Source organism: Anaerobacillus sp., assembly GCF_046314235.1.
Classification (GTDB): domain Bacteria; phylum Bacillota; class Bacilli; order Bacillales; family Anaerobacillaceae; genus Anaerobacillus.
This window is the reverse complement of sequence record NZ_JBKBWN010000009.1, coordinates 115,344-173,014: the sequence shown is the minus strand read 5'-3', so window position 1 is coordinate 173,014 and position 57,671 is coordinate 115,344. Positions and strand designations below refer to the sequence as shown.

At 36.9% G+C, this 57,671-nt stretch carries 45 protein-coding genes and 1 riboswitch (1 of these 46 only partly in view); of the genes, 35 read left to right on the top strand and 10 right to left on the bottom strand.

Annotation, left to right across the window (positions count from 1 at the left end):
- Window positions 1-66: 66 nt before the first annotated feature.
- Complete coding sequence (locus ACK4M9_RS14305; RefSeq protein ID WP_409851847.1) at window positions 67-2,916, top strand: Ig-like domain-containing protein; 2,850 nt, start codon at window positions 67-69, stop codon at window positions 2,914-2,916.
- Window positions 2,917-3,098: 182 nt separating this feature from the next.
- On the opposite strand, the gene ACK4M9_RS14300 is transcribed toward ACK4M9_RS14305, so the two are convergent.
- Both ACK4M9_RS14300 and asnB read right to left on the bottom strand, forming a co-directional pair.
- Entirely contained in the window at window positions 3,099-4,562 is a 1,464-nt protein-coding gene (locus tag ACK4M9_RS14300) for an NADP-dependent isocitrate dehydrogenase (protein ID WP_409851845.1), read from the bottom strand.
- Window positions 4,563-5,856: 1,294 nt separating this feature from the next.
- Window positions 5,857-7,770, bottom strand: coding sequence for an asparagine synthase (glutamine-hydrolyzing) (asnB, locus tag ACK4M9_RS14295; RefSeq protein ID WP_409851842.1), 1,914 nt, complete (start codon window positions 7,768-7,770; stop codon window positions 5,857-5,859).
- Window positions 7,771-8,147: 377 nt separating this feature from the next.
- On the opposite strand from asnB, the gene ACK4M9_RS14290 reads away from it, so the two are divergent.
- From ACK4M9_RS14290 to ACK4M9_RS14280, 3 genes are all read left to right on the top strand, one after another.
- Window positions 8,148-8,663 carry a DoxX family protein gene (locus ACK4M9_RS14290; protein ID WP_409851839.1) on the top strand — a complete coding sequence of 172 codons (516 nt, stop codon included), beginning with the start codon at window positions 8,148-8,150 and terminating at the stop codon, window positions 8,661-8,663.
- Window positions 8,664-9,339: 676 nt separating this feature from the next.
- Window positions 9,340-10,479, top strand: a complete 1,140-nt coding sequence (locus tag ACK4M9_RS14285; protein WP_409851836.1) for an FxLYD domain-containing protein — start codon at window positions 9,340-9,342, stop codon at window positions 10,477-10,479.
- A 12-nt stretch (window positions 10,480-10,491) separates the two neighbouring features.
- Window positions 10,492-11,613, top strand: coding sequence for a S1C family serine protease (locus ACK4M9_RS14280; RefSeq protein WP_409851833.1), 1,122 nt, complete (start codon window positions 10,492-10,494; stop codon window positions 11,611-11,613).
- A gap of 338 nt (window positions 11,614-11,951) precedes the next feature.
- Here ACK4M9_RS14280 and ACK4M9_RS14275 read toward each other — a convergent pair whose 3' ends face one another.
- Both ACK4M9_RS14275 and ACK4M9_RS14270 read right to left on the bottom strand, forming a co-directional pair.
- Complete coding sequence (locus ACK4M9_RS14275) at window positions 11,952-13,829, bottom strand: triple tyrosine motif-containing protein (RefSeq protein ID WP_409851830.1); 1,878 nt, start codon at window positions 13,827-13,829, stop codon at window positions 11,952-11,954.
- Between the two features lie 664 nt (window positions 13,830-14,493).
- A complete protein-coding gene (locus ACK4M9_RS14270) occupies window positions 14,494-15,246 on the bottom strand; it encodes a ZIP family metal transporter (RefSeq protein ID WP_409851828.1) in 753 nt (250 codons plus the stop codon).
- 1,221 nt (window positions 15,247-16,467) lie between these two features.
- Between ACK4M9_RS14270 and ACK4M9_RS14265 the strand changes: the two genes are divergently transcribed.
- The 22 genes from ACK4M9_RS14265 to ACK4M9_RS14160 all read left to right on the top strand — a co-directional run bounded on the left by ACK4M9_RS14265 (window position 16,468) and on the right by ACK4M9_RS14160 (window position 42,029).
- The gene (locus tag ACK4M9_RS14265) at window positions 16,468-17,580 is read left to right on the top strand and encodes an AAA family ATPase (protein ID WP_409851825.1); all 1,113 of its coding nucleotides are present in this window, start codon (window positions 16,468-16,470) and stop codon (window positions 17,578-17,580) included.
- Complete coding sequence (locus ACK4M9_RS14260; protein WP_409851823.1) at window positions 17,573-18,796, top strand: TadA family conjugal transfer-associated ATPase; 1,224 nt, start codon at window positions 17,573-17,575, stop codon at window positions 18,794-18,796. The genes ACK4M9_RS14265 and ACK4M9_RS14260 overlap by 8 nt, the downstream gene beginning before the upstream one ends.
- Window positions 18,797-18,815: 19 nt before the next feature.
- Window positions 18,816-19,706, top strand: coding sequence for a type II secretion system F family protein (locus ACK4M9_RS14255; RefSeq protein ID WP_409851821.1), 891 nt, complete (start codon window positions 18,816-18,818; stop codon window positions 19,704-19,706).
- Window positions 19,707-19,711: 5 nt separating this feature from the next.
- A complete protein-coding gene (locus ACK4M9_RS14250; protein WP_409851818.1) occupies window positions 19,712-20,578 on the top strand; it encodes a type II secretion system F family protein in 867 nt (288 codons plus the stop codon).
- Window positions 20,579-20,608: 30 nt separating this feature from the next.
- A complete protein-coding gene (locus ACK4M9_RS14245) occupies window positions 20,609-20,797 on the top strand; it encodes a Flp1 family type IVb pilin (RefSeq protein ID WP_409851816.1) in 189 nt (62 codons plus the stop codon).
- A 24-nt stretch (window positions 20,798-20,821) separates the two neighbouring features.
- Window positions 20,822-21,421 (top strand): TadE/TadG family type IV pilus assembly protein, encoded by a 600-nt coding sequence (locus tag ACK4M9_RS14240; protein WP_409851814.1) that lies wholly within the window; start codon window positions 20,822-20,824, stop codon window positions 21,419-21,421.
- 50 nt (window positions 21,422-21,471) lie between these two features.
- Entirely contained in the window at window positions 21,472-23,787 is a 2,316-nt protein-coding gene (locus ACK4M9_RS14235; protein ID WP_409851812.1) for a hypothetical protein, read from the top strand.
- A gap of 24 nt (window positions 23,788-23,811) precedes the next feature.
- Window positions 23,812-24,369, top strand: coding sequence for a DUF4352 domain-containing protein (locus tag ACK4M9_RS14230; RefSeq protein ID WP_409851810.1), 558 nt, complete (start codon window positions 23,812-23,814; stop codon window positions 24,367-24,369).
- Window positions 24,370-24,456: 87 nt separating this feature from the next.
- Window positions 24,457-25,005 (top strand): DUF4352 domain-containing protein, encoded by a 549-nt coding sequence (locus ACK4M9_RS14225; RefSeq protein ID WP_409851807.1) that lies wholly within the window; start codon window positions 24,457-24,459, stop codon window positions 25,003-25,005.
- Window positions 25,006-25,091: 86 nt separating this feature from the next.
- Window positions 25,092-25,637, top strand: a complete 546-nt coding sequence (locus ACK4M9_RS14220; protein ID WP_409851804.1) for a DUF4352 domain-containing protein — start codon at window positions 25,092-25,094, stop codon at window positions 25,635-25,637.
- 237 nt (window positions 25,638-25,874) lie between these two features.
- Window positions 25,875-26,447, top strand: coding sequence for a TadE/TadG family type IV pilus assembly protein (locus ACK4M9_RS14215; protein ID WP_409851801.1), 573 nt, complete (start codon window positions 25,875-25,877; stop codon window positions 26,445-26,447).
- 20 nt (window positions 26,448-26,467) lie between these two features.
- Window positions 26,468-26,980 (top strand): A24 family peptidase, encoded by a 513-nt coding sequence (locus ACK4M9_RS14210; RefSeq protein ID WP_409851799.1) that lies wholly within the window; start codon window positions 26,468-26,470, stop codon window positions 26,978-26,980.
- A 112-nt stretch (window positions 26,981-27,092) separates the two neighbouring features.
- On the top strand, window positions 27,093-28,715 hold the full coding sequence (locus tag ACK4M9_RS14205) for a DUF6382 domain-containing protein (RefSeq protein ID WP_409851796.1): 1,623 nt from the start codon (window positions 27,093-27,095) through the stop codon (window positions 28,713-28,715).
- Window positions 28,716-28,720: 5 nt separating this feature from the next.
- A complete protein-coding gene (locus ACK4M9_RS14200; protein WP_409851793.1) occupies window positions 28,721-29,695 on the top strand; it encodes a PP2C family protein-serine/threonine phosphatase in 975 nt (324 codons plus the stop codon).
- A 21-nt stretch (window positions 29,696-29,716) separates the two neighbouring features.
- A complete protein-coding gene (locus ACK4M9_RS14195; protein WP_409851791.1) occupies window positions 29,717-30,484 on the top strand; it encodes a PP2C family protein-serine/threonine phosphatase in 768 nt (255 codons plus the stop codon).
- 21 nt (window positions 30,485-30,505) lie between these two features.
- A complete protein-coding gene (locus tag ACK4M9_RS14190) occupies window positions 30,506-32,449 on the top strand; it encodes a protein kinase domain-containing protein (RefSeq protein ID WP_409851790.1) in 1,944 nt (647 codons plus the stop codon).
- 16 nt (window positions 32,450-32,465) lie between these two features.
- Window positions 32,466-32,906 (top strand): hypothetical protein, encoded by a 441-nt coding sequence (locus ACK4M9_RS14185; RefSeq protein WP_409851787.1) that lies wholly within the window; start codon window positions 32,466-32,468, stop codon window positions 32,904-32,906.
- 13 nt (window positions 32,907-32,919) lie between these two features.
- The gene (locus tag ACK4M9_RS14180; RefSeq protein WP_409851784.1) at window positions 32,920-39,027 is read left to right on the top strand and encodes an Ig-like domain-containing protein; all 6,108 of its coding nucleotides are present in this window, start codon (window positions 32,920-32,922) and stop codon (window positions 39,025-39,027) included.
- A 399-nt stretch (window positions 39,028-39,426) separates the two neighbouring features.
- Entirely contained in the window at window positions 39,427-39,924 is a 498-nt protein-coding gene (locus tag ACK4M9_RS14175; protein ID WP_409851781.1) for a DoxX family protein, read from the top strand.
- A 121-nt stretch (window positions 39,925-40,045) separates the two neighbouring features.
- Window positions 40,046-40,645 carry a TetR/AcrR family transcriptional regulator gene (locus ACK4M9_RS14170; protein ID WP_409851778.1) on the top strand — a complete coding sequence of 200 codons (600 nt, stop codon included), beginning with the start codon at window positions 40,046-40,048 and terminating at the stop codon, window positions 40,643-40,645.
- 387 nt (window positions 40,646-41,032) lie between these two features.
- On the top strand, window positions 41,033-41,530 hold the full coding sequence (locus tag ACK4M9_RS14165) for a DoxX family protein (protein ID WP_409851776.1): 498 nt from the start codon (window positions 41,033-41,035) through the stop codon (window positions 41,528-41,530).
- Window positions 41,531-41,867: 337 nt separating this feature from the next.
- Window positions 41,868-42,029: an LPXTG cell wall anchor domain-containing protein gene (locus ACK4M9_RS14160; protein ID WP_409851774.1), complete on the top strand. Its 162-nt coding sequence runs from the start codon at window positions 41,868-41,870 to the stop codon at window positions 42,027-42,029.
- Between the two features lie 206 nt (window positions 42,030-42,235).
- On the opposite strand, the gene ACK4M9_RS14155 is transcribed toward ACK4M9_RS14160, so the two are convergent.
- The 5 genes from ACK4M9_RS14155 to ACK4M9_RS14135 form a co-directional block, all read right to left on the bottom strand.
- A complete protein-coding gene (locus ACK4M9_RS14155) occupies window positions 42,236-42,871 on the bottom strand; it encodes a class D sortase (protein ID WP_409851772.1) in 636 nt (211 codons plus the stop codon).
- Entirely contained in the window at window positions 42,872-43,861 is a 990-nt protein-coding gene (locus tag ACK4M9_RS14150; protein WP_409851770.1) for a processed acidic surface protein, read from the bottom strand. It abuts the gene before it with no gap.
- A gap of 144 nt (window positions 43,862-44,005) precedes the next feature.
- Window positions 44,006-44,266, bottom strand: a complete 261-nt coding sequence (locus tag ACK4M9_RS14145; protein WP_409851767.1) for a hypothetical protein — start codon at window positions 44,264-44,266, stop codon at window positions 44,006-44,008.
- Window positions 44,267-44,551: 285 nt separating this feature from the next.
- Window positions 44,552-45,031 carry a VanZ family protein gene (locus ACK4M9_RS14140; protein ID WP_409851765.1) on the bottom strand — a complete coding sequence of 160 codons (480 nt, stop codon included), beginning with the start codon at window positions 45,029-45,031 and terminating at the stop codon, window positions 44,552-44,554.
- Window positions 45,032-45,056: 25 nt separating this feature from the next.
- The gene (locus ACK4M9_RS14135) at window positions 45,057-45,650 is read right to left on the bottom strand and encodes a hypothetical protein (protein WP_409851762.1); all 594 of its coding nucleotides are present in this window, start codon (window positions 45,648-45,650) and stop codon (window positions 45,057-45,059) included.
- A 321-nt stretch (window positions 45,651-45,971) separates the two neighbouring features.
- A riboswitch (cyclic di-GMP riboswitch) is annotated at window positions 45,972-46,055 on the top strand.
- Window positions 46,056-46,093: 38 nt separating this feature from the next.
- Here ACK4M9_RS14135 and ACK4M9_RS14130 point away from each other — a divergent pair.
- Window positions 46,094-46,231: a hypothetical protein gene (locus ACK4M9_RS14130; RefSeq protein WP_409851760.1), complete on the top strand. Its 138-nt coding sequence runs from the start codon at window positions 46,094-46,096 to the stop codon at window positions 46,229-46,231.
- Between the two features lie 657 nt (window positions 46,232-46,888).
- Here the strand turns inward: ACK4M9_RS14130 and ACK4M9_RS14125 are convergent.
- On the bottom strand, window positions 46,889-47,041 hold the full coding sequence (locus tag ACK4M9_RS14125; protein ID WP_409851756.1) for a YwzD family small protein: 153 nt from the start codon (window positions 47,039-47,041) through the stop codon (window positions 46,889-46,891).
- 345 nt (window positions 47,042-47,386) lie between these two features.
- Here ACK4M9_RS14125 and ACK4M9_RS14120 point away from each other — a divergent pair, with 345 nt between their 5' ends.
- The 8 genes from ACK4M9_RS14120 to ACK4M9_RS14085 all read left to right on the top strand — a co-directional run.
- Complete coding sequence (locus ACK4M9_RS14120; protein ID WP_409851754.1) at window positions 47,387-48,643, top strand: cytochrome c3 family protein; 1,257 nt, start codon at window positions 47,387-47,389, stop codon at window positions 48,641-48,643.
- 32 nt (window positions 48,644-48,675) lie between these two features.
- A complete protein-coding gene (locus ACK4M9_RS14115; protein ID WP_409851751.1) occupies window positions 48,676-49,884 on the top strand; it encodes a NapC/NirT family cytochrome c in 1,209 nt (402 codons plus the stop codon).
- 14 nt (window positions 49,885-49,898) lie between these two features.
- Window positions 49,899-50,672, top strand: a complete 774-nt coding sequence (locus ACK4M9_RS14110; protein ID WP_409851748.1) for a tetratricopeptide repeat protein — start codon at window positions 49,899-49,901, stop codon at window positions 50,670-50,672.
- Window positions 50,673-50,693: 21 nt separating this feature from the next.
- Window positions 50,694-51,671 carry a 6-bladed beta-propeller gene (locus ACK4M9_RS14105; RefSeq protein WP_409851745.1) on the top strand — a complete coding sequence of 326 codons (978 nt, stop codon included), beginning with the start codon at window positions 50,694-50,696 and terminating at the stop codon, window positions 51,669-51,671.
- 87 nt (window positions 51,672-51,758) lie between these two features.
- On the top strand, window positions 51,759-53,474 hold the full coding sequence (locus tag ACK4M9_RS14100) for a cytochrome c3 family protein (RefSeq protein ID WP_409851743.1): 1,716 nt from the start codon (window positions 51,759-51,761) through the stop codon (window positions 53,472-53,474).
- 210 nt (window positions 53,475-53,684) lie between these two features.
- Window positions 53,685-55,745 carry a multiheme c-type cytochrome gene (locus tag ACK4M9_RS14095; protein ID WP_409851741.1) on the top strand — a complete coding sequence of 687 codons (2,061 nt, stop codon included), beginning with the start codon at window positions 53,685-53,687 and terminating at the stop codon, window positions 55,743-55,745.
- A gap of 228 nt (window positions 55,746-55,973) precedes the next feature.
- A complete protein-coding gene (locus ACK4M9_RS14090; RefSeq protein ID WP_409851738.1) occupies window positions 55,974-56,525 on the top strand; it encodes a hypothetical protein in 552 nt (183 codons plus the stop codon).
- Window positions 56,526-56,562: 37 nt separating this feature from the next.
- Window positions 56,563-57,671 carry the 5' portion of a penicillin-binding transpeptidase domain-containing protein gene (locus ACK4M9_RS14085; protein ID WP_409851736.1) on the top strand. It continues 967 nt past the right edge of the window, so 1,109 of the gene's 2,076 nt are visible here — the first part of the coding sequence; its start codon is at window positions 56,563-56,565; the stop codon falls past the right edge of the window.

Below are 57,671 nucleotides of genomic sequence, written 5' to 3'. Positions count from 1 at the left end.
AAACTACATACAAAAATTAGGTTATACATTAAAATATAGATATAAAATAAGGGTGGAGGAATTCCTGTGAAAAAAGCATTAATCTATCTAGTTGTTTTATTGTTAGCTTTTACAAATTTTAACCTGATTGGTAGTACTTTTGCAGAAACAACGGGCAATATGGCTCCAATTGAATTAGGATTTACTCCCTATGATACGGCTGTTGATCCCGATGATGCAGTAGTTTTTATGACAAGGTTGGGCAATAAAACGTTATATGCTGTCAATTATGAAAAGGGGACGATAGCTACGTTGTCTTTGCCATATCCGGCAGAAGTGCTTGAGATTTATGCTGGAAAGTTATATGTCTCTCAACATAAAACGAGCCATAATTATTACAATTTCGGGCCATTTTCAGGAGCGATAGCTATCGTTGATACGAAAACCTTTACGCTAGATGAAGTTTTTGATATTAATGCTGATCCATATGACATTGCGATCGATGTTGATGGTTATTTGTATGTAACTCCTGGATCTGGTCAATGGGAGGATATGAAAGTTTACTCATTACATGATAAACAGGAAGTTCCAAATAATAGAAACAAAGTACGTATGAGGCATCTTTCAACAGTTCTATATAATGAACAAACCTCAAAATTGTATACAATTACAACCGAAAGCTCACCACGGGATATAACTGCTTTTCAGGTAAATAAAGGAATTGTAAGCGCGCAAAAGGACTCACCGTATCATGGTGATTATAAAATGCTGGCCCATGCAAAAATTAGTCCAGATGGACTGCACTTATATAATGGTAGTGGGGTAATTTTTAAATTATCAAAACTCAACTCAGAAGATATGTATTTTAGCTTTAACTTAGGTGAGCCTTACAATGATTACGCATTTAGTCAAGAGGAGCAATTAACATTTGCTGCTAGTAAATCAGGCGGAATTGATATTTATCAATACCATAGTGATAATTACTTATATTCTATTAAAGAAGATGTAATCGTAACGAATCTCCATTTTAACAATGGTTTAATCGCTATTTATAAAAAGGATAGTAAGATTTTTTTAGAGTTTTTAGAAGATTATGAGCCAGGTGCGCCAGAATTTATTGAGGGTTATTTTACGGAATTAGGCGCTGACGGTAAATATAAGTTTTACGACTTTTATAATGACGTACAAGGTGTACCAGTGGATACTTTGTTAGGCCTTATGTTTAACCAACCGGTATTTATTGAAGATGAATCGAAAATAGAACTTCATGGTCCAGACGGTTTAATAAATATCATTATTGATGATGAAGATGGAATTCTTTATGTTGAGCCAGGCCTTTTAAATGAAAACACCTCTTATACTTTGACTATTAAAAAAGAAGCGATTTCTGGGATATTCGGAGATTTAAGTGAGCGAGATTTTACATTTAACTTTAGAACGGTCATTCCTCCAGTAAAAAGTGTTTCAATTTCAACCAATAGTAATTTAGCACCAATACAGTACACATTTATTGCTAATTCAGTTGGAGGAGTTGAACCTGAATATCAATTTTTAATCAAAGAAAACAATAGATGGGTTGTACTTCAAGACTATGGGACAAATCACGAATTAACTTGGAATCCAGTTCGTGCTGGCAACTTTGAATTTCGCGTTCAAGTGAGAAGTAAGGGTAAAACGAAAGAAGATATCGTTGTACTATTTTCACAGTCTGTTGTTGATACAACAAAGCCTGAGTTGACAATTACTGCTGATAATATAAACTCAACAAATCAAGAGGTGCTTCTTTCAGTCGTTGCTACTGATCATTTTGGGATTAAACGGATTAAATTGCCAAGTGGTCAATATGTAAATAGTTCAGAGACAACATTCACTGTGAATGAGAACGGAATTTACAGCTTTGAAACTGAAGATTTCTCAAACAATATTACCAAGAAAGCAATCCAAGTCAGAAATATTGATAAAATAGCTCCAGATTTAACTTTAACGCCTAATGTCACAAAAGCAACTAATAGTAATGTAACAATTTCAGTGCAAGCAACTGATAACGTAAAAGTTAAGGGGATTGGTCTTCCAGATGGTTCATTTATAGAAAATGATAGTGCGACTTTTACACTTAGCAAAAACGGCAAGTATCAGTTTACTGTAGAAGATACGGCTGGGAACATGACCGAAAAATCGATTGAAATCTCAAATATTGATAAGGTCAAACCGACACTAACATTATTACCTAGTACAACTAGCGCAACCAAGGAGTCAATATTCATTACGATTACTGCTACAGATAGCGTAAAGGTAAAAAGAATTACTTTGCCTAATGGAGATTATATATCAGGAACAACTGCCCTCTATCCCATTGAAAAGAATGGAACCTATTCATTTGCTGTCGAGGATACAGCTGGAAACGTAACATATAAGTCAATAAAAATAACAAATATTTATAAAAGTCCTCCAACTAGACCGACCGTCAATCCGATTTGGGATAACCATACGGTGATTACTGGGAAAACGACCCCTAATAGAACTGTTTATGCGAAGAACGGCTCAACGAGGATTGGTTCTGTAAAGTCCGAAGCTAATGGAGAATACTCAATGACGATCGCTAAGCAAAAAGCAGGGAGTAAGATCTCAGTTTACGCCAAAGATCCTGCGGGTAATACCAGTACCACAAGAGTTGTAACAGTCATTGATAAGACAGCACCAAAGGCACCTACTGTAAATAAAATTACAACAATGTCCAAAGCAGTTACCGGTACGGCAGAAAAAGGAGCAACAGTACACGTCTATAGAGGTAGCACCTATCTCAATAAAGCAATCGTAGACTCCAAAGGTAACTTTAATATCGCGATACCAAGACAAAAAGCCGGTCGAACAATCAGTGTCTACGCAGTAGATAAAGCAAATAACAAAAGTAAAACTACTTCTGTAAAAGTGAATTGAAATAAATAAATAAGTAAGTAAGGAAGCTCTGTGGAGGCAAGCACTCTACAGAGCTTTCTTTATTGCTTGCGATCATATAAGTAGAACCGCACTTAAAATATAAGATGGGGACTAACCTTCACATCGCTAAAGTTTTGTTAGATTAGCAAAAGTGGCAGTTAGCCCCCTATAAACTTATTTACTTATTGCCCTTGCCCTAACGAATACCCTAACTCCCCGTTAAAGCGGTACAGATTTTCAATTTTAATGAAATCTAAGCCAGCATCTTCTACGCGAGCTAAAAGCTTAAGGATGTCAGCGTTCGTAATTGTTTTTTGTTCATCGTTGATTTGGAAGCGGCAGCGCCAGTGGTCGGTTGTAAATGTTTCTGGGAAGCCGTTTGGATAAACTTTTACACCACGGTTAGTAATGACGGCTAGCTTGAACTCAGGACCAGCGACTGCTTCTAGTTTTTCACCGATTTCATCGGAAATTAATTCGTTATTAAATAAGAAAACATCTACGCCGTCTAATGTCCGGGTAACATCTGCTTTAGGGCGATCTTTTACTAATGGTGCAAGCTTGAATTGAGGTTCATCTGTAGCATCAACGTTTTTATACTCAACTGGTTGGAAAGTCGTTGGAAGCTGACCTAATCGGTCAATGACAGCATTGGCAAATTCTTTTGTTCCTACAGCAAAGCGGCCTTTAGAAATATCGCCAGTGAACACCTCATCTTCTAGTGTTTTTAACCACGCGTTATGTATGCGTGCGGCTACTTCTGGTTGACCGATATGAACTAACATCATGATTGCGCCATGAATTAGACCAGAAGGGTTGGCAATTCCTCTGCCAGCAATATCCGGTGCACTTCCGTGGATCGCTTCAAACATCGCGATTTGGTCACCGATGTTTGCCGAACCAGCAAGACCTACGCTTCCGGTTACTTGTGCAGCTACGTCTGAGGCAATATCTCCATATAGGTTTGGAATGACGATGACATCAAAGTCTTGGGGTGAATCTGCAATTTTTGCCATACCAATATCGATGATCCAATGCTCAGTTTCAATATCTGGAAAGTCGACTGCAACTTCTCTAAACACTTTGTGAAAAAGTCCATCAGTTAATTTCATAATATTATCTTTTGTAAAGCAAGTGACCTTTTTACGGTTATTTTTACGGGCATACTCAAAGGCGTATCGAACAATTTTTTCCGTTCCTGGTCGGGTAATTAATTTCAGACACTGTACAACTTCAGGTGTTTGCTGATGTTCAATTCCAGCATATAAGTCCTCTTCGTTTTCACGGATAATAACCATATTCATGTCTGGGTGTTTTGTTTGAACAAATGGAGCATAAGATACATTTGGTCTAACGTTTGCATAAAGTCCTAATGTTTTACGAATGGTTACATTTAAACTTTTGTAACCGCCGCCTTGAGGTGTAGTAATCGGTCCTTTGAAGAAAACTTTTGTACGTCTAAGTGATTCCCAAGCTTCATCAGGAATCCCAGATGAATTTCCAGCCAAATAAACTTGTTCACCTATGTCAATGAATTCAGGTTCGATCATTGCTCCCGCATGGTCTAATATCCTTAGCGTAGCATCCATAATCTCAGGCCCAATTCCATCGCCTCTAGCAATAGTAATCGCACGTTTTTGCGTCATAGCTCGTATCTCCCTTTCAAATTAGTATCAAGTATCCAAGATGTATTTTACCATATTATAGTTAAAACTACGATTTTGTTGATTACCTTTATTTAAATTAGAATTTGCTGAAAAGGGGACACCCTTGAAGAAAATTTTCTCATTAAGGCCGGTTTTTTTTCTAGAATTGGTCATTTTGAACGGTTAAGGGACTATGCATCTGCTAATACGCGCGGTTTTTGCCTAATAAAATAGAAGGTTGGTTAAAAAACTAATGTCTAAGTTTCCAAACTAGTGAGTTGGAAGTGTAATTTAAGTTTTACAGGGAATATAATCGGCATAAGAAATAGGTTGAGAACAAGCATACTAGCTTTTTGCTCCAATTGAGATGAGTTACCTTTAAAATACAGTTACACTAAGTGATAAAATACCCGATTCGGATAACAAATCTGGCTAAGATGCGGGTATAAATAGGAGGAAAGTTGGTGGATTTTGCGCTTACTATCCAAAATTAGTGATTTACTATCGAAAAATTGATTTTACTATCCAAAATTCATGATTTACTGTCCAAATACAATTTAATACCACGTAAGGTATATTACATGTGGTGCCAGGCACATCTGCTTTAGATAAGCTCATAGTTAGAGTAGTAGTAAATTTTATCCAGTAAATAAATCTAGCCCACCATAAAGGCACCTTGTAACTGGAACTTATCTCAACGATATAAAGCTATAATTGAGAAAGCACCTTACAGGTAGTTACTATAAAAAAAGGTTTACCTGTAAGGTGCTTTTTTGTAGATCCTGTTCTCTTCAATTTAATAGGAGTGCCGGATTTAGTATTTACGCTTCGCACTTTGGAATAAGTACTTCACCAGAAGTGAAAATAGCCTTTTCTACTATTTGTGCTAATGCAAAACTAGCATCGGCACTGATTGCCTACTGGATTTCGATTGATATTGTTGCGTTTTCTGCAAACTCATTTTTAAGTGTAACTTCAATTTTCATCATTATATGTAATTCCTCCGTCCATTATTATATTTGCGAAGCGTCAACCGTGTTTCTCCAATGTTTAACGCCTTCACTATATAAATACAAAGAAACTAGGAAAAGGGGGACAAAATAGGTGCCTGGCACCCAAAAAAGACAAAAAGGCGATTTGTCCACCGGCTGCGGATAGATCGCCTTTTGCCTTGAAATAGGGTGCCAGGCACCAACTTTTTAGATAAAGATGCCAGGCACCAAAGTTAGACAAATCGCCTTTTACCTACACACACCTAATTAGAAATCGAACTAACATATTCAATCGCTTTGCGTTAGATCCCAAAACTTACGGCGCGGCTGTAGTCGGGTGCTTTTAGTTCAACTGCTTCAGCTGCAGTGAGTGTATCTGTATCTTCGTAGATCGAATACCAGATCATAAAGGAGAGAATTGTCCATAGCTTACGGCTGTTATCTTTTTTCATGCTTGCGTGTTCGTCTAGTAGTGCTAACACTTCTGATTTGTTGAAGATCTCATCTGTTGTTGAGCTGTATTTGATCACGTCTTTGGCCCAGTCGTATACCTCATTTCTTAACCAGTGGCGAATCGGTACAGGGAAACCGAGCTTTTTCCGGTATAAAACAGAGTCTGGAACAAGGCCTTTCACGGCTTCTCGTAACGCATACTTCGTTGTACCATGAGAGATTTTCGCATGATCAGGAATTTGTCTCGCAATCTCAAAGACCTCTTTATCTAAAAATGGAACGCGCAACTCTAAGGAATGGGCCATTGTCATGCGGTCTGCTTTGACAAGAATATCGCCAGGCAGCCAAGTGTTAAGGTCGATGTATTGCATTTTAGACGATTCGCTATATAGATTAGCTTCCTTGTAAAATGGCTTTGTAATATCAGTAAACGTTCGATTAGGTTGATAATTTTGCAGCAGACGTTGCTTTTCTTTTTCTGAAAAAATATAAGCATTGCCAATGTATCGTTCTGAAAGAGGCGTCGTGCCTCTTAAAATATAGCTTCTCCCTTTTACTCCGTCTGGCATTGTGAGAGCAAGTCTGTTCATTGCGACCTTTAACCAATTTGGCAATCTGTCGAACCATTTAAGTGCAAGAGGTTCTCGGTAGATATTATAGCCACCAAATAGTTCGTCTGCCCCTTCACCCGAAAGAACAACTTTCACATGTTTACTCGCTTCTTTCGCGACGAAGTAGAGGGGAACAGCAGCGGGATCTGCGACTGGGTCATCCATATGCCAAATAATATTTTTAAGTTCAGCCACGAATTCTTCTGGAGTGATGAGTTTATGGATATTCTCAACACCTAATTTTTCAGCAGTATCCTTTGCTAAATCAACTTCACTAAAGCCCTCAGTTTCAAAACCGACAGTAAATGTTTTTAAGTTTGGGTTATGTTGCTTGGCTAGGGCAACGATTGTCGTAGAATCAATGCCACTAGATAAAAATGCCCCGACAGGAACATCACTACGCATATGTTTTGCGACCGAATCTTCCAATGCTTTTCTAGTTTTATCAGTAAATTCGGTAAAGCTCTTATTAACCGGCGAAAATGATTTTTTATAATAACATTCTGTTGTCGCCATTTCGTTGAGTTTTTTTATTAAAAAATGTCCTGGCTTTAATTTTAGGATATCTTTTGATAAGCAACGAGGCTCAGGCACGTATTGGTAGCTTAAATAGTGCTGGATATTTTCCTGAGACAAATCATGCTCTTCAGTCATTAATTTGATGCTTTTTTGTTCTGATGAAAAAAATAATCGTTCTGCCGTCTGAAAATAATAAAACGGTTTAATCCCGAACGGATCACGGGCGGCAAATAACGTTTTTGTTTCCGTATCCCAAATTGCGAAAGCAAACATTCCTCTTAGATCATGGACGCAATCTTTCCCCTTAGCGGCAAACAAAGCCAAAATCACTTCTGTATCTGACGATGTTTGGAATTGGTAACCTAACTCCATTAATTGCTCACGTAACTCAAGATAATTATATATTTCCCCATTAAAAATAATATGGTACCTGTCTTGATAGGAGAGGGGCTGGTTTCCATGTTCCAAATCGATAATACTTAATCGTTTAAATCCAAATTCGACACCTTCGTCGATGTATTCACCAGTAGCATCCGGACCTCTGTGATGAATCGCCTTTAAGGCTTCGGCCCAGTTAACTGAACTAGTGGTCGGTATCTTTTCATTTCTAGCTATTCCAACAAAACCACACATATTTATTCCTCCTAATTTCAGCTGCCTTTAGCAGCTAAAGTGTTAACTACAATGTATACCCGAGACATTCGAAAAAAGTTTTCGAGCCGAGTGATTTTTTTCTTGGAAAAAAAATCCTTATATATGTATCTGTCCCCAAGAGATGGTGATGATATACAAGGGGGCCAGGCACCTACAAAAGCAAGTCACATTTTATTCACTGTTTCATAACTATTTGTTCACAGTTAGGACGGCCACAGTGGTGAGTCGCGTTATATACTGTTATCAAGATAGTTAGTGATCACTAAACAACTTAATTCTCAATAAAAAGGTTTACCTACTTTTTCAAGGCACGATCGCTTACTATTTATACTAAAACGATGAGGAGATGATCAATTATGATCATGAATTTCTTAAGAGAAAATAAAATTGCAGCAGGTTTATTAGCAGTATTACGTGTATATCTTGGATGGAGCTGGCTATCAGTCGGTTGGAAAAAAGTGACAGGTGATCCGTTCAATGCCGCTGGTTATTTGAATGGAGCAGTTAACAATCCAGTGATGAGTCAAGAACAAGTAGTTTATCCTACTTATCTAGCATTTTTAGAAAACTTTGCAATCCCAAATGCTGAACTATTTAGCTTCATGGTTGCTTGGGGAGAAGTACTTGTTGGTCTTGGACTAATTCTTGGAGTTTTAACTACTTATGCAGCATTCTTCGGTATTGTTATGAATTTCTCTTTCATGTTTGCTGGAACTGTTTCATCAAATCCTTGGATGGTCTTAATTACTATCTTTATCCTAGTTGCTGGCTACAACGCAGGTCGCTTCGGTGGAGATCGTTGGGTAATGCCATATCTAAAAAATTTAGTTTTCAAAAATAAACGTAATGATAGCAAAAAGCTAGCTGCTTAATATGCTGGAAGAACTCCTTGTAAATAAGGGGTTCTTTTTATTTCGTTTGTAATTGAAAGGTAGGTTAGCATATTTCAAAAAATAAACAAATGAAAGCTTGAACCCTATTTAATCCTTTCCAGCGACTCTGAAAATAACCCCCCTTACTGTTATCGTTACGAAAAGAAGAATAACATATGCCCGTAGAAACGTTTCCTGCATCAAATCCTGCGATTGTTCTTGATCCTCCTTCATAATTTAATCCTTTCTATGGTAAACAACGAATTCTTTATATAAAAGTTACACTCTAAAATTTTTTTATTTGATTTTCTTCTAATATTAATTAACTTCAAATGCTTAATACAATTCACCTTTAAGTTTCGGAACAATCAATATCATTATTAAGATAAAAGTATATAGAACGAAATTAAAATAGATAACAAATTTTATAAGACTAATATCACAGACAGTACGATCCAAACGCTCTTTTTTACAGGAGAGAGTTTATGTAATCATATAAAAAAATAACAAATAGATTGGTAAATTATGAGATCAGCTGAAAGTCGACCTGAATTATGAGACAATATCACTATTCTTTTTCAAAATTCGGCATTACCCGCTAAAAAACGAGGTTTGAAACGTATGGATAATATGTAAACATACGAACGGGGTTATGTTTCGAAAGAAGGTGCGAGATTTGTTTTGTCATAAATGTGGGAAAACGATCCATGAGGGAAGTCATTTTTGTTCGAACTGTGGTGCCAAAGTGCCTGGAACAAAGGATAGTAATCGCTCAACAAAGATCGTCTGGCTCCTTCCGACGGTTACGTTCTTTGTTGCAGTTGTCGTTATCGCTACTTTTTATTTTCATCAATCGACAACTAACAGCGATATTGAAGCGGCAGTGATGGACGGTGAAGCGTATGCGCTTGAGGGCGATCTCCTTTTAGCAAAAGCAATCTTTGAACAAGTGTTGCAAAAACGGCCAAACCATGTTTCTTCGGCATTTAATATAGAAGTAATTGAACGAGGACAACACTATGAAAAGCTTTTGGAAGAAGTAGCTAGTTTCGCTGGAAAAAAGCAGTTTGCCGATGGCTTGAAGTTGCTAGAGGAATTAGACCGAGAGTTGAAAAATGAAGAGGGATCATTTTTTAATCAATATAAAGAACGTTCGGTGTTAATGACGGCTTCTTTAACAGTAGCGAGCTTTGACAAAGCTATGCACAATCAGCGAACGGCACAAGACTTAGCAGAGCTTTTAGAAAAAATAGCCGGCTTTACGAGTGCGGCTGCATCGGAAATGGCTCAGCTTTTAAAGGAAGAAATCGTTAAAGTTGCGATCAATCATGGCGAGTTATTTTTACGTAAAAATCAGTTTACCGAAGCGGAGGTTGAAGTTGACCTCGGTCTACGCTATGATCCGACGAACGAAACGTTATTAGCGTTTAAAGAATCTGTGAAAAATGAGCGGATTGCTTTTGAACAAGACGAACAAAAACGGCTTGAAAAAGCGCAGGCACTAGCTGCTGAGGAAGATCTTCTTAATTCGAAAAATGCTATTAAACTAGTATCAATTGATTTTTTCCATGATGAAGATAGTGGAGAATTCTATGTTTCGGGACAACTCCAAAATGTTGGCACCCGACCTATTTCTGAAATAGAGGTTCATTATGTAATTCTTGATGAAGAAGGAAACGAACTTTCGAAAAGTAAGACAACTCCCTCTAAAAGCGTAGTAATGCCAAATGAGGTAGTCGTTTTTGATGAGTTTCTTTTAATCTCTGAAATAGTTACAAATGTGGAAATTGTTGATTATAAATGGAAGGTAGAGTAGGGGGGTGGAACGATGGCGAGAAGCTGGGGCATATCTATTTTTACTACTATATTGATCTTAGTGAGCACGATTATCTCGTATTTGTACATAGAAGATATTTTTCAAACCTATAACGGTAGCGGCTCGTCGTCTTTAGCGAGCATGAAACATAGTGAAACGTTAGAAGTCGCAGGAACAATCATTGAGGATAGCAGCATCGATATAAAGGAAGTGATCCGTAAAAATCAGCCAAAGGTTGTTCAGATCGAACGTGACGATGGCGAGTTAGGTTCAGGCTTTCTGTACAATGACAAAGGGGACATTATAACGAATGCGCACATTGTCGCGGGAGCTTCGACTGTCCTAGTGCGAATGCCTGATACGCAAACGTATTACGGCACAGTGATCGGAGTCGGTGAGGTGATTGATGTTGCCGTCGTTCGTGTCGTTGAGCTTGAGGACTTTGAACCAATGAGTATCGCCTATGATTATGAAGGTGAAGTCGGTGACGGTGTCATCGCGATGGGGAGCCCACGCGGCTATCAAAACACCGTCACAACAGGGATCATTAGTGCAGTTAACCGAGACTTTTCTTTACCTCCATATCACTTTGAAAAAGCGTATCAAATTTCGGCACCAATTGCCCCAGGTAGTAGTGGTGGGCCGATCTTACTTGCAACAACGGGCGAAGTCGTAGGTATTAATTCCGCCGCTTACCAAGGCGAAGTCATTGGTTTTTCTCTTCCAATTAAAAACATTTGGTCGCTTGTTACTGCATGGTCTGATGGCGAGTATCCAGAAGAGCCGATTAGCTACTACCGGATGTCCTTAAATGAGGATGAAGCTAACTATCTCGTCCATTACTTTTATGAAAGTATCTCAAACTATGATTATGTCACCGCCTATTCCCTGCTCGGAAGCGACTGGCAATCCCGTGTAACCTATAACGAATTTCGCTCTAGTTATCAAACAACATCCTCCGTTCACCTAATCGATACCGAAACGACCATTGGCGAGGATACTGTCAACGTCACTGCTGAAATTAAGGTTACTAAAGTAGCTGAAAACGGCGATAAGATCGAAACTACGAACAAAGTTAACTACCAGATCGGAATTGAAAACGATCGGATGAAAATATTAGGGGAGCTTGAGTGAAAATTAAAGTTAGGTCGAAAACAGAAGCTTCAATACGCGATTATTACTTCTGAAACAAATCTCCTGTCAACAAAAAATGAGTTTTTTTTTGAAAAAAACGTAATCTGACCTTGCTAACCAGGAGTTTTTATTGAAAAAACCTAATCTGATCTCAAGAAACACCAGACTTAGGGTAGATTTTTGGTGTTCTTGTTGGTGAAAAATTCGTTTTCTATCCAAAATCAGGTTTTATTATCGGAATCGTAAAGGAAACTATCCAAAATTGGTGTATTACTATCCAAATTAGTTTCAACAGCTGGTAAAAAAAGGGATTACCAATTTTGGTAATCCCTTTTTTTCTAACGGTAAAGGTATTGGATATGGCTGACTCCATCATAAGTATAGTGAGCCTTAATAACCGTTGAGTAATTAAATTGGGTCAATTTATTTTTAGGGTAGAAATAAAATGTATCATTTCTTCTTCCAATAGTTATCCAATCTTTTGGGCTATGAGTATAGATGACTTTGTCATTGTTAATAAGCTCAATTTTGTTTACTTTTAAGTTACTATATCCGTAATTTTGTACGGTAAAGTAGCCGTAGTTTTGATGAATATAGTAATCGGTATTCATATAAAAATTAGGTCTTTCCCGAACATCAAGTGTTACAGTCTTAGTCTGTTTTTTTGTCGTACCTCTTTGCCTTACATCTACTGCAACGGTAAATTTCCCTGACTCTGGTGGAGTCCAATAAAACGTTTTATCACTTGAATAATCTTGCACAGTATACCATTGACCATAATATTTAATTCGGTAGCGGTATTCTAGGTAGCTGCCAGTCGATTTGACAGTAAATATATTAAACGTTCCTGCAGCTTGTTTTAAGCTTTGATCGCTTTTAAACGAGCTGATTGAAAAACTTGATGGTTTAAAGATCTTATATTTAGCTTCTCTCGTAGCCTTTTTACCGGAGGCTTTGCTTCTAACCTCAACTTTAACTTTGTAATCTCCTGCTGTTGTTGGTTTCCAATTAGCTGTGTTCTTACTGGAATAGTTTTGAATTGTAACCCATTTCTTATTTTGATAGGCACTAAACTTATATTCTAGATCGACACCCTCTGCCTTTGCAGTCCACTTTATAGTAGTATTTGTTGGATGTGGCGATTGTTTATTAGCCTTTAGTGAGGTTATTTTAACATTACCATCCTTAATTTCATAAGTCATTTTTTTGGATAAAGGTGAATTTGGATGTTCTGGTCTCCGAACTTCAACCTTTATTGTATATTTTCCTGTTTTACTTGGTGTCCATTTGAATTTGTTGTTTGTACTATATTTTTGAACGACTTTATCATTTACAGAGTATTGATACTGAAGTCCCTTTTTATCAGCCTTAGTTGTAAAAGTAATCGTTTTTCCTTTTATCTGAGGACCTTTTACATCGGATGTTAATTCAGTAATCTTAAAATCTGGAGTGTATTTATTAATAGTGTAAGAGAGTTCCTTCTCCAAGATCACTTCTTTATTTTGGACATCACGAGATCGAACTTTAATAGTATACTTACCGGACTTGGTTGGTTTCCAAGAGTAAGTTTTAGAATTACTAAATTTTTGAACAACCTTTCCATTAATGGAAAATTCGTATTCAAGATCACTCTTTGAACTTTTTGCTGATATCGTTATCGCAGTATTAACAACTTGTGGTGAAGCTACACTTGTAGAAATTGAATGTGAATAACCAGGTTGAAATTCTACATCAGTAAATAGTTTGTATCCTACATTGGAGACGTAGTAGTCGTCAGTTTGAACTGATAAGTAATAAGTTCCGCTTTCCAAGGTTCTTGAAATTTCTTGATAGTAATAATACTCGTATTCTTCCTCGTCATAAAAGTAATAAAAAGTACTTTTCGTAATGTAATTGCCTTCAGCATCATAAAGTCGTAAATCATAATCATAATAACCGTATAAATCTTCAGGTAAAAAAATAAACCCAGTAAATTTCCCCTTGTAAGGCAGGGTCAATTTATAATAATCACGATCTTCTTCATCCGAAAGTATCCCATTAATTTCTTGATTTGCCTTTACTATATTAGCAAGTTCAAAAGAATCGTTGGGCTCTGTTTCGTTTACAATAGAGAACTGGTTACTTGAAAAGCTAATCACATCACCAGCAGTAACTACAGTAAAAGTAGAAAAAAATAATAAAGCCATTAATACTAAACTACTAAACCATTTCCACAAGATAAACAACTCCTTTTTGATATATTAATAGAAAATACAAGTGGTTGGTTGTCTAATTTTACTCTGCCTTCCACGTACTAATCCAATTTAATTATATAATATATAATTCCAATTCACTACTGAATTTCTACTAATTTCCATGTATTTCGAAGATGTTCGACATGAGGATTTCTGAGGTGAGTATAAGGTGATATAAAAACTCTCTCTTTTAATATGGAACCACTCCCTAGCTCCCGAAATCACTTTGGATAGAAAACAGTTGAATTTGGCTAGTAATTGACTTATTTCGGATAGTAAAATCAAATTTTGGCTAGTAAAATGATGTTTTTGGATAGTAAGCAAATTTTACCGAGCAAATTTCACGAAAAATTCAAAAGGAAATCCCTTAAAAGTGGAGAAAATTACTCCCGAGGTGATGAAATGATTAAAAAAGAACGAAAAAAAACCATATAGGTTAAAAATCCGTCAATTAATATAATAGGAAGAAAATCGGAATCAATAGGGAGCAACATCATTGCGATAGGTCTCAAGCGCCACTCGGGAAGGTGCAAAATTAGTTCGTTTGGGTACATGAAAATGCCCTTGTCAGGAACCTTCTCCTTTTTGTGCAGAGTTGTAATACACCCCAAAAAACAGCGGACCGTTCTCGAACCCGCTGTTTCAGTCACATATGGTGCAGCCATAAGGCGATAAAAACGCCAAGTGAGGTGACAAATCCTACTGTTGGTCCACCTTCTTTATAAGCCTCTGGCATCATTGTTGAAGCAATCATTGCAATAATAGCGCCACCGGCAAAGCAGCTAACGATTGCTTTAATACTATCTGAAGCGTTATTTAACAAAGTAGCACCTGCTAGAGCACTTAGTGCCGAGAAAAAGACGACGAGCGCCCACATAAACAAGATTTTCTTTTTGGAAAAACCGCTTTTTCGTAAACCGACGGTGCTTGAAAGTCCCTCTGGAATATTACTTATAAAAACCGAAACGACGAGGGCCAAGCTAACTGAGCCACCGCCAATTAAACTTAATCCAATCATCGCAGTCTCAGGAATTGTATCCATGACACTACCAATGAAAATCCCCATTCCAGAAGTTTTCCCTTCATTTTGTTGCTCACTATCTTTAACAACAGAACGCTCTGCTTCTTTTCTCTGATGTCCACCTTTATGTGAAATCAAATAGTCTAAAATCGTAAATAATAAAGCGCCACCTAAAAAGCCGATTGCTACTTCTTTAAAGCCACTAATTTCTAAAGAGCCTTCTAATAACTCATATGTTGTCGCGCCAATAAGCGCCCCTGTGCCTAAGGCCATAATATAACCAATGATCCTCTTTGGTATTGAAAACTTCAATGCTATGATTGCTCCTAGCATTGTAGCCGAAGCTGCTAATGTCCCCCAAAAAAGGGCATTCCACATAATGAAACGCCTCCTAAAGTATTCTAATATCACACGATGTCGACAGGAGTAGTATTTATTCTGTTTAAAAATATGTCGCAGAAACTAACTCTTCCATAGGTTAGGGATAACCTGTCGTGGCAATATTCAATTAATCTTATCGATTAAGAATTTCCAAGTCGTAGTACCAAATTCAAATTTGATTAAAAATTCCCCTGTCGCTGTACCTAATTCTTTCTTAGCTTTTAATATTAACCAATAAAATATGCGCATTTTCTTGATATCAGAAAAATAGTCACCAAAAACGAAAGGTGACTAACATACTTTTTCCGAGATATAAGCGCTTAATATCCTCCTTAGCTTTTAATATTAACCAATAAAATATGGGCATTTTCCTATTAATAAAAAATAGTCACCCCAAAACGAAAGGATGACTATCATATGTTTTTACCTTTGGCCAAAGTTAAAGCACTGAATACAGTGACAGTTTTCACAAGCTCTCCCGATCAACTTTTCGGTTTTAGGGTGGATATAGTAAATTTCGTCAAAGCCACAGATAGAGCACTCGACAGTATAAAAAAACCTTCGACTACCTAATGTTGTATCCAACAATTGATTGAAGCCCATAAGTATCACCTCTAAACTTTTTAATAGTTTAATAGAGAGTAAGATAGGAAATTTCAAGGCTTGTCTCTAGCCTTTCTAACGCCTTATGTATCCATACGAATAGAGAATGATTTTTCAGGGGGGATTTCCATATTTTTAGGAGAAGGAGCTAAGCAAATTTGTTTAGATTTTCCATTCCACTTGTTAATATATAGTTATATCTGATTAGAGGTAAGCATAATGTAGGTATTAATGGATATAATTACCTATAAAATTACTACTGAAACGAGAAAGTTCAGCATGAATACCTACTACTAATTTACTGTTTTATTCCAATTTTTATCTTTTTTGCTATTTATGTAAAATAAAGTAGTAAAATATAATATAATCATAAAATGAAAAATAACAATAGTTATTTTATTTTTTTTGTGAATATTTTGAGGCGGTTTTTAAGGATGGTAGGTCATTCATACATAGCATTCAAATTTGAAGGGGGATTAGGATGGAAAAGAAAGCAAGTCAAAATCATGGAAGAATTGTTATCATACTGGCTGTATTTTCATTTGTTCTAATACTTGGTGGCGTACTTAAACTTACAGGAGCTCTTTAATAGATAGGTAGGGAGTGTATGATGAAATGAAAAAAATTAGTTTAGTTGTTTCAGATGATGATATAAGCTACATTGAAATGTTGGCTAGCTACATAAGAACATCTAATTTTGCCTCCAAGTTTGACGTTAAGTTGTTCTCAAAAAAGGAATCGTTGGAACAATATTTGTCTGGTGATCCTAAAGTAAATGTATTGTTATGCACCACGAGTAATATCCCTCATGAGTTATGTGGAAATATAGATGTAGTGATTGGTTTAGATGAACAAACAGGAAATTTAGGAGAAGGTTTTCCGGTAATTTTCAAATATCAGCCTTTAGCTCAATTACTTTCACAAGTCACCACGATTTTTTATGAAAAAAACGGTAAAGCTCCTAAACGCACCAGCGGAACTGAAAAAACAAACATCATCTCAGTATTTTCAGCAACAGGGGGAGCTGGAAAATCAACAGTTGCCTTCAACTTAGCAAAACAAATATCCTCCTTAGAATATAGTGTTTTTTATTTAAATCTTGAGTTGTTAAATACGACGTATTCATTTTTCGATGACGACAATGATAATGCATCGTCACCAATTCTTTATTATGTAAAAACGGCATCAGAGGAGCTTGCATTGAAAATCGAGACGTTAAAAAAATATGACGGGAATACAGGGATTGATTTATTTAGACTTTTGCCGAATGTTGAAGAGATGGACGAATTGACGGAGGAAGATACTGAAGTTTTAATAAAGGGTTTGGTTGATACTGGTAATTACGATTACATTATTATTGACTTAGACAGCACCATCAATTCAAGAATGAAGGCTGCTCTGAATAAGTCGCACCATGTACTGTGGTTATTAAATAACGACATTCAAAGCTATACAAAAACATCGTTCTTCATAGAGGAACTGCCTTCTATTTTATCTGATCACGAATTTGGTCATAAAGTATCGTTCGTCCTAAATCGTTATATGGGCAATGTTGCCGAACAGTTCAAGCGATTTGAGCTACCAATCGAAGCATACTTGCCATATGTACCAGAGTGGAAGGAAGTTAGAGTTGGTGAACAATTAACTTCTGTGCCGGTGTTTTCTGAATATATTTTAAAGATGTTTAAAACGCTCTTTGAAGCCAATCGAGGTGTTGTAAATGGTTGATGAAGAGATCGTCTTAAACATGATTACAAGCACTCGCCACATGCTTAATCAAAATAGGGGCATGAAGGATGAAGAGTTGCGATCGTATATTGAAGAAGCTGTCTTTGAATTTTCAAGAAGCCATCATTTAACTGCAACAAAAATGAAATGGTTAGTGTTAAGGATTTACAACGCCTTTCGAGGTTATGACGTCCTTCAACCACTTATTGAAGATCCAGCAGTTACTGAGATTATGATCAATAGCTATAAAGAGATTTTTATTGAAAAAAATGGCGAGGTCTATCAATCAAACACTCATTTTGAAAATGAGCAAAAACTAGAAGATATTATCCAAATGATTGTTGGTAGAGTGAACCGCACTGTTAACGCATCTTCTCCAATCGTCGATGCCAGGTTAGGTGATGGCTCTCGTGTGAATGTCGTATTGCCACCAGTTGCTTTAAAAGGGCCGACAATGACGATCCGTAAGTTCCCAGCGCAACCGTTAACAATGGAGAACTTGATTAAAAAGGGTGCTATAAACCAAGAAGTTACTGAACTTTTAGAAAGGTTAGTAGTTTCAAAGTATAACATCTTCATTAGTGGCGGTACCAGCTCTGGTAAGACAACGTTCTTAAATGTGTTATCTAACTTTATTCCAGCTTCTGAACGGATTATCACCATTGAGGATTCAGCTGAATTACAAATTCACTCTGTCCCAAACCTAGTAAGCATGGAAACACGGAATGCGAACACGGAAGGTAAAGGTGAAATTACAATCAGAGATTTAATTAAAGCGTCGTTGCGGATGCGTCCTAATCGGATTGTCGTTGGTGAGGTTCGTGGAGCAGAAGCACTAGACATGTTACAAGCGATGAACACAGGGCATGATGGTTCATTATCGACAGGACACGCAAACTCAACGATCGATATGATTAGCCGTCTTGAGACGATGGTATTAAGCGGTGCGACATTGCCGATTGAAGTTATTCGTAAACAAATCGCGTCCGCCATCGAAATTATGATCCATTTAGCACGCATTCGTGACCATTCAAGAAAAGTTGTCGCTATTAGCGAAGTATTAGGTGTAGAAGATGGAGATATCAAGCTAAACCCTTTATATGAGTTTGTTGAAGAGGGAGAGACAGCGGACGGCAAAGTCATAGGTGAACTCCGGCCAACAGGAAATGACTTACAAAATAAGATTAAGTTGAAAATGGCTGGCGTAAAATTTTAATCATTTAGGAGGTGATCGCGTGGAAATTTTAATTGTCGCAGGTGCAGCTGTTTTTATTACGATCATTGCTTTTCTGATTTATGACAAAAGAACAAAGGCTAAAATGGAAATCGACTACGAGAGCGACAGAGCTGAGCCTAAATTATTAGTAGCCGAAACTTTAATTGACTACAATGTTTACAATCTAAAAAAGAGTGAGTATGTATTTTACGGACTTATTGGTGCAGTTGGTTTTTTTATCATCGGTTATATTTTTTATAAGAGTTTAGTAGTAGCAATCGTTTTTTCCTTACTAGGACTTTTTTTTCCGAAACTTCAAAAGAAACGCTTATTACAAAATCGTAAACAAGAGTTAAGTAACCAATTTCAGCAAGCGTTATTCTCAGTATCTTCATCTTTAGTTGCTGGACGTTCGATTGAGAATGCATTTTTAGAAGTTTCAAAGGACTTAGAACTGCTCTATCCTGACCCTAATACGTACATTATAAAAGAATTTGAACTAATAAATCGCAGAGTAGCTAATCGTGAGCCGATTGAGAGTGCCATCATCGACTTTAGCGAACGAGCAGGGGTCGATGATATTACAAACTTTACCGATGTCTTCGTTACATGTAAACGAACAGGTGGAGATCTAGTCGAAGTAATCAGGAGAACCTCAAACATGATTAGCGAGAAAATTGAAATTCAACAAGAAATTTCCGTAATGGTGGCACAGAAGAAGTTTGAGTCAAGGATATTATCAATCATGCCTGTGCTAATGATTGCTTTACTAGGCTATACAGCTGGTGAATATATGGAACCACTTTATGATCTTCGTGGCATCGTAGGCCCAATTGTGATGACGATCTGTTTAGGCATTATCGTATTTTCGTTTTGGATTAGTCAACGAATTATGAATATTAAGGTGTGATGATCATGTTTCCGATTATGATTTATACGGTGGTTGTTGTAGTTATCGTTCTCTTATTATTTATAATGGCAGGTCAGAAATATAAAGAGTTTATTGAAGACAATCGAGCCGATTTTCAAGTTTTATTTATGGCACCTGCATCCTTGTGTCTCATTGATAAGCTTCGCCTAATGGAGAGACTTTCAGGAAAGCTTATGCCACTCCAACAAAAAATCTCAATCATGTATAGCGTGAGAGAGGTGCTACAGTATACGAAAATGTTTATTGCTCAGATCATTTCGGTTGTTTTACTCTGTCTTGTTGGTGGCGGTGTTTTAGCCGTACTTGGAGAAGGGAATATGGCTGTTCTAGTCTTTTCAATCATCTTTGCTATGTTGGTTCCATATTTACTTATAAAAAAGTTAGATGAGAAAACAACGAAAAGAAAACACGACATTATTTTTGAACTTCCAGAGTTTGCGAGCAAGGTTGCCTTACTCGTAAATGCCGGTGAAACGGTTCAAAATGCAATCATTCGTTGTACAACGATGAAAAATGAAGATGATAATCCACTCTATGTTGAATTAAATGTGGCAGTTACGAAATTACGCAATGGCGATTCATTTAATCAAGTCATGGAGGAACTAGGCAAACGTTGTGGTGTACAGGAAGTATCTATTTTGGTTACAACAGTCTTACTGAATTACCGCAGAGGTGGTAGCGAATTATCGTTAGCTTTAAGAGGAATTTCCCACGATTTATGGGAAAAGAGGAAGGTTATTTCGCGAACGAGAGGCGAAGAAGCCTCGTCTAAGTTGATATTTCCAATGGTATTAATTTTTATTGCAGTGTTGCTAGTGATAGCCTACCCTGCATTAATAATATTAGGTTAAAAAAATTAAAAGTAAAAAGGAGATATGAACATGGGAAAAGTAAAAGCATTCTTCACTAATTTTTGGAATGACCAAGAAGGATTAGGAACAATTGAGATGTTGCTTATTTTAGCAGTGTTAGTAGCAGTTGCCCTATTATTTGGGAAGAAAATTATTGAGTGGGTTGAGTCAATCATCACTGGTATTGGAACGCCGACGCCACCTAAGACAAATTTATAGTGATTAAGGTTGAAGGGCATTGCTATGGACCTTAATCTCAGAGTACAAGTAGAAAGATTTAAGAAGGATAATAGGGGAAGCTTCACCATCGAGGCTTCCCTAGTTTTCCCAATCTTGTTCTTGGTAACGATTGGGCTTGTCCTATTAAGTTTAGTCATTTATGAAAATGCCGTCATTTATCATAGGGCGCATGTCATTGCAGAACGAATGGCCTTTGTATGGGATAACAGTCAAAAAGACGGTTACACAGGTGAATTTCAAGTAAATGAATATACAACCCATAGTGGTGGCGATGGTCTGTACTGGCGAACGAATGAAAAGTTTCTCTATTATGTAAACAAGTTACCTGGCATTAAAATTTCTAATCCTGTTGAGAAAAAGCTTGCAAGAGGAAGATCAATGTACCCTGAAGTAGGCATATCGTATCGACCAACCCTCGTTGGCGGAGAGGTAACCGTAGAATTAGAGCGTAGTTTAAATTTATTCGAATATGTAAGGCAGCTAAGAGGCGGTAGTAGCGATATTCATGCGACTGCAAATGCTTCGATTAAAGACCCTGTTGAAATCATTAGAACAACAGAGTTAATCTACCATTTTCTAGAGCGAGTTGGTAATGAAGAGTAATACGAAATTAACTAACTTTGTAGTTTTGAAGGCATGCGGAGGGGCTTGGTTTGAAAAGATTAATACAGAAATTTAAATCTGATGTAAAGGGTTCTGTTTCTATATTTTTTATCCTGATCATATTACCAGTTTTCTTCTTTAATGCAGTATTAATTGATTATGCGAGAATACTAGCAGCCGATAAACAGACTGAATACGCAGTTCAAAGTGCTGTTAGGTCGACGCTTTCCTCATTTGATGACGAATTACTAAAGAACTTCGGTTTGTTTGGTTTTGATGGGGATGCAGCTGCGATTTTTGAAAAGGTACTGAAAGAAAGCATGGAAATGGAGTCCATCGAAGGTGAAGCAAAGGTATTTAATTTTATTGACCCTAAGGTAGAACTAACAGAGGTTGACGTCACAAGACAGCTCGCCCATCCAGAAATCATTCGCCATCAAATCTTAGAAGATATGAAGTATAAAGCACCTGTTGAAATCGTAACGACGATATTGGAAAAATTTAATTTTATCTCTGAAGCGATGAAAGAAGCATCCGTCTTTATGAAGGTCGCTAAGAAGGTCGAAAAAGAGTTTAACAAAAGAGAAAAGGCTTTAGATAAACTTAAGGACAACTTAACAACTAGTCATGCTGATAGCGAAAGGTTAGATAATGGCATAAATGGTTCAAGAGGTGCATCATTTCCAAACGTTAACAACTTTTCGGACATAGTCTACCATTTTAACAACGGCTATAAATCTACATTGAAAAATATAGAACAAATTGAAAAAGCGTTACAAAACGATTTCAACGAGGACTTTAGTGATATAGAAGATAAGGATGAAAGAACGAAAAAGGAAAAAGAACAAGAAGAAAAAAGGAAAGAAAAAGAACAAGAACTGAAGGAAGAACAAGAGAAGATTGAAACCTTTGAAAAAAACTGTACGAACTTAATTAAAAAGCTTAATGGCTATGCAAATAATATCAAAAAAGAACTAGAGAAAGCAGAAAATAACCTTAAGGAAGCAAAAGATCGTAACGAAAAGATCAAGGACATTATCAACAAAAGTCGCACTGAAGTTGGTAACGATTATAACGAATCGGTGGAATTAACAACAAAAACAGGTACAGGATCTAGTGATGTTAAAGGAGCTGCCGGTGATATAGAAAATCTTTCTAATGATTTAGACCAATACATCTATGATCCTGCTATCGATGGCTATGACTTTTTTGGCGAACTAGAAGAAGCTGTAGATACAGCGCTAAAAGAAAGCAACGAAATCATCCCGTTTTTAGACGTACTTGAAGATGCTTTTACGCCACTTGGAGACTTAGCAAAGGATTTAACCGATGCGACAGAATTGAACAAGTCAAGGGACGCAATTAATCAACACTTACCGAATATGAGAAGAGCAATATCTGATGGTGTACAGATTTTTCTTGGTGATCCACCAAAAAGAAAAGAATGGGAAGTCGAAGTAGAACCAGAATTTGACGATGTCGAAGAAAATAAAAAAGCAGGCGAACTCTTAGACAGCATTGATGATACCTTAGATGCAATAGGCGGTGAGAGTGAATTTTATAAGCAACTTGAAGAACTTTTCAAAGAATATGACCAATTTGCCGAAGAACATGGCCTGCCAGCACTAGATAAATTAGTCATCGGAACTGACGCAAGTGATAGTGGGAACAGCGCCATGGACTTATTAGATGCACTATTTAAGAACATCGGTAACATCCTCCTAAATGCTCGTGATGAAATGTACATCAATGAATACATTTTGCTCAACTTTAACAGCAAAAAGCCATCAGGAGGTATTGCAAATGGTGACGATTATTTATTAGATAACCGTGAAGTTGAATACATTATTTACGGACTCCACGCCCCAGGAGCAAATTATAGTGCAGCACTTGGGCAGCTATTTGCGATACGGTTTGCGTTACGGTTTATTGATGCACTAATGAATAATAGGGTAAGAGCAGCCGGGCATCCGTTAGCAATATTTCTTGCGGCGTTAGGGTATGCATTGGGTAATGCTATTTCGGATTTGGAAGCTCTCACAACAGATCGTCAGGATCCACTTTTGATAAATAGTAGATTAACTCCAGGTCTCAGGTTTGCTTACAAAGATTATCTTCGGCTATTTTTATTCATGAATCCAGGAGGAGATAAACGGTTAATGCGGGTTATGGCTATGATTGAGAGGAAGTCGGGAGTCGATTTGAAAGAAAGATACACATATGTAGAAGGGACAGCAACGACATCATTAAAACTTTGGTTTATCCCAGAAATCGCTAAAACATTAAATGTCATTGGTGTGCTCGATGGAAAAGTTAACGCCGATAATCGATATGAGTTCAAAAAACATGCACACTTTTCATATTAAAAAACAGAGGAGAGAAATAATCTAATGAAATATATATTAACAATCTTACTAGCCCTATCCCTACTAACAATCGCAGGTTGTGGAGACAAACCAAGTGAAGGAACAACAACGGAACCAACGAACAATTCAAAAGAAACGACAGAACAAAAAGAAAAAGTAGACCAGGAAAATAAAGTGCTTAAACTTGGGGAAACAGGGAGAATGAAGGACACTTTAGGTGAACATGATATTACTATTAACTCTTTTGAAATTCTTGAAGAATACGAGGGAAACAAACCCTACTCTTCAAACACTTGGTTTGTTGTGGTAGATGCAACAATAAATAACCTTGGAGAAAAAGCGTTGGATTCCTTTACGATAACAAGAACAAGACTATTTGATTTGGATAGTAACGGTGGTTCTAATGAAGAAAGTTTCACAGTTTTTCCAGAAGAAATTCAACCAGGAGAAACGGTGTCTGGTCAAATCATCTTTGATATTCCGAAATCAAGTTCTTATGAACTAGTCTTCGGCTTTGCTCTATCTTCGGTGGCAACAGAATTACGTTGGGGGTTTGACGCTTCAGAAGCGAGTAACAAATAAAATAGTTGAGAGGCGGAATAAAAGCTTTCGCCTCCTATGAAACTAACAAACATAGTCCGATATTCAGTAATGAATAGGAGTTTAAAAATGAAAAAACTATTTACGATCTTACTAGCCCTAACCTTACTAACAACTGTAGGTTGTGGAGACAAACCAAGCGAAGGAACAACAACGGAACCAACGAGCACATCAAAGGAAACGAAAGAAAAAACAGATAAAGTAGATAAGCAAAATAAAGCGCTCAAACTTGGTGAAACAGGGAGAATGAAAAGCACTTTAGGAGAGTTTGATGTCACTGTCAACTCTTTTGAAATACTTGAAGAATATGATGGAACGAAACCATACTTTGAAGTATTTATTGCCGTAGATGTAACCATAGAAAATATTGGGGATTTTTCTTTAAATTCCTGGGGGATTACAAGAACCAGATTAGAAAATGTGGAAAGGGGTAGTGGGACAGATAACGAAGGTATAGATTTCCCTGAAGAAATTCTTCCCGGTGAAACAGTGTCAGGGATAATATACTTTGATAACTACCCATATGGCCCATATGAGTTAATCTTTGGCTTTGCCCGTTCTTCTGTCTCAAGCAAATTAACTTGGACGTTTGACGTATCAGAAGTGAGTAACAAATAAAATAGTTGAGAGGCGGAATAAACCTTTCGCCTCCTATGAAACTAACAAACATAGTCCAATATTCAGTAATGAATAGGAGTTTAACAATGAAAAAATTATGTACGATATTACTAGCCCTAACCCTACTAACAATCGTAGGTTGTGGAGACAAATCAAGTGAAGGAACAACAACCGAACCTTCGAGCACTTCAAAAGAAACGACAAAACAAACAGAAAAAGTAGAAGAGAAAAAAGTCCTAAAACTTGGGGAAACCGGAAGAATGAAGGATACTTTGGGGGAGTACGACGTTACTGTCCACTCTTTTGAAATACTTGAAGAATATGATGGAACGAAACCATACTTTGAAGTCTTTATCGTCGCAGATGTAACCATAGAAAATATTGGCGATACTTCGTTAGACTCCTGGTCAATTACAAGAACCAGATTAGAAAATGTGGAAAGAGGTACTGGAACAGATAACGAAGGTACAAACTTCCCGGAAGAAATTCTTCCCGGTGAGAAAGTTTCTGGGAAAATTTATTTTGATAATTATCCAGAAGGCTCATATGAGTTAATCTTTGGCTTTGCCCTTTCTACTGTATCAAACGAGTTAACTTGGACATTTGACGTATCAGAAGCGAGTAACAAATAGAATAATTTAGAGGCGATATAAAAGCTTTCTCCTCCTATGAAACTAACGGAAGCATCTTTGATATTCCGAAATCGAGTTCATATGAACTAGTCTTCGGCTTTGCTCGATCTTCCGTGGCAACAGAATTACGTTGGGGGTTTGACGCTTCAGAAGCCAGTAACAACTAAAGACAATGAGGAAAAGGCGAAGATCGAATTTCGCGTGGAATAAATAAAATCCTACATGAGGTGTTCTTAAATGAGGCTGAAAAAAGATGTGCAAGGAAGCATTACCTTAGAAGCAGCTATTTTTATGCCGTTCTTTATTATCTTTTTAGTCTTTCTGATGTTTATCATTAAACTCTCTTTAACAGATATTGCCCTTAATCGAGCAGTCACTGAAACTGGAAAGCAAATTGCTACTCAAATATATCCTGTGAATAGAGTGATAGGAAGTGCAAATAACGCATTAAATAGTCAGCCTAAATATGTAAAAATGAAGGAAGATGTACTTGATGCGAAAAACGACATGGAAAAAGAATTAAGGAAGATGTTAGGTGAAGAAGGTTATCAAATGTTAATTTCGCAACCGTTGGAAAGTGCTGGTGAAGCTGTGAAAAACACGGCCTTTACAATGGCCGTTAAACATTTTATCGCGGAGTCTAATGAAGGGATCTTAAATAAAGACAATGTAAAAGTAGTGAAGGTTGATATCGCTGATAATTTCTTGAAAATTGTCGTGCACTATCAATTAGATATCCCTGTCCCTTTTTTAGAAAGTAAATATATACTTCAAAAACAATCAACAGAAAGAGTCTGGCTAGGATCATAGAAGGGGGGCTATCTATTCCAATGGAATACCATTACATTTTACTAGGCATTTTAATTGTTGTTGCCTTCTACACGGATGTAACCAAAAGTTTATTACCAAATTGGTTAACGATGAGTGGGGTTGCAGTTGGCGTTCTCTTTCACTTAATCATTGGTGGATTAGATGGTCTGCTCTTTTCCTTTATAGGGTTACTATTTGGTGGAGGGCTACTAATGCTACTGTATCTATTTAAGGCAATTGGTGCTGGAGATGTGAAGCTTTTTGCGGCGATCGGTGCTATCGCAGGGTTTCACTTTACGCTATACACATTAATGTATTCAATTTTTTTTGCAGGAATTATCGGTGCTTTTATTTTATTATTTCGTAAGCAATTTGTAAGTCGTATGGTCTATGCGATTTACCGTATAGTTGGTTCAATAATGTCTAGAGATATTAAGAGTTTAGAAGACTTCAAACGGATCGAAAGCACCCGCTTCCCGTTTATGTATGCAGTATTGCCAGGGGTAATTGTCACGATCTCAACTTTTCTATAGATATCAGGCGATCATAACTTAATTACTATAAAAAAATAAGAATGTATAGGCGTTTTTACTACTTGATGTCTAGCTTCAAGCGCTTTTCTTATTACAAAGGAGGTACGCTACTATGAACCAAACGATCTATAATCTCCACTACGATTTTGAACAACAAAATGGGAATTACATCGTTTTTTTACGTGATGGTGAGCAAAATATCCATACGAATGATCTAGCGAAAATCCAAGTGAAAATGCTTCAAGCAAATTCGATTGATAGAGTTCTTCCTTTAGAAGTGGAGGAAATGGATTTTCAAGTGAAGCTTTATTATAATTTCGCAGCGAAGAAGATGTTATCACATAAGTTGCGTGAAAATAAATTAACGATCGATCAATATTACAACCTACTTTTTCAAGTCGTATCGGTAATCGACAAAAGTAAAGAATATATGCTAAGTGAGCAAAATTATATTTTAAATGAAAATCTGATTTTTACGGACAAAGATATTACCGATATATACCTAACATATCTACCGTTAAGTAAAGTTCCTGATAAGCCTAGTTTGAATAATGAACTTAGGAACTTAATCATCAGTCTGATGTCGCATATTATGGAACTGAGAGGCGATGGTATTCAAAACCTCATCAACTATTTAAGTGATCCTAGTTTTAATCTAGGAGAATTAAAAACAAAGCTAGATGCATTAAGAAAGCAATCAGCGAGCCTACAAGCTCCATCAATGCTAGCAAATATTCCGGTGACGAAGCAAGAACCAGTAAATAGTCCTCCTAGTCAAGTCGATATCATTCCGCAAAAAAGCGTACCGTCACCACAGCAGCAAAAACAGCCTAATCCAAAATCAACCAACAAAGGCATTAGCCATAAAAAAGCGCCGAAACCTAGTCATACTAATCCTGAAGTCAAACCACTAGCAACTAAAAAGCAAGCTGCAAAAGCAGAACCGAAAAATAAGCTCATCATCGTACTAGCTCCGACAGCGATTGCGATTGCGGCCATTTGGAAGCTATACGAAATGAGACCAGAAGAAGGGATGCTTTATATTTGTGCAGGGTTAAGCTTATTAGCGTTAACGGTTGCCTACTATATCTTAGCCGTTCGTAAACCAAAGTCTACGGATGAAAATGTTGAAGTGATCAATGAAAGCAATGAAAACTCTCAAGTTAACAAGAAACGACCAAAAAATAAAAAGCAACAACCAAGTAGTCAAGAGGTTGAAGCGGCTAATGCTTATCAAGGACAGAAGGTTGAAGTAGCTAACGCTTATCAAGGTCAGAACCTTGAACCGACGCTCCAACAAGCAGCAGCTGTCGACAATAGTCATTATTTTGATCATTTACATAATCAAACAACGCTGTTGTCAGAACCAGACTATGAGCCAGACGCAACCGTGCTTTTAAGTGGTGAAAACTTAGCTCCATCCGCACAACACGGGCCGATTCCTTTTCTTGAGGTAAATCGCAATTCTGGCACAGAAAAAATTCAGATTACTAAATTGCCATTCGTTATCGGACGAAATCCAGAAAAAGCCCAGTATGCTGAAAAAACGGCGGGTGTCTCAAGAACTCATATCGAGTTTGAGAAGAATGGTGAGAACGTCGCAGTCCGGGATTTAGGTTCGAAAAATGGAACAGATCTCAACGGTCAGAGACTGGTCCCTTACAAATTACACATGCTACAAGACGGCGATCAAATAAAAGTTGGAAAAGTCGTCTATACATTTAAAACGGGGTAATGATCATGAGCCAAATGCAATCTTCATTCAATTTCGGGCTCTCGACGCATCCGGGTGTAGTTAAGAAGAATAACGAAGATAGTGTCTTTCTAAAGCTAGATCGTGATGTTGATGGTGAAGAGATAGCCATTATGTTAGTCGCTGATGGGATGGGTGGATATCATGCTGGTGAGGTAGCTAGCAAGCTAGTCACTGACACAATTCACAATTGGTGGCAAGAGCAAAATAGGTTCATTTTTGAAAGTGACAAGCCATTAGCATTAATGGCTACCGAAATAGAAAAGCTGTTACACGATATGAACAATAGCTTAATTGAAAGAAGTCAATGGAGAAAGATTGGGACAACGGTTTCGTTACTCGTCTTATTAAAAAATTCTTATCTAATCTGTCATGTAGGTGATAGCCGCATTTATCATATTTCATCATCTGAAGTAACGTTATCAAGTGATGAAGAAACAGAAGATGTATGCAAGTTAGATCGTGATGAAACGGAAGAATTACAGCAACAAACTGAAACGATGCCACTAGCTGAAACTGGAGGACTAACTCAATTAACTGAAGATCATTCGTGGGTCGAGCTGCAACTGAAAAATGGTCTGATTACCGAAGCGGAAGCACAAAGTCATCCGCAGAGAAATGTGTTGTTGCAATGTTTGGGTATTAAAAATCAAGTGAAGCCATATATAACAAAGGGTAGTTATAAAGTGAATGATTTGTTTCTATTGTGTAGCGACGGGTTTTATACCCTTTTTACGAAAGATGAGATCGAACGATTACTACAACCGCTACACGATAAATATGAAGACCTCCAACAGATTAGCGACCATTTAGTTGAATTGGCTAATCAACGTGGAGCAAAAGACAATGTTACTGTAGCGTTACTAAGACAACGGTATGTTAGTGAAAAACGCGGCATCAAGAAGTTTATTTCGAAATTAATTAAAACAAGATTTAGCTTTAGTTCGGGAGAAAACCAGTAAGAAAACTTAGGCGGTGGTCGTTTGGCTTTTTTAGCAGCTTATCATACTGATATCGGTACAAAAAAATCAACTAACCAAGATGCGTTACTTTTAAAAACGGCGAAAACGCCAAAAGGGGAAATCGGACTTTTTGTCGTTTGTGATGGAATGGGAGGATTATCTCACGGTGAGTTGGCGAGTGCTACAGTCATTAGGGGATTGTCAGAGTGGTTTGACCAAGAATTACCAGAACTAGTTTACAACGATACTCTTGAAGAACTCGTTTGCTTGAAGCTAGAAGAATGTCTAAAGGTACTTAATGAAAAGATTCTTCAATACGGAAATAATGCCTATATCCAATTAGGAACGACAGTAACCGCATTACTAGTTGTTTATTCTACCTACTATATTGCTCAAATTGGTGATAGTCGAGCTTACAGGATTGATCGAAAGCTAGAGCAATTAACGAAAGACCAAACATTAGTGGAACGAGAGCTTGAGCGTGGCAACATCACAGAACAAGAGGCAAACGTTCATCCAAAGCGAAATGTCCTTTTGCAATGCGTTGGCGCATCAAAAGAGATTGACGTTGTTTTCACATCGGGAGAAATTGAAGCGGGAACATTATACCTCCTTTGTTCAGATGGATTTCATCATCAGTTATCAAAGGAAGAACTATACAATCATTTTAAACCCGGATTATTTTCTAATGAACAACAGATGAAGGAAAAGATCATTGAGGTCATCGATCTCGTAAAATCAAGGAATGAAAAAGATAATATCTCTGCGTTAGTCACAGTGATCCAATAGTTTCAAAAAGGAGGTGCCGATGTGCTAAAACCGGGAAGTCTTGTCGATGATCGCTATGAAATCTTAAAGGAAATTGGCCGAGGTGGAATGAGTATCGTCTATCTTGCGATGGACAATCGCTTAAATAAGTCTTTAGTTGTTAAAGATATTCGCAAGCGAGCCAACAGTGATGACCAACTCCTAATCAATAGTTTAGTGTTAGAAGCGAATATGCTGAAAAAGTTGGACCATGGATCACTCCCGAAGATCTATGACATTATTGAATCAGAAGGCGATATTTACGTTGTCATGGATTATATCGAAGGAGAATCTTTAAAAGAGAAAGTCCAAAGAGAAGGAACGATAGCAGCTAATCTCGTTGTCAACTGGGCCGAACAACTAAGTGATGTTTTAAGCTATTTACATACGAGAAAGCCGAACGCAATTATTTATCGAGATATGAAGCCTGATAATATTATGCTGACGCCAGAAGGGAAAATAAAGCTGATTGACTTTGGTATTGCAAGAGAATACAAGGTTGATAGTTCAAGTGATACAACGAATTTAGGGACAAAGTCATATGCGGCACCTGAACAAATCTCAGGAAAGCAATCGGATGCAAGAACAGACATTTATAGTCTAGGTGTGACTCTCTATAATCTAGTGACTGGAAAAAGCTTGAATGAACCGCCATTTGAGTTAAAACCAATAAGATACTGGGATCCATCCTTACCAGAAGGCCTTGAGCACATCATTTTAAAGTGTACAAAGTCAGAGCCAAATGACCGTTACCAAAGCTGTGAAGAACTGTCCTATGACTTACTAAATATCAACAAATTAACGAGAGGGTATAAAAAGAAGCTTATGAAAAGCTTGGCGCTTGCCTTAGTACCGTTTGCTCTATTTATCACCTTCACGACGTCAACCGTTGTCGGTTATACAGGAATGAAGAATGAACAATTTCAAGATTATATGAACTTAGTCAATGAGTCGAGCAGATCGATCATCAATGGTGACCATAGCCGCGCGATCGAATTATTGGAACTAGCCATTGTTGAAGTTGATAGAAGAAGATCTGAGGCCTATATTAACTTATTAGATTTATATATTAATAGAGACGAAACTAACGCGGGTCTTGCAAAGATAGAAACTTTTATGAGAGATAACTACGGAAGAATTAATCAAAATAACGAAGTCTTATTTAAAGTAGGGATGACCTATTTTGATTTAAAAAGGGATTACCATACAGCACTCACCTATTTTCAAAAAGTGAATGAAAAAGAGATCCCCGATGTTCAGTACTATAAAACACTAGCGTTAACAATGGGAAGTATGAATATCGACTACGATGAGTTTTCTGAGTATTTGTTATCTTTCAAAGAGTACAATGATACGTTACCGAACGGTTCGAAACGAATTGATAATTATAATTCTCTCGCAAACATTTATATTTCTTATAAGAGTCAAATTCCCGAAGCGAATACACTTACAATTGCTGTCGTAGAAACAGCGAAAGAACTATTACAGCGCTTAGGTGATGAGACATTGCAATATCGCTATGAGATCGACTTCGAGGAAAAGTTAGCACAGGCCTATCACAGTCGCGGCGTAAATTCACAAGATCGTGCAAGTGCCCGAGATGATTTCCTTCAAGCAATCGAACATTATTACCAGTTAATTGATTTAGAAGTGACCGATGCTGAGGAAGCATATGTAAGAATCGGAGTGATTTACACAGAGATGGGCGATCATTTTAAGGCAATTGAACAGTTTAATTCGATAATTAATGGAAATCCCAATCATTTAGGTGCTTACGTGAGATTAATTGATTTACTGCTTGATATTGAGCAAAGCAAAAGTGAAGATGCTAGAAATTTTTCAGAAGTGAATCGTAAGTTTGAAAATGCAAGCGAAATTAGCGGCGCTGAGAATAACGAGAGATTTAAAAAACTAAAGAGAAGACTAACGAACTTTAACATTTTGTAAAAAAGGAGGGGAACAGTTGACAAACCAAGTGTTGTTTTACGGCGGCTTGGCTGGGATGGTATTTACACTGCCGATCACAATCTATGTTTTTATTAAACTAAACATGATCCAAGTCATTAGTGATTTAACAGGGGTTAGACTTGGTAAAACAATGAAACAATTACCGAGGCGCTATGGCAAAACAAAGGAAATATCAGAGAAACGAGTAACGAATGAAATAAAATTAAAAAGAAAAGAAGTTGCTGCAGCTAAAACAGCTGGTTTTCATGAAGAAACGACGCAATTACTTGATGAGTCGGAGGATTATACGCAATTGTTAGCGGAGTTCAATGATGAAACGAGTATTTTAACAGAAGACAACGATGAAACATCATTATTAATAGACGATGCTAGCCGAGTCTATTTCAACAAAGAATTGGACGTCATCATCGTTCATGCTCAAAACCGAATTGAATAGGAGGTAGAGAATAGTGGTTGAAAAAATTCGTAACAACAAAAAGAATTTCACCTGGGTCTTTGTGGCTGTACTACTTTTTACTGCAATTATTTTTAGTGGGCAAGTGTTTTCAGTTGCTGAGCATGATCGCTTTATTCAATTTAAAAACTATCAGGTATTAAACCTAGGTGAAAAATCTAATGATGTGCAATGGTTTGATAATCAAAGCACAATCTCTTTTTACATCAACTTAGAGGATGACTTTCAAGAAGGGTTGCAAAAAAGGCCATTTCAAGTTTCAGCTGAGTACGATGGGAAGTCTATTCCTAATGGGAAGATTACATACAAAGAAGAAGTGAATGGAGTCTTTCGAGTTAGCATTGATACTGGTGGCAGTGAAGTCGGAGAGTTAAAAGTTTTTGTCAATATCAATGAAGGTAACGAATGGGACATTGATACGAAGTACTCAACGCAATTCAATATTATTAAAGATCAGCGTCTTCCTAATGTAATGATTAAAGGTGTGGCTGATGGTGCCTTTATTTCTGACAAGGAGGAATATCCAACGATTAAAATTGATGTAATTGAAGATTACTCGACTTCGAACAAAGTAACTGTCACAAGAAACGGAAATAGTTACGAGGGTGATTTTCCAACTGAGTGGGTTAAAGATGGAACGACGTACTCGCTAGCTCACCAGTTTACGATCAATGGCGAATATAAGCTTGTAGTTGAAGCGAAAGATGCTGCTGGCAACGTCACCAGTGCTTCAATCGAATTTACGATTAGTAAAAAAGTTCCGACCTTAAGTGTGGAGGGCTTTGAGAATAACGGCTATTTCAAGCCAAACAAAAATGTAGCCATTTCAGTTGATAGTGATATTTATATTGAGGCATCTGCAGTAACAATAAAGCCTCCTAATGGCGATCCAATTGAAAAAAATTTAGTTGTGAGTCAGACGAAAACGAGAGCAACTGAAACCCATGATTTCGATCAAGATGGTAAATACGAGTTAATTGTTGTCGTTTCAGATAAGCACAAAAATGGTCGGAAGCAATATACATTAGAGCCGGTCAGCTTCACGATCGATGGCGACGAGCCTGTTATTCAACTAGATTTAAAGAATGATAAGGTAGTTGATGATAATTACTATAAAAGTGATGTACCATTAGAAGTTACGATTACAGATCAACACTTAGCAGAAAATACGATTGTAGTTACAAAGGATGGGGGTGCCTACCGCGTTCCAAATTTTGAAGTCAATGGAGATGAAGCTAGATTAAATTATACCTTCAGTGAGACAGGTCAATACACGGTAACAGTTACTGCAAAGGATAAAGCGCAAAACTCAGCTTCTAAAGAGGTTAGCTTCACGATTAATAAAAATGGCCCAGAAATTGATGTTGAGTTACCAGATGACGAAGCTGTCAATCAATCTTTCTACAATACAGCAGTTCCGCTAAAGGTTAACGTTATAGATCGAATGCTAAATGAAAATTCAATTAAAGTAACAAAAGATGGCAAGGAGTACAAACTTCCGAATGATCTGTTTACGATTATTGGAAATCTCGCTACTCTTAACTATACGTTCAATAATGAAGGGCGTTATGAAATAACCGTTACTGCCAAAGACAGTGCAAACATCGTTTCAACGAAAAAGGTTCATTTTACAATTGATAAGACGAAGCCAGTCATCGACGTTGAGATTAATAATAAAGGCGTAGGTAATCAGAAATTTCACAAGAAAGCGGTACCTGTTGAGGTCACGATTACAGATGAGAATTTCGATTTAAATACGATTTCAGTGAAGAAAAATGGCAGTGAGTATTCGCTAGCTAACACAGACTTTCATATTAATGGCAAAGTGGCGACCTTAAATTATACGTTTAAAGATGACGGGAGCTATGAAATAGTTGTATCTGCGATTGATAAAGCCGGAAATCGTGCCGTTGATCATATCATTGATTTCGTCATTGATAGTGGATTTGAGAAGTTAGACATTGATATCGAGAACCCGAATGTCGAGAATGGGCACTACTATCAAGCCGATGTTCCTATCGCCGTTTCGATTAAGGATAATCATTTATCAAGCCAAACGATAAGCGTAACAAAAAATGGTGAAGTCTACGAAAATGTCAGTGATGATGATTTCGTTAAAAATGGCGCTTGGACAACGCTGAACTATACATTTAGTGACCCTGGTAACTATGAAGTCACAGTTACCGCTACAGATAAAGCGAACAACTCGAAAACAAAAACAGTCAATTTTACAATTGATAAACAAGATCCATTAGTAGAAATCGAACTGAAAAATAACCAGGTCAAAAACGGCTTTTTCTACAAAGCAGAGGTTCCTGTAGAAATAATCGTTACAGATGAAAACTTAGATAAAAATCTGGTCTCAGTTAAAAGAAACGGACAGAATTATCCGTTGAAGGACACTGATTTTTCTATTGAAGCGGGTAAAGCTGTGATGAATTACAGCTTCAAAGATGAGGGCAACTATGAAATAACCGTTACAGGCATTGATAAAGCTGGGCGCAGTAAAACTAGTGAGCTAGTACATTTTACAATTGATCAGACAAAACCACTGATTAAGATTGAGAATAAAAATAAAATTGCTAGAAATGAAACGTACTATCAAGCTGATGTCCCTGTAAAGGTTACGGTTACTGATGTCAATTTAGATGTAAATACAATTACAGTAACGAAAAATGGCGTTCAATTTCCGCTTTCCGGTACTAATTTTGTGATTGATGGCCATGAGGCCGTATTAACGTACACCTTTAGTGAAGAAGGTGATTATAAAGTAAAAGTCACGGCAACTGATAAAGCAGGAAATGATGCGATTGAACAAGCGCTTGATTTTACGATTGATAAAGAAAAGCCTGAAGTAGAGCTTAACATCGAAAATCCTGATGTAAAAGGTGGTCACTTCTACCAACAGGATGTCCCAATCTCGGCTTCGATAAAGGATCTTAATCTTGATCTTAATACGGTTGTCGTTAAGCGAAATGGCGCAGTATATGGAAATAGTGATTTGAAATTTATTGAGGATGGTACGATTGCGACCCTTCATTACACTTTTAACTTAGAGGGGAACTACGAGGTAACGGTTACTGGTGTTGATAAAGCTGGAAATGAACAAAAGCAATCTGTCCATTTTACGATTGATAAAACGAATCCAGATATTAAGATTGATGTTCAAAATCCAAATGTGAAAAATGGTAAACATTATAAAGCGAACATCCCGGTAGAAGTTACGGTTACAGATGAAAACTTAAATATTCAAACGATCTCTGTAACAAGAGATGGAAATAGCTATCAATTAGCAGATGCTGATTTTATCCTTCAAGGCAATAAAGCCGTATTAAATTACTCCTTTACGAAAGAGGGAGATTACGAAGTTACGGTAACGGCTACTGATAAAGCAGAGCGAGGCCCAATTTCGAAAGTCGTTAATTTCACTTTAGATAAGCAGGCTCCAACGATCGACATTCAAGTAAGTGACCTAGACAAAGGCCCTTACTATAACAAAGACATTACTCCTGTTAAAGTAGCTGTGACGAATCGCGATCTTAATTTAGATGTCAACAAAATTGAGGTTAAAAGAAATGGCGTCACATATGAAAATAGTGGATTGAAATTTATTCAAGGTGATGATAAGTCAGTTGCAACACTCAGTTACGGTTTTACAGAAGAGGGCGATTACCTCGTTTTAGTAACTGCAATTGATAAAGCGGGCAATAGCAAAGAGCAAAGCATCGAATTCACAATCGATAAAACTCTACCAAAAATTGAGTTTGACCTGAAAAATAAGGACGTTAGTAACAGTAAATATTACAAAGCGGACCTTCCTGTTGAGGTTACAATTACAGATACAAACTTAGAAAAAAATACAATTAAAGTAACACGAAATGGGAATGCGTATGCAGATGTGAAGAGTGGTGACTTTGTCGTCTCTGGTCGTAATGCGAAGCTCAATTATACCTTTACTCGGGAAGGTGATTATGTCATTACCGTTGAGGCGACAGATAAGGCTAGAAATCAATCGCTAAGAACGATCGAGTTTACGATCGATAAAACGACCCCGACTTTAGCAATTTCTGGTGTTGAAAACAGTGAGCACTACAACAAAAACAGAGACCTAAAAGTAATAGTTAATGATACGAACATTGATGTAAGCAAAACAGAAATTACCGTTACAAGAAAAGAAACGCCAACAGCACCTGCTAGAGCTTACCAAGTTGGTCCATTTAGCCTTTCAAACAATAATACTAGAGCTTCATTAAATTACAGGTTTACAGAGGAAGGGATTTACACCATCAATTTACGCTCAACCGATAAAGCAGGCAATCGCCAAGTTCATGATGAAATCACGTTTGTCATTGACAAAACGAAGCCAATTTTAAAAATTGATGGTGTCGAGCATAACTCGTTTAACCCAACGGATAAGCGCGTAACCTTATCGATTGATGAATTGCATCATCTAACGAATACGGTACAATTAACAACAACAAGAGATGGTGCAGCTTATAACATGGGGACATGGAGCAATACTGCGAAGGTGTCTAATCTTAGTCATCATTTTACCCAAGAGGGGCTATATACAATTACGTTTATAGCAACCGACAAAGCAGGGAATGGACCAGTTACAGAAACGAAAACATTCACAATTGATAAAACGAATCCAGTTATTGAGATTACTGGGGTAGAGAATAACGAGTATTACAATGTTGATAAGCCTGTGAGAGTACAAATTAAAGATGTGAACTTAGATGTAAACAAAATGATCGTAACGAAGGACGGGGTAAATTATCCTGTTGGTAACTTTACGGTCAATAACAATGTTGCATCATTAAGCCACAATTTCTCTCAGGAAGGTCGTTACGAAATTTTTGTAGAAGCAATTGATAAGGCAGAGAACCGAACTGAACAACGAATGATGTTTACCATTGATAAAACAGCACCAGTCATCACACCGAAATTTAGAGGTGAAGACCGAGTGATTGTTGATGGAGAATACATCAATAGAATTTTTACACCACAGTTCGTCCTTGACGAAACGGAAGATACGATCGTTTCTGTCATATTAAATGGTGGTAGTAATATGGGCAATAGCGTTCCTATGGCATCTACAGATATGGTTTACAATTATAGTGTTGTTGCTGTAGATAAAGCAGGAAACGAAACGAAGCTACAAATTAGTTTTACACTTGATACAACGATGCCGGTGTTAGATATTTCTGGGATCATCGAAGGGTACTTTAACGAAGATAAGACGCCAACGATCACTTATTCAGACTTGAACCTTGATCCATCACGTACAAAGGTTACCTTAAATGGCCAGACTTTTGAAAGTGGCACAAAGCTAGATCAAGAAAAAGACTATATTTTAGAAGCGATCATTACAGATTTGGCGGATAATGTAACGAAACGGACGATCCACTTTACCATTGATAAAACGGCACCGACGATCAAGTTCGTTGAGCCAATCAATCAAATGTATTTTAATTCTAGTTTAATACCGAATTTCTTGATCGAGAGTTTAAGCCCATATGAGATTATCGCCCTTACTTTAAATGGCAGCCCATATAATCTTGGAGATCCAATTGAACAAGAAGGTAAGCATGTGCTTTTCTTTGAAGTGAAAGATAGAGCTGGGAACATTAAGCAACTTAGTGTTGAATTCATGATCGATTTAACACCACCTCGAGTTGTTTACGAAGGGGTAGTAAATGGTCAGACCTACTATGAGCCGTTGGATATAACGATTCGATTAGATAATCCGCTTGATACGATTAGCTCAGTTATCATTAAGACGATTAACGGGGACTTAATTACAGGCGAAATAGTAGAAGTTAATGGTTCCCAGACAATTACAACAACATTGTCGGAGATTAATAATTATGAAATTGTTATCGAAGCATTTGATGAGGCTGGCAATGAAACAACGTATGTGCTAAATTTTGAAATTGCCAATAAAGGTATGTTGATTAAGTATTACGAAAACAAATCACTTTTTGGTGGTTCGATTGTATTTTTACTATCAAGTGTAGCGGCGGGAACAGTTTACTTGAGAAGAAGGAGACTTAAAGTGAACGAGGATGGACCAAGAGAGATCATCGAGAAAATAGACTAATTTATTCAGTGGTGCCAGACACCTATAAATAAAATCATAGTGTCTTAAACTTTACGTGTACTTAAATTCATTGGACTGACGCCAATCAATTTAAGTACACTTTTTTTATTTACTAGTAGACTAAAGTACACCGTTTGTTACTGTCTCATGGCGCTTTGCCGCAATGGAGCGAGGGAATTAGCTTTAGCATAGTAAACACCATTCACATATTGTTCACTGTTTCACAATAAGATGTTCACAACTAGGCCGGTCGCTAAGAAGTGACTCGTTATATACTATGAGTAAGGATAGTTAGTGATCACTAACCGACAAACTATTAAACAATAACTTCACCTTTTTCATTACCGATCACTCACTACCAAACAAACTATCAAACAAACGATGAGGAGATGATCCATAATGGTCATGAATTTTTTAAGAGAAAATAGAATTGCAGCCGGAATTTTAACATTTTTACGTTTATATCTAGGGTGGAGTTGGCTAAAAGCTGGCTGGGGGAAAGTAACAGGTGACCCATTCAACGCAGCAGGTTATTTAAATGGAGCGGTGAACAATCCAGTAATGAGTCAAGATCAAGTTGTTTATCCTACGTATGTAGCATTTTTAGAGAATTTTGCTCTACCTTATGCAGATTTGTTTAGCTTTATGGTTGCGTGGGGAGAAGTTCTTGTAGGTCTTGGTTTAATTGTTGGAGTTTTAACAACTTGGGCAGCATTCTTTGGGATTGTCATGAACTTTGCTTTCATGTTTGCAGGCACAATTTCAACAAATCCTTGGATGATTTTAATTACGTTCTTCATCTTGGCAGCTGGTTACAACGCAGGTCGATTTGGTGGCGATCGTTGGGTATTGCCATATCTAAAAGGATTAATTTTTAAAAGTCGTAAACGACAATAAAGAAACTTTGGTCGAGAAGCACGAGTCGTTTGACGAATTCGTGCTTTTTATGTATAAAATCACACAGAGATTTCTCCTAAAAAGAGATATGCTTTAACTGGTTTACAGTTAGGAGGAGTGAATGATGGTCGATAATTGCCAACTCGAAATGTCAACGGAAGATAAAATATTATCTGCAGCAATAAATTTAATGGAACAAAAAGGATATAAAGCAGTAACGATGAAGGAAATTGCCCATACCGCGGGTTTCAGTGAAATGACATTGTTCCGCAGATTTGGCTCTAAAAAAGCGATTTTAGATGCAGGGGTAGAAAAGTATTCTTATAATATTCCAATGAAGAAAATATTTGATGAACAAATCACCTATGACCTCCAACAGGACTTAACTTTAATTGGTAAAACCTACCATAAATACATGAAGCAAAATGAAAAAGTAGTCATGCTAGCGTTTCAAGAGCGCAATACACATCCTGAGATTGGCAAGAAAACAGCAGAGAACCCGAAGCTGTTAAAGACCTATTTACTGCAATATTTAAAAGAAATGGAACAAAAGGGGAAAATAGAAGCGGCTAACATTGAAGCGAATGTCATGTCGTTTTTATGGATGAACCTCGGCTTTTTTATGGCTCAGTTTGTATCAGGGAAAGAAGTATCAGCGGTAGAAGAAGAGGAGTTCATCCACACTAGTGTCAACATCTTCGCCAAAGGATTGCAAAAATGAATGAATTTGGCTAAACCGACGAATACTATCTCCATAGAAAATAAATATGGCGGCAAAACCATGCCGCCACCGTTCTTCAATCAGGTAGGGGTATTCGCAGAAAGAAAAAAAGAACCGTTTGGTGTTTGATTTCTTAGCGTTTTTTTGTAACCTGTCCTGCGGTCTTAATAGGACAGTTACGTGGATTTCAGTGTTTTGAATTCACATCTTAGTCACCGTTTCACAATAGGATGTTCACAAATGAGAGAGTCGCTAGGGCGAAAAACATTATATACTGTTAGTGAAGATAGTTAGTGATAACTAACAAACATTTAGCAATCATTCATAACTAACTACTTTAAAAAGATCAATAAACTAGCAACTAATATATTAAGGAGATGATCGTTTATGTTTATCGAATTTTTAAGAACTAATAAGATCGCAGCCGGAATTTTAACATTTTTACGTATATATCTAGGTTGGAGTTGGCTATCTGCTGGCTGGGGCAAAGTAACAGGTGACCCATTCAACGCAGCAGGCTATTTAAATGGAGCGGTGAACAACCCAGTAATGAGTCAAGAGCAAGTCGTTTATCCTACGTATGTAGCATTTTTAGAAAACTTTGCGCTACCATATGCTGATATGTTTAGCTTTATGGTTGCATGGGGAGAAGTCCTTGTAGGTCTTGGTTTAATTCTTGGAGTTTTAACAACTTGGGCGGCATTCTTCGGAATTGTCATGAACTTTGCTTTCATGTTTGCAGGCACAATTTCTACAAATCCTTGGATGGTTTTAATTACAATCTTCATCTTGGCAGCAGGCTACAATGCAGGTCGATTTGGTGGTGACCGTTGGGTAATGCCTTACCTGAAAGGGAAAATTTTCAAAATGCGAGAAAACAGATAATTAAAGCAACCAAAAAGCACGAAGTCACTTAGGTGACTTCGTGCTTTTTATGTGGTGCCAGGCACCGTTCTGAAGCATCCTAACTTGTAACTATTCCACCCTACCAAAGAGAAAGATGCGCCCCGATTGATAAACGTAACACTAATTTGTACCTTACTGATAAGGGTTTGCTCCCTACCGAGGGGGAATAGTGCTCTAACCAAGTACTAATACATCATAGCAAGTCGCAAATATAGTGGGGTTGTTAGATACATACCAGTGGACGGTGAAGATCCGGTAGATGGAGAAGATCCAGTTGATGGCAAAAAAACAGTAGACGGGAAAAAGCCAAGCAAAGATGATAAAACCAAGTAAAGATGACAAGAAGTCGGGTAAAGATGGTAAAAAGCTTCCTAATACAGCGACCGACAATTACAATTACTTGATATTAGGACTAATCCTCCTCTTTGCAGGAATTGCGATGTATTTCGTGAAGAGAAGAAAAGTGGCTGGTAACTAACGTCATAAAGATTTAGCTTGTAAAGATTGACTATTCTTTCTTTTTGATAGAACTAGAAAAATAAGAGGCTACCCCAGAAGTGTCAACTCTCCGCAAACTACTACAAGTAGATAAGTATGTTCTACACGATCTATTTAAAGCAGTGGTGGTGACTGACACTTTGCTATTGGGATAGCCTCTTTTGATTGTTGGTATAATTTTTTTTATCATTTCCCATCTATTTGTTGCTGCACTAACTGAGCTTCGAGTATATAGCGTTCAGGTGCAGAACCGATGAAATCAAATGGATAACAGGTCGACACTGTTAAGGTAGCACGAGGCCTAGGGACGATAACTGTACGATCATCAGCATCTACGATTCTTACTTTTTTCACTCGATAAGTAAATTCTCCTGCGGATGTTGTGACAATTAACAAATCCTTTTCTCCGACTTCGCCTAGACGCCTAAACACAGTGTCACGGTGCCCTGATAAAACCGAATTGTCAAGCTCACCTGGTAAGACGCTCCCCATAAAGTGTCCAACACCCTTTTCTAGCTCATCTTCATCTGTACCATGATATATTGGTAAGTTTGCTTCCAATTTTGGAATGTACAAATTACCGATTAAGTCACCTTTATTTGGGCGTTCTGGATACAATGAGGCTTCATTATTAGCCTTTACAACCTCCAAAGTTTCCTCTAGCCCTTCATAGAGATCAATATTCCCAGATTTAAACAGGAAATATCCTTTAATGAATTTAAAGCCGTTCGTCCCAGTAAACCAGAGCCCAGTGACGATGAGGCAAACTGAGATGGAAAGAAGAATCAATTTCTTGATCCTTCTTTTTTGGCGCTTATCCATTTATACGGTTCCTCTGATCCGAATTTTGCGGAAAAAGATAAATCCAGCAAAAGCAGTAAATAGACCTAAAAGCGAATTTTGTAGATAGTTAGAAGCTGTTTTTGGTAGTTTAGCTCCTTTTTCTGTTTTCACAGATTTCTTTTCTTTCTGTTTTTTAACAACTTCCTTTAGGTCGCTTCCCGTATCAGTAATTAAATCGATACCGAATAATTCAGCTGTTAAAAGGATGTCAGCAAGGAATTCACCTTCAAGATTATAAAATTCAATTAATAAATCATAACCATTTGTCGATGTCATTTTCATTAAATCAAGCAATGAAACTGAAATTTTTTCGTCACCTTTGACGAAAAAGAACTTAGCTTCTAATTCAAACAATTGAAGTAATTCTTTGAAAATAGCTGCAAGCTCAGCCAATTGTTCAGCTTCTAACTCTAGAGGGCTGTCTAAGTCTTCGAATTCCTCAAAAGCTTCTAGTCTTTCAAGTAAAACTAGTAACTTAGCTTCGAACTCTTCGTTTTCGATATCTAGCTTTTTAAGATGGGCGATTAGAGCTTCAAACTCTTCATCAGTTAATCCGATCTCTTCAAAAATACCAAAAGCAATATCTTTGAAAAATTCGTCATCCCCGTTTAGATAGAAAAATACTGCAAACTCAAGATCATTGTAAAAATAGTAATCGTCTAAACTCTCACCATGTTCAGCAAGAAGTTCAATCAATTCTTCTAACGTTAGCTCAAATTCTTCTAATAATTGTGCTAAGTTTTCATCTGTTAAGACAGGGCCAAAGAAGTCGCGTAATTCTTCAATCGATTCGAAGTCTTCTAATGTAAGAAAATAAAACCCGAGTTCCTCTACTAGTTCTTCTTTTGACCAATTTAACTCAGTTAGATACTCTTCTAAATCACGTTCTTGGATTGCTGCCGATACGGTAATTGGTAAGGCGGAGAAGAGTAAAATTACTACTAAAAAAGATGATAAAATTCGTTTCAATATAGTTCCTCCTGGATTCAAATTATTAATACTAGATTATTATAATCAAATAATTGGAAATTTAATAGTGGAATTTACCAAAAAACAACAAAAATTTTTGCGAAAAAAAGGGTGCCTGGCACCATATTGAGAGAGTTCTATAAACTATGCCTGTTGTTCCATGAGTGTTTTCGCCTTTTGGATATCTTTTTTGTTAACAACTAAATTTACGAGGGTATCATTGATGAAAATGTCCTGCTCGCTTAATTTACAACGGATATTTTTCCCCTTTAAAAATTGATAGGTTTCATTCAATTTTGATGTATTTTTTTTAGTAGCTGTAGCCAACACTTCCCAGTTGGTAGAAAATATGTACACTAAACTGTAGGGTAGAATAATAACAATTAAGAGATAAACATAAGTCATCGCCAAAACCACCTTTAAGAAATATTGTGATTATATTCACATACTTGTATCTTACTATAATCAAACTTAATTATCGCAAGTAGTTTTTTACCAAATTGTGAAATGTTGAGCAAAGGGAGGTGGAAATACTTTGACAAAAACAAATAAATAAATTCGAGAAAAATGAGAGTTTTATCGATATTTCCCGGAAAATGGTAAGGGACTGTAGAAATATAGTTTATTAAGTCCACGGAGAATGTTTTTGGTTAGATGAACTTGTCTGTCACTGTCGGATGCTAAGGTACATTACAATTTTAAATCTGATTTAGGTGAAAGTTGGCGGCTTTTCTTAATAATAAGAAGTGCCAATGTAATTAGTATAACGAGCGCTGCAACAGAATTTAAAGCTACATCCATTATGCGGCCATCGCGGCCGACTATGAAATACTGATTAATTTCATCACAAAAGCCAACGAGTGTTGTTAATACCCATGCAAAAAGAAAACGAAACGGTAACCGAAAATGTTGAAAATTAGCAAAAAATAGCAGTGCTAAACAAGCATAAACAATAATATGGCCAATTTTTCTATTAGGAACTGTACGATCAGTAAATAAGTTATATGGCTCATAAAACTCACTGTCAGAGTTAAAGAGAAATAACATATCAACTTTACTAGCATATATAGGACGTTCAATCCATGATGTAGGATCTCCAACCGTTAAATTTGGTGAAGATGAAAATAATGCGATCATAATTAATAAATAAAGTAATAAAATTTTTTTCATAGTCACACCTGTTTTTACATGGATTTTAGTTAGTGATCAGTTTCATAAACTCTTTTAGTTGATTCTGTTTTGTTTCTTCATATTCCTTTTTAAATGGAACAGCTTTTTTAGGGGAAAACCCATGCTTTTGTAAATCAGTTTCTAATTGAGCGTACTCTTCTTGAAAAGCAGCATCGACACGATCTTCCAATTTCTTTAACTTCGGATAATATGTCCTGTAAAAGTATATGAGCGATATGCTATCGTCATTTTCTTTCTTCGAAACATAATCCATCATAGCAACTTCAACTAGGTTGGTCATGTCTTGAAATGCCTCTTCTTTTAGCTGGTCAAAACGGGCAGTGTATTGTTCTTTAATTTCACTACTACCAATTAAAGAGCTGCCTTCTTCAATATAGCTCCTGTCAGACATATCACTATTATAATAATTACCTTGGAATTCAGGTGGCAACCCATGACGTTCTTCTTCACCATATTCTAATTCTTGAACAGGGATTAGTGGCTCTTCAAGTTGCTGTTTTTCATATTCAATCTCTATATCAGACTTATTCACCTTTTGCTCAATGGCGAATACTCCACCTAACAGTAGTAGAAATATCATAATATATCCATACTTCACGACTATACCCCTCCATAAAATGATAATTACAGTATGGTCATATAGTAGGGGGAATAAACAAGGTATTATACGAGAAAGACTGAGGCTGCGTTGACTTATAGTTCCTTAGATGTCAACCTACGAGAGTCGATTACAAATTACAACGTGGATTAGACGATAGTCATCACAAACCCTCCTGAAAAAGAAGTTGAATAGTAAAATGGTAATGTTATATTAGGAAAAAATGTAAAATTTTTATTAAAGAATAGTCTATTAGACAGCTAAAAATTATTGAGAGTATAGAGTATAATGGAGCTAATAAATTGATATAACATTACAAACGTACGAAAAGGGCAACCTCAGTGAAAATTGAAGGGCGCAAAGCTTTAGGGGCTAAGTCAAACGATAAGCCAGCCAGCTACCGAACAAAAACCTTCGACGTTTTGTGAAATGGAGGATCTGTAATGGTAAACTTTTTTGCGAAAAAATGGCATAAAATCTTAATGAATTATAACTATACTCTATATCAAGATTGTCTTGATCCAGAAATCAAAGAGCGCTTATTCCAGAAAGCATCATTCTATCAACAAAAACTAAATTAAGATTAAAAAGATACTATTCAATTGTCGTTTCTTGGATAGTATCTTTTTTTATTTGTAAGACCATAAGATTTTCCAATCCCCATCAGTTTCTTCTTTTGTTATGTATACATCTTGTTGTAAAGTGAAGTTTCCGAATTTTTTACTATTAAAAGTTAGCGTTACTGGATATTTGTATACATTTTTAAAAGGTTCACTGTCTTCAGACATCCTCCACTTTTTTAACTTGGTACTTTTCCCAATTTTAAATTGAAAGGTTTCGACTTCAAAATGGTCAAAAAAGATATGGTTTCTTTGTGTGAAATACCATTCCCTTGAGAATTTTTCCTGCATGAGAGGATGAAAGAGAGCGTAAGAGCTCGTGAACTCCTTGCGTTGCTCGTATTTATAAAATTTCTCAACAATGTTTTTGTGTGTTGAAGAAAACAAGCTACTTGAGATAAGAAACAATAGTGCCATACCAACCATGCATATTATTGCTAAACTTAACTTGTTTTTAGTTTTGCGGAGATTTAGCATCTTTTAAAATCAACACCTAATCTTGTTTACTGTTATAGTATGTCTTGTACTGCTTGTCTAATGACTACTCTCTATAGGTGCCTGACACCATAAAAAGATAAAAACTACTAGTGGATGGTCACCGCTAGTAGTTACATTGATTTATGTATTAAAACATTCAACGCTATTGTTTAATAGTAGACGTTCAATTTCCGCAACTACGTCTTTTGACGTCAAATTTTGATTGTTCTCCCCGAGTTTTTGAACCTCTTTCAGGATTAATAACAATTTCTCCTGATTTAGTTGATCGAACATTTCTTTCCTCCTCTTTACAAAATTATTAAGTTTTTCCAAAATTTATTATATGACGAATTATATAAAAATACTACAAGAAATCTAGAAAAATCGTTAAAACTAGTAATAAACATCATAATAACTAAATAGGTGCCAGGTACCAAACTCTTATTAGTTAACTTTCTACTAATATAACGGTAGAAAACATCGCATTCACAATTCGTCCACGATTTCACACGGAAATACACAGTTCACATTATGTTCACCAATATTTTTCACATTGATGCATTATTATAAGGTTAGTAAGTATCCACTAACATCAAAATATTCACATAGATAGTAAAAAAGACTGGGGGCGTCATTGTTGTGGGAAATAATGAAAAAATGACTGATGAAGTCAAAGGTAAAAAAACGGGAGTAATTAAGAGATTATGGAATTGGTTCCGTTCAATTAATTGGAAAGATCCACTAAATAAATGGAAGTTTCTATTTTTCTTAATTGTTACATTCTTTGGGATCGCTTTCTCTACTTACGGCGCTCTTGCGGTAACTTCTACGCAAACTTTTTGCAACAGCTGTCATGAAATGGCACCGGAAAATGTCACCCACTTATCTACTTCTCATAGTGAGGTAAAGTGCACAAAATGTCATATTGAACCAGGATTTCCGCAAACAGTAAAGGGTAAGGTTATGGCACTGAAAGAAGTTTATCGTCATGTGACAAGAACTCAACCTAATCCAATCGCAGTAACTCACGCAGTCAATGATGTTGTTTGTTTAAGATGTCACTCTGTAAATCGTGACATAACTGCAAGTGGTGACTTAGTTGTTGACCATGATAAACACATTTCCAAAGGGATTTCCTGTGTAACATGTCATAGTGGTGTTGCTCATGCAAAAGCAGTGGAACGTGGATTAAACACTAATGATTTATTTGATTATTGGACAATGGATAATGCCGAAGTGTTAGTTACTACAAACTATATAAATCCAAATATGGGAACGTGTATTGAATGCCATGAGAAATACAATGATGGTCTAGAACCTTGGAAAGAAAATAATTATGCCTTAACAATTCCGCCAAATAAATTAGATGAGTCCTATCAAGCGGTACCTTCTAATGTTGTGCTTCAAGAAGTAGTAAAGCAAATGAAGGATGAAGTTGAAATCTCAATGGAGTGTATCACATGCCATACTGATATTGATACGCCAAAGGACCATGAACATAAGCAATGGAATAATAACCATGGAAAAGTTGCATTAGAAGAGTTAGATAAATGTTTGTCTTGCCATGACGAGGATAAATGGCTAAGAAGGGTGCAAACACAGTCAATGGAAGACATCTTTAATACTAGCAAACCAAACTTAGATTTTTATGTTCCAGATATTTTTGTAGTCAAAAGTGAGTCTAGAAAATCAGTGTTTTGTTTTACTTGCCATAGTGAACGGCCAAAGGGGCACCAAACAAGTGATGAATGGTTAACAGGTCATGAAAAGTTCGCTCAAACTGAAGAACAAAAACGTGAATGTTTTGTCTGTCACGATACGAAAAAAGAAGAGGTTTTAACAGCACCGACGGATGTTTATTGTGAATACTGTCATCGTACAGGGTTTAAAAAGTAAAAAAATAAAGGCTTTGAAGTGAGGTGGTCAATATGGAAAATAATGAAACACAAGATGATCAACAAAAATTAGAATTAGAACCTGAACATAGGTACTCAAAGGTGCTGAAAAAGTTTAAGGTAGCTACAATTCTAGTTGTAGGAGTTATTTTGTTAGCATTATCTCTAAATTTTGGTGTTCATGCTACCTCTACCTCAACCTTTTGTTCTAGTTGTCATATGATGGCTCCCCAAGCACTAACTTGGGAAGTATCTTCACACAGTTCGGTAGAATGCAAGGATTGTCACATTGCTCCTGGTATTGATAACTTAGTAGAAGCAAAAATTGGCGGACTTCGGGAGCTTTATCATACAGTTACAGACTCCTATGTAGCTCCAATTAGGATGCCCAGCTTAATTCCAAATGAATCATGCTTAAAGTGCCATAATTTAAGTAATAGGCCTGTTACGACATCGGGAGATATAATCATTGACCATAATATTCACGAGGAAAAAGAGATTAAGTGCGTTACTTGTCATGATGGGGTCGCACACGGAAAAGTATCCGAACGTCGGGTTACTTATAAGAGTGACTATGAGCGATGGAATGCGCAGGTTGCTGAACGGTTTATGTCGGATAAGAAATATACTCGCCCGAAAATGGAAAAATGTATGGATTGTCATGAATTAAGAAATGCACCATTAACGTGTGCAACATGTCACTCGACGGAGATGCTTCCAGAAGATCATCGAACTCAAGAGTTCATTAAAGGTGGTCATGGTTTAATTGCTTCCGAAGAGTTGATGTATTGTGAAAGCTGTCACTCGTACATGTCTAATAAGGTAATTAAAGAGTTTCAAGAAGAAACCCATTATCAAAAGTATATAAATTCAGATAAAGATGAGAAGAAACTTTCGGTGCAACAATATGCAAAGACAAATACGTTTTGCATTGATTGTCACAGCGAACGTCCGAAAAGTCACCAAAGTGCAACTTTCTTTTTCAGTCATGGAAAGAACGCCACAGGTGAAAAAGGAAATTGTTTAACATGCCATGATAATAGTAGATTCTCTGAATCTCCTGTTACAAAAGTTACTTGCGCTTCGTGTCATCCAAGTAATCACCAACATGAATGGAAACAGAAGCACCCTGTTCCTATCTCTTACACACAAAAGTTTGATCAGTCATGTTTAAGTTGTCATGTAGAAACGTCCTGTAGTAAATGTCATACCTACGGTAATCGAGTTGAGGAAGAAAACTAAAGGGAGGGTTTTTTATGGAACAAAATCAAAACAAGGATAAAGAATGCCAAAGAGAGCTAGCGAAACAATTAGAATTAGAACTTGACCGTGAATATAAAAATGAGAAGAAAAAGCAGGTCCAAGAGGAGAGCTCTGAAAATCAACAAATCTCTTCCAAAAAACCTAAAAAGAGATTTACAGTCATCCAAAGTATTCTACTATTAACAGCTACATTGATCTTTAGTACTGGCAGTGGATATGCATTAGGACAGTTCTACTTCTTGGATAGCGTAGAAATGAAACGAATTAATGAACAACTAGAATACTATCAGCAGCGAGTTAAAATTAATCCAAATAGCCTTGAAGATCGTATTGTTTTAGGTTATACGTACTATTTAAAGGGAAATAACAACCATGCTGTTAAGGAATTTAAGTATGTCCTAGATCAGGATGATCAATATTATGATGCCTATTATAATTTAGGTTTAGTATATCTCGAAGAAAAAAAGTATTATGAAGCCTTATCAATGTTTAACAAAACGGTAGAAATTGCTCCTAAAGATTTTAAAGGATATGTCCAAAAGGGGATCGCGTACCGTCACTTAAACTTGTTTGAAGATGCTATTAACTCTTTAATAGAGGCAACCAAGCTTGCCCCCGCCAATGCAGACATTATTTATCAGATTGGTTTAGTAGCAGAGGCACAGGGTGACTATGAAAATGCTATTGAAATTTATAAGGATGCATTGCAGTATGACCCACTATTCGCTAGTGCACTAGAAGCGTTAGATCGGCTGGATAAAAAATAACGTAAAGGTAGGTGAAAGACAATGAATAGATTAACAGTCTACATTGGAATGGCTGCAATTGTGTTAATAAACGTAGTAGTTTTCGGAATGATTTTCATTAACCAGTCACAAGCACTACCATCAGGAATTCAAGGGTTTAATGGTGGTAGCGGTAATGGTGAGGCTAATTTCATCAATCATATATATGGAGATTTTGCCTTAAGCCTTGAAAAGCCGATGGATGTTATGAAAACAAAAGAATTTATATATATAACTGATACAAATAACAAAAGAGTACAAATTTTTGATTTAGCAGGCGAGTTTCTCTTCGCGTTTGGTGAAGAAGGAAGTGAACCTGGTCAATTTAATTTCCCTTATGGAATAGCAGGAGATAATTACGGTAATGTTTATGTCGCTGATATGTATAACGGTGTCATATCAAAGCATGATGCTAAAGGTGAATTTATTGAATACTTTGCCCACGAATTAAGCATAGAGAAAAAGATTAGTTCCCCTGCAGGGTTAAGAATTGTCAATGAGCTTGTTTATGTTAGTGACATTCAAGAAAGCAAAGTTTTAGTCTTGAATATGGCTGGAGAGCTTTTGGTTGAGGTTGGAGAGCAAGGAGACGGTCCAGGGCAATTTATCGCTCCGAATGCGGTTACAGCAGATAACGAGGGGAATATATACGTTGTTGACACAGGAAATCAAAGAGTTCAAACATTTGATGCAGATGGGAATTTTATGAATATGTTTACTGGCTATCCGCTTGAAATAAATGAGTCTCTCTTTGTGAACCCAAGAGGAATCGGTATCAGCTCTAGAGGGATTATCTATGTTGTAAGTAACCTAACTCATATTGTTCATGCCTTTGATAAAGAAGGGAACCACTTAGCTCAATTTGGTGGAATGGGTGAGGGGCCTGGAGACTTATATTTACCTAACGGATTATTTATCGATGAGAAAGACACGATTTTTGTAACAGATACATTAAACCAGCGGGTTTCAATTTTTAAGTAATATTTATGATTATTTAAGGAGGTGGTGTACACACGAGGGGGAGTTCATTCAATTATAAAAACAGAAAAAAGAACGGGAGGGAAACTTATGAAAAAACTTGGTTTTAGTCTATTATTTTCTTTTGTAATGCTAGGTATTTTAGCAACAACAGTATTAGCAAATCCAATTGGTACACCTAATCCTACAGGAGGGTTAAATGCAGAGATTGACCCAGCTGGTGATGTTGGAACATTAAATCCGAATGCTAATGGAACAGGTACTGGAATTAATAACCCAAATGCGTTTGAAGATGTAATCTTATCTCAAGACATGATTGATAATAAAGGTCATCTTGGTGATCAAAAGACACATACTTCATACCAAAACAACACAAACTCGTGTGCGAGCTGTCACCAAACACATACAGCTAAAGCAAGAAACTTACTTTTTGCAGATAGCGCATACCAAACATGTTCAGCTTGTCATGATGGTACTTTAGGATTTTATAACGTATTTGCAAATGGTGAGCAAGCAGGAACGGCAGGTACTTTCGGTGGTACACATTCAGGGAATATGAGTGTCCACTTAGCTAATGGAGCAGTAAAGGTTAAATCTGCACCAGGTGGTAACGCAAATGGTACTGGTTCTTGGGATGGAACTTTTACTTGTGCGAGCTGCCATGCACCACACGGATCTTATAGTGATCGTTTATTACACTACAACCCAAATAACATGGGATTAACTACACCTGATAAAGGTGGGATTTTAGCTTCTAAAATCGATGTAGTTAATTTTGCTGCACGTAACACGGGTGTTTCTGCATCTTCAGATCGTTTTAGAGCTGTTAGAGGAACGAAGACTGAGCACGCTATAACTGATGCGGCATATAACAGTATTCCAGACAATGCAGTTGTAATAATGGTATATGAGAAGAATGCAGCAAATACTGCGTACACTAAGACAACAAATCCATGGTTGTACGGTTATACTACTACGGCTAATGGGCGTGACTACTATTCTCGATTATTTACAGTAACAAAGGATGAAATTGATACAATTATTAACTGGGATCAAGGTTTTGGGACAATTAGAAATTACAGTGCAGCTGCAAACTTTACAAACGCTGTTATTGACCAAAATGATTACCTAAATGGTTCAGGAATTCTAGGATTTAAATATGATAAAGGTTTAGTTTATGCGTATCCAATGACAAATGCCGATGGTACACCTGACTTAAGAGGAGTAAATTTACTAAATGATGCAAAAAGTGCCCATATTGGCCGTGCATATTCAGTGAAATTAAAGCTTGATCCAGTACCAGGTGCACTTTCAAATGTTGTCACAAAGCACGATGTACCTGCATTATGGGGGACTGGTGGAAGTGGTGCAGCCGTATCACAATGGTGCACAACTTGTCACACTGATTACCTATACGCTGCTAGTACAGGCAATGGAAATGATCGTAAGAGTATCCATGGAAACTACAACAATGAGCAATATTTTGGTCATACAACAACAAGTGCCGGATATACTTGCTTACGTTGTCACTATGCTCATGGTACCGATGTGGAAATCATGGTTGATGCAAATGGCGATAACATCAGAGACCTTCAAAAAACGGTAGAAAATGGCGGGAAAGGTTGGACTCGCGATATCGCAGTTGCCTACATGAAAGATAAAAACCCATCTTCGGCGTTAAAGAAATTTACTAACATGACTGGATGTTGGGCTTGTCATAACAGCTCAAAAGCTGGTTCATTGAAAAATACAAATCGTGATCCAGATCATCCGAATGGAATGTTTACTGATCCGTCAAAAAAATAAAACTACCAAATAGCGGCAACTAATTGGTAGCTATACAAAAAAATATCTCAGACTAAAGGATGATTTTCTTCATCCTTTAGTCACTTCTAATAAAATAATAAAGGTTTTTATACAACGCTGCAGTGAAGAATGTCACAGGTGTTACAAAAATCAATACTAGCTGTAATGAATATCGTACTCAAATTCATTACATTAAAGGGTGATTAAAAAATGCTTAAATTCGGGGATACTCGTAAAGGTTTTATTCTTATATTTTGTTTGATGTTAATTATACCTACTAACGCGGGATTTTACATGCCTGTTGTATTTGGTGAGGCCATCCAACAAACTGAAGACGAAATCATCATTCAACAAGACGAAAAGAAAGAGATATCCGTTTTTATTCTTGAACCAATAAATCGATCTTCCTTTAATGTGAATGAACTTGTTCTAGGCATTGACACTGAAATAGAAGAGATAGAACATACTTTCATAACTATTTCAAATCAAGAAGAGGTTATCCAAGTAATTGATATTTCTGCATTAGATACTGCTCAAGAAGTTTCGGTCGATATTAGTAGTTACGAGGATGGTAAATATGAAATAACTGCAAAGAGTATTGTAGGTGAACATGAGTATTACTCTAATGTCATTCACTTTGAAGTTGACCGTACTGCGCCTGAAATACAAATAATAACACCAAATGGAAATCTTGGCAAGGATGCGACGATTTCAGGTAATACAGAAAGTGAATTGTTGGTTTCCTTATCGCTTGGTGAAGATACCTACCAAACATCGTCTGACGAAGATGGATATTTTACATTTGATCTAAATAGTTTAGTTGAAAATGATGTGGAATATATCGGTTTTTTATCAGTTGTAGATGGAGCTGGAAATATTGGAGAAACAACGGTAACTTTTGAGATTGATCAGAAAAGACCCTATATTTCACCAGATGTGTTTCCTAGCTCAAATATGACGCAAGTTCCAATCAACACTGTTATAACAGCTCAAATAGTAGATAACAATCCCATTACGAGTGAAAATATTTCAAACAATGCAATTCAAGTTTTTGAAAAGGGCTCAGAAACGCCGATCGCTGGTACTGTTACATTTAATGAAAATACTAGTCTAATAATGTTTACTCCTGATGAAAATTTAAATGCTAGTAAAAAGTATTTTGTAATAATCGATCATTTATTGAAGGATCAGGCTGGAAATTTGCTTCATGCGAGAAACTGGTCTTTTACAACAAAATCAGGTGCAAACTTTGAAAATCCTCATGGGAACTATCAAAATAATACAAACACTTGTAAAACATGCCACAGTGTTCATACAGCTTCAAAAGCTAAGTTGGAGGAACCTAGTGATGAAGTAAAAGAGAGGTTAAATCATTTGAATCAGCCAGTAACTAGTTACTGTATGGCTTGCCATGATGGGACAGTTGCTAGTGCGATGCCTGAGGTAAATGGTCATTCAAACCATAACAATAAAGAAATGATACGACCTGATGGTTCAGTTCAAATCCAATCTTGTGGTAGCTGCCATGATGTTCATCTAGGTTGGCATGAAACAAATCCGAATTTAATTAAAGATCACTTAGTCTTTGATCACAGTAGTACAGAAAATGGCAAAGATGTAGGGGTTATAGATAGTAGCGTGAAATTATGCGAGTCTTGCCACGAAAATGGCTGGATAGATGAGCAGCGTAAAGTAACCTATAGTCAATTTAGATATAGTAATTGGAATTATAGTAACCAAGATTTGCGCGAAGGGGAATTGTATTTTGGGAAAGAAGAGGATTATACATTATGTTTAAGATGTCATAATAGTGAGATCCAAACAAATAATCCGAAGGTGAAAGACATTAAAAGCCTTTATTCTACCAGCAACTCTACTTCTGGTCATTTTATCAGTAAAGACCGTGTTCAAGATGGCAGTTTATTAGATGGACATCTGCCATGTGCCGATTGTCATGACACACACAGCTCTGCAAATGGGATGTTAATTAAGAACACTCTTGGCAAAAACGCTGCAAATCGGTCGACTTTAGAAAACTGGCCAAATGCCAGTGTGACCACAAGTGTTAACCAGAGAACGCTTTGCTTATCATGTCATAACGATGAAACAGAGCTATATGGAATTACTGTATCGTTACCAATGAAAAGAGCTGACGGAACCAAAATTAATGCACACCAACCAACAAGCACTAATGCTTGTTCAAATTGTCATGGTGGTACTTCAAAGACGTTTTTAGAGGCTGTTCACGCCCCTAGTAAAAGAGGCAATTAGTCAAAGTTTCTATCTATATCTTCCACGCAAGAGCACAGATGGTTTTCATACCACTGTGCTTTTTTAATTTACAGGTGTCACCAATATTAGGTGCCTGGCACCTAATATTGGTGAGAACAGGAATTCGCTGACAACTAATTGGCAATAATGTATGGTAAAATCTATAATAACTTACATATAATAGATTATTCTAAAAAAGTCACCCTTTATAAAGGGGGAATTTATCTCATGTATCGAATATATCTTAGATATAGTCTGGCTATAATTGTCCTAATTGTGATGGGGGCATCTGTATATCATTTTTATTTTTCAGCAAAATCAGATGCAATTGATGAAGAAATAGAACTAGTTGTCGAGAGTGAACCTGTAATGGAAGTTGCTCCACAGCAAATAATACCTAAGACGAACGAAGATGAGAGTGTAGATGTCTCAACAAAAATTTCAGAATTACATAAGGAGATGAACGGGTTAGTAGGTTGGTTAGGTTATCGAAACGTCCGTTGGGAGAATCAAAAAAAGCTGAATGGTCTTCTTAGTCAGGTAGAGTTGATCAAAGCTAACGCAAAAAATGCTGAGCTTCAACAGGATATGGAAAATATGCGAGCATGTATTGAAGTCGCAATCGCCAATGAAGATAGTGAAGGGCTTAGGTATGCGCATCGTATCATTCATGATTTGGACCATTTCATGAACAACAATATGGGCGATAACAAAGTTTACAACGTAACAACGTATGGGAATGACAAAAATATAAAAGTCGTTATCAAATACATTAACTAAATGGTGCCAGGCACCGATTTTTCAGAGGGGGGATAAGATGCTACAACAATCAAGCAAGGTTCTGTTAGTTATTGTGTCACTATTGGTTTTTACGTTAATTGGATGTTCGAAAGAAGAAGAAGTGAAGCCAACTCCAGAGGAGGCTTTTGAGGCGTATGCGGCGTTTTGGGAAGATGGAAATTATGGGATGATGTATGAGTATCTGTCGTCTGAAGCAAAACAAAAGATGACAAAAGAAGAGTTTATTGAGAGGAATACGACTATTTATCAAGAAATTGATGCTACGAATCTATCAATTAAAATGATCGTTGAGGAAATCGCTGAAGAAGAACAACAAGAACTTCCAGAAGAAAATGAACCAGAAACAGAGAAACTCATTGAGTTTGAGAAATCGATGGAAACGATCGCTGGCGACATTTATTTTCGCGAAACTGTTTTGTTGAAATTAGAGGCGGAAGAACCAGGAGAGGATTCTCAAGAAACTTGGCGTTTAGATTGGAAGCAGGCGATGATTTTGCCACCATTACAAGAGGGAGATGAAGTAAAGGTTCGTACGTTACTACCAACGAAAAGAGGCGAGATTGTCGACAGGAATGGTGAAGCGTTAGCTGTAAATGGTAAGATACTAGAGTTTGGCATTGTTCCTGAACGTCTTCCAGAAGATGAAGCCAAGTCAATAGAAGATGCTAGCAGGTTGCTAGAGATGTCAGTAGCTGAAATTGAAAACAAGCTAAATCAATCATGGGTAAAACCTGGTCATTTTGTGCCGTTGAAATCGATATCACAAGGGAAGCAAGACTTATTTAACGAACTGATGCGTATACCGGGAGTAACCTATCGCGAGGTTGACAGTCGTGTTTATCCTCTCGGGGAGATGGCTGCTCATTTAATAGGATACATCGGCAAGATTACAGATAAAGAGTTGGAATCACGTAAAGATCTAGGCTATCACGCAAATTCCTATTTAGGAAAAGCGGGTCTTGAAGCAATCCTTGAGGATCAACTTCGCGGGGAGATTGGTAGAGTCATCTATTTAGAAAACGAGGCTGGCGAGGAAACAGTCACAATTGCGAAGAAAGAACCTGTCGATGGCCCCGTCATTGAACTAACAATTGATACAAAGCTACAAAAATCGATTTTTTCGCA

What these genes read in the sequence shown, in the direction of transcription:
- ACK4M9_RS14300 (WP_409851845.1), bottom strand. Translation starts at nt 4,562, where the DNA reads ATGACGCAAAAACGTGCGATTACTATTGCTAGAGGCGATGGAATTGGG.
- asnB (WP_409851842.1), bottom strand. Translation starts at nt 7,770, where the DNA reads ATGTGTGGTTTTGTTGGAATAGCTAGAAATGAAAAGATACCGACCACT.
- ACK4M9_RS14290 (WP_409851839.1), top strand. Translation starts at nt 8,148, where the DNA reads ATGATCATGAATTTCTTAAGAGAAAATAAAATTGCAGCAGGTTTATTA.
- ACK4M9_RS14280 (WP_409851833.1), top strand. Translation starts at nt 10,492, where the DNA reads ATGGCGAGAAGCTGGGGCATATCTATTTTTACTACTATATTGATCTTA.
- ACK4M9_RS14270 (WP_409851828.1), bottom strand. Translation starts at nt 15,246, where the DNA reads ATGTGGAATGCCCTTTTTTGGGGGACATTAGCAGCTTCGGCTACAATG.
- ACK4M9_RS14265 (WP_409851825.1), top strand. Translation starts at nt 16,468, where the DNA reads ATGAAAAAAATTAGTTTAGTTGTTTCAGATGATGATATAAGCTACATT.
- ACK4M9_RS14260 (WP_409851823.1), top strand. Translation starts at nt 17,573, where the DNA reads ATGGTTGATGAAGAGATCGTCTTAAACATGATTACAAGCACTCGCCAC.
- ACK4M9_RS14250 (WP_409851818.1), top strand. Translation starts at nt 19,712, where the DNA reads ATGTTTCCGATTATGATTTATACGGTGGTTGTTGTAGTTATCGTTCTC.
- ACK4M9_RS14245 (WP_409851816.1), top strand. Translation starts at nt 20,609, where the DNA reads ATGGGAAAAGTAAAAGCATTCTTCACTAATTTTTGGAATGACCAAGAA.
- ACK4M9_RS14240 (WP_409851814.1), top strand. Translation starts at nt 20,822, where the DNA reads ATGGACCTTAATCTCAGAGTACAAGTAGAAAGATTTAAGAAGGATAAT.
- ACK4M9_RS14230 (WP_409851810.1), top strand. Translation starts at nt 23,812, where the DNA reads ATGAAATATATATTAACAATCTTACTAGCCCTATCCCTACTAACAATC.
- ACK4M9_RS14225 (WP_409851807.1), top strand. Translation starts at nt 24,457, where the DNA reads ATGAAAAAACTATTTACGATCTTACTAGCCCTAACCTTACTAACAACT.
- ACK4M9_RS14220 (WP_409851804.1), top strand. Translation starts at nt 25,092, where the DNA reads ATGAAAAAATTATGTACGATATTACTAGCCCTAACCCTACTAACAATC.
- ACK4M9_RS14215 (WP_409851801.1), top strand. Translation starts at nt 25,875, where the DNA reads ATGAGGCTGAAAAAAGATGTGCAAGGAAGCATTACCTTAGAAGCAGCT.
- ACK4M9_RS14210 (WP_409851799.1), top strand. Translation starts at nt 26,468, where the DNA reads ATGGAATACCATTACATTTTACTAGGCATTTTAATTGTTGTTGCCTTC.
- ACK4M9_RS14205 (WP_409851796.1), top strand. Translation starts at nt 27,093, where the DNA reads ATGAACCAAACGATCTATAATCTCCACTACGATTTTGAACAACAAAAT.
- ACK4M9_RS14200 (WP_409851793.1), top strand. Translation starts at nt 28,721, where the DNA reads ATGAGCCAAATGCAATCTTCATTCAATTTCGGGCTCTCGACGCATCCG.
- ACK4M9_RS14175 (WP_409851781.1), top strand. Translation starts at nt 39,427, where the DNA reads ATGGTCATGAATTTTTTAAGAGAAAATAGAATTGCAGCCGGAATTTTA.
- ACK4M9_RS14170 (WP_409851778.1), top strand. Translation starts at nt 40,046, where the DNA reads ATGATGGTCGATAATTGCCAACTCGAAATGTCAACGGAAGATAAAATA.
- ACK4M9_RS14165 (WP_409851776.1), top strand. Translation starts at nt 41,033, where the DNA reads ATGTTTATCGAATTTTTAAGAACTAATAAGATCGCAGCCGGAATTTTA.
- ACK4M9_RS14160 (WP_409851774.1), top strand. Translation starts at nt 41,868, where the DNA reads ATGATAAAACCAAGTAAAGATGACAAGAAGTCGGGTAAAGATGGTAAA.
- ACK4M9_RS14155 (WP_409851772.1), bottom strand. Translation starts at nt 42,871, where the DNA reads ATGGATAAGCGCCAAAAAAGAAGGATCAAGAAATTGATTCTTCTTTCC.
- ACK4M9_RS14145 (WP_409851767.1), bottom strand. Translation starts at nt 44,266, where the DNA reads ATGACTTATGTTTATCTCTTAATTGTTATTATTCTACCCTACAGTTTA.
- ACK4M9_RS14140 (WP_409851765.1), bottom strand. Translation starts at nt 45,031, where the DNA reads ATGAAAAAAATTTTATTACTTTATTTATTAATTATGATCGCATTATTT.
- ACK4M9_RS14130 (WP_409851760.1), top strand. Translation starts at nt 46,094, where the DNA reads ATGGTAAACTTTTTTGCGAAAAAATGGCATAAAATCTTAATGAATTAT.
- ACK4M9_RS14125 (WP_409851756.1), bottom strand. Translation starts at nt 47,041, where the DNA reads ATGTTCGATCAACTAAATCAGGAGAAATTGTTATTAATCCTGAAAGAG.
- ACK4M9_RS14115 (WP_409851751.1), top strand. Translation starts at nt 48,676, where the DNA reads ATGGAAAATAATGAAACACAAGATGATCAACAAAAATTAGAATTAGAA.
- ACK4M9_RS14110 (WP_409851748.1), top strand. Translation starts at nt 49,899, where the DNA reads ATGGAACAAAATCAAAACAAGGATAAAGAATGCCAAAGAGAGCTAGCG.
- ACK4M9_RS14105 (WP_409851745.1), top strand. Translation starts at nt 50,694, where the DNA reads ATGAATAGATTAACAGTCTACATTGGAATGGCTGCAATTGTGTTAATA.
- ACK4M9_RS14100 (WP_409851743.1), top strand. Translation starts at nt 51,759, where the DNA reads ATGAAAAAACTTGGTTTTAGTCTATTATTTTCTTTTGTAATGCTAGGT.
- ACK4M9_RS14095 (WP_409851741.1), top strand. Translation starts at nt 53,685, where the DNA reads ATGCTTAAATTCGGGGATACTCGTAAAGGTTTTATTCTTATATTTTGT.
- ACK4M9_RS14090 (WP_409851738.1), top strand. Translation starts at nt 55,974, where the DNA reads ATGTATCGAATATATCTTAGATATAGTCTGGCTATAATTGTCCTAATT.